At 72.7% G+C, this 54,485-nt stretch carries 56 protein-coding genes and 1 pseudogene (1 of these 57 running past the window's edge); 24 read left to right on the forward strand and 33 right to left on the reverse strand.

Going from position 1 to position 54,485, the window contains the following annotated elements:
* Positions 1–27: 27 nt before the first annotated feature.
* Both argH and ACFYYR_RS08295 read right to left on the reverse strand, forming a co-directional pair.
* Positions 28–1,485 (reverse strand): argininosuccinate lyase, encoded by a 1,458-nt coding sequence (gene argH / locus ACFYYR_RS08290; RefSeq protein WP_388848421.1) that lies wholly within the window; start codon positions 1,483–1,485, stop codon positions 28–30.
* A 100-nt stretch (positions 1,486–1,585) separates the two neighbouring features.
* Complete coding sequence (locus ACFYYR_RS08295; RefSeq protein ID WP_351509338.1) at positions 1,586–2,779, reverse strand: argininosuccinate synthase; 1,194 nt, start codon at positions 2,777–2,779, stop codon at positions 1,586–1,588.
* A 270-nt stretch (positions 2,780–3,049) separates the two neighbouring features.
* Between ACFYYR_RS08295 and ACFYYR_RS08300 the strand changes: the two genes are divergently transcribed.
* The 3 genes from ACFYYR_RS08300 to ACFYYR_RS08310 are packed head-to-tail and all read left to right on the forward strand — an operon-like array spanning position 3,050 to position 5,692.
* Positions 3,050–4,432 (forward strand): ferric reductase-like transmembrane domain-containing protein, encoded by a 1,383-nt coding sequence (locus ACFYYR_RS08300; RefSeq protein ID WP_388848424.1) that lies wholly within the window; start codon positions 3,050–3,052, stop codon positions 4,430–4,432.
* 4 nt (positions 4,433–4,436) lie between these two features.
* Positions 4,437–4,922 carry an FMN-binding protein gene (locus ACFYYR_RS08305; protein WP_388848427.1) on the forward strand — a complete coding sequence of 162 codons (486 nt, stop codon included), beginning with the start codon at positions 4,437–4,439 and terminating at the stop codon, positions 4,920–4,922.
* Complete coding sequence (locus tag ACFYYR_RS08310; protein WP_388848430.1) at positions 4,919–5,692, forward strand: FAD:protein FMN transferase; 774 nt, start codon at positions 4,919–4,921, stop codon at positions 5,690–5,692. The genes ACFYYR_RS08305 and ACFYYR_RS08310 overlap by 4 nt, the downstream gene beginning before the upstream one ends.
* Before the next feature lie 105 nt (positions 5,693–5,797).
* Here ACFYYR_RS08310 and ACFYYR_RS08315 read toward each other — a convergent pair whose 3' ends face one another.
* The 5 genes from ACFYYR_RS08315 to argC are packed head-to-tail and all read right to left on the reverse strand — an operon-like array spanning position 5,798 to position 10,671.
* Positions 5,798–6,361, reverse strand: a complete 564-nt coding sequence (locus ACFYYR_RS08315) for an arginine repressor (RefSeq protein ID WP_388849252.1) — start codon at positions 6,359–6,361, stop codon at positions 5,798–5,800.
* A gap of 5 nt (positions 6,362–6,366) precedes the next feature.
* Complete coding sequence (locus ACFYYR_RS08320) at positions 6,367–7,560, reverse strand: acetylornithine transaminase (protein ID WP_388848433.1); 1,194 nt, start codon at positions 7,558–7,560, stop codon at positions 6,367–6,369.
* A complete protein-coding gene (gene argB / locus ACFYYR_RS08325; RefSeq protein ID WP_388848436.1) occupies positions 7,557–8,477 on the reverse strand; it encodes an acetylglutamate kinase in 921 nt (306 codons plus the stop codon). Before argB ends, ACFYYR_RS08320 begins: the two co-directional genes overlap by 4 nt.
* Entirely contained in the window at positions 8,474–9,646 is a 1,173-nt protein-coding gene (gene argJ / locus ACFYYR_RS08330) for a bifunctional glutamate N-acetyltransferase/amino-acid acetyltransferase ArgJ (protein ID WP_388848439.1), read from the reverse strand. The genes argB and argJ overlap by 4 nt, the downstream gene beginning before the upstream one ends.
* Entirely contained in the window at positions 9,643–10,671 is a 1,029-nt protein-coding gene (gene argC, locus ACFYYR_RS08335; protein WP_388848442.1) for an N-acetyl-gamma-glutamyl-phosphate reductase, read from the reverse strand. The genes argJ and argC overlap by 4 nt, the downstream gene beginning before the upstream one ends.
* Before the next feature lie 323 nt (positions 10,672–10,994).
* Here argC and ACFYYR_RS08340 point away from each other — a divergent pair, with 323 nt between their 5' ends.
* Complete coding sequence (locus ACFYYR_RS08340; RefSeq protein WP_388848445.1) at positions 10,995–11,900, forward strand: GNAT family N-acetyltransferase; 906 nt, start codon at positions 10,995–10,997, stop codon at positions 11,898–11,900.
* Between the two features lie 9 nt (positions 11,901–11,909).
* Here ACFYYR_RS08340 and ACFYYR_RS08345 read toward each other — a convergent pair whose 3' ends face one another.
* Positions 11,910–13,010 (reverse strand): hypothetical protein, encoded by a 1,101-nt coding sequence (locus ACFYYR_RS08345; protein WP_388848448.1) that lies wholly within the window; start codon positions 13,008–13,010, stop codon positions 11,910–11,912.
* Positions 13,011–13,331: 321 nt separating this feature from the next.
* Between ACFYYR_RS08345 and ACFYYR_RS08350 the strand changes: the two genes are divergently transcribed.
* The 5 genes from ACFYYR_RS08350 to ACFYYR_RS08370 all read left to right on the forward strand — a co-directional run bounded on the left by ACFYYR_RS08350 (position 13,332) and on the right by ACFYYR_RS08370 (position 18,559).
* Positions 13,332–14,075, forward strand: a complete 744-nt coding sequence (locus ACFYYR_RS08350; RefSeq protein WP_388848451.1) for a VOC family protein — start codon at positions 13,332–13,334, stop codon at positions 14,073–14,075.
* A 298-nt stretch (positions 14,076–14,373) separates the two neighbouring features.
* Complete coding sequence (locus tag ACFYYR_RS08355) at positions 14,374–15,120, forward strand: DUF6193 family natural product biosynthesis protein (RefSeq protein WP_388848454.1); 747 nt, start codon at positions 14,374–14,376, stop codon at positions 15,118–15,120.
* Positions 15,121–15,548: 428 nt separating this feature from the next.
* Positions 15,549–16,994 (forward strand): glyceraldehyde-3-phosphate dehydrogenase, encoded by a 1,446-nt coding sequence (locus ACFYYR_RS08360; protein WP_388848457.1) that lies wholly within the window; start codon positions 15,549–15,551, stop codon positions 16,992–16,994.
* Between the two features lie 341 nt (positions 16,995–17,335).
* Positions 17,336–17,944, forward strand: coding sequence for a GPP34 family phosphoprotein (locus tag ACFYYR_RS08365; RefSeq protein WP_388848460.1), 609 nt, complete (start codon positions 17,336–17,338; stop codon positions 17,942–17,944).
* Between the two features lie 333 nt (positions 17,945–18,277).
* Entirely contained in the window at positions 18,278–18,559 is a 282-nt protein-coding gene (locus ACFYYR_RS08370; RefSeq protein ID WP_388848463.1) for a hypothetical protein, read from the forward strand.
* Positions 18,560–18,676: 117 nt separating this feature from the next.
* Here the strand turns inward: ACFYYR_RS08370 and ACFYYR_RS08375 are convergent, their stop codons facing one another.
* Together ACFYYR_RS08375 and ACFYYR_RS08380 are read right to left on the reverse strand one after the other, a co-directional pair.
* Positions 18,677–18,985, reverse strand: a complete 309-nt coding sequence (locus ACFYYR_RS08375; protein ID WP_388848466.1) for an AzlD domain-containing protein — start codon at positions 18,983–18,985, stop codon at positions 18,677–18,679.
* A complete protein-coding gene (locus ACFYYR_RS08380) occupies positions 18,982–19,755 on the reverse strand; it encodes an AzlC family ABC transporter permease (protein ID WP_388848469.1) in 774 nt (257 codons plus the stop codon). The genes ACFYYR_RS08375 and ACFYYR_RS08380 overlap by 4 nt, the downstream gene beginning before the upstream one ends.
* Positions 19,756–19,822: 67 nt before the next feature.
* On the opposite strand from ACFYYR_RS08380, the gene ACFYYR_RS08385 reads away from it, so the two are divergent.
* A complete protein-coding gene (locus ACFYYR_RS08385) occupies positions 19,823–20,386 on the forward strand; it encodes a helix-turn-helix domain-containing protein (RefSeq protein ID WP_388849255.1) in 564 nt (187 codons plus the stop codon).
* Between the two features lie 201 nt (positions 20,387–20,587).
* Here ACFYYR_RS08385 and ACFYYR_RS08390 read toward each other — a convergent pair whose 3' ends face one another.
* Complete coding sequence (locus ACFYYR_RS08390; RefSeq protein ID WP_388848472.1) at positions 20,588–20,896, reverse strand: DUF4326 domain-containing protein; 309 nt, start codon at positions 20,894–20,896, stop codon at positions 20,588–20,590.
* Positions 20,897–21,087: 191 nt separating this feature from the next.
* Here ACFYYR_RS08390 and ACFYYR_RS08395 point away from each other — a divergent pair, with 191 nt between their 5' ends.
* Positions 21,088–21,471 carry an ArsR/SmtB family transcription factor gene (locus tag ACFYYR_RS08395; protein WP_388848475.1) on the forward strand — a complete coding sequence of 128 codons (384 nt, stop codon included), beginning with the start codon at positions 21,088–21,090 and terminating at the stop codon, positions 21,469–21,471.
* Entirely contained in the window at positions 21,468–22,367 is a 900-nt protein-coding gene (locus ACFYYR_RS08400; protein ID WP_388848478.1) for an SRPBCC family protein, read from the forward strand. The genes ACFYYR_RS08395 and ACFYYR_RS08400 overlap by 4 nt, the downstream gene beginning before the upstream one ends.
* A gap of 305 nt (positions 22,368–22,672) precedes the next feature.
* On the opposite strand, the gene ACFYYR_RS08405 is transcribed toward ACFYYR_RS08400, so the two are convergent.
* Positions 22,673–24,127, reverse strand: coding sequence for a PLP-dependent aminotransferase family protein (locus ACFYYR_RS08405; RefSeq protein WP_388848481.1), 1,455 nt, complete (start codon positions 24,125–24,127; stop codon positions 22,673–22,675).
* Here ACFYYR_RS08405 and ACFYYR_RS08410 point away from each other — a divergent pair.
* Together ACFYYR_RS08410 and ACFYYR_RS08415 are read left to right on the forward strand one after the other, a co-directional pair.
* On the forward strand, positions 24,126–25,022 hold the full coding sequence (locus tag ACFYYR_RS08410; protein WP_388848484.1) for a DMT family transporter: 897 nt from the start codon (positions 24,126–24,128) through the stop codon (positions 25,020–25,022). The genes ACFYYR_RS08405 and ACFYYR_RS08410 overlap by 2 nt on opposite strands.
* Positions 25,023–25,198: 176 nt before the next feature.
* Complete coding sequence (locus tag ACFYYR_RS08415) at positions 25,199–25,405, forward strand: DUF1918 domain-containing protein (protein ID WP_388848487.1); 207 nt, start codon at positions 25,199–25,201, stop codon at positions 25,403–25,405.
* A 21-nt stretch (positions 25,406–25,426) separates the two neighbouring features.
* Here ACFYYR_RS08415 and ACFYYR_RS08420 read toward each other — a convergent pair whose 3' ends face one another.
* Positions 25,427–26,695 (reverse strand): glycoside hydrolase family 10 protein, encoded by a 1,269-nt coding sequence (locus ACFYYR_RS08420; RefSeq protein ID WP_388848490.1) that lies wholly within the window; start codon positions 26,693–26,695, stop codon positions 25,427–25,429.
* A 179-nt stretch (positions 26,696–26,874) separates the two neighbouring features.
* On the opposite strand from ACFYYR_RS08420, the gene ACFYYR_RS08425 reads away from it, so the two are divergent.
* On the forward strand, positions 26,875–27,735 hold the full coding sequence (locus tag ACFYYR_RS08425) for a 3-hydroxybutyryl-CoA dehydrogenase (protein WP_388848493.1): 861 nt from the start codon (positions 26,875–26,877) through the stop codon (positions 27,733–27,735).
* 209 nt (positions 27,736–27,944) lie between these two features.
* Here ACFYYR_RS08425 and ACFYYR_RS08430 read toward each other — a convergent pair whose 3' ends face one another.
* Genes ACFYYR_RS08430 through ACFYYR_RS08440 form a run of 3 tightly spaced genes read right to left on the reverse strand, consistent with a single transcriptional unit; the run spans position 27,945 to position 29,635 of the window.
* Entirely contained in the window at positions 27,945–28,478 is a 534-nt protein-coding gene (locus tag ACFYYR_RS08430) for a zinc-binding dehydrogenase (protein ID WP_388849258.1), read from the reverse strand.
* Positions 28,384–28,908, reverse strand: a complete 525-nt coding sequence (locus tag ACFYYR_RS08435; protein WP_388849261.1) for a zinc-binding alcohol dehydrogenase family protein — start codon at positions 28,906–28,908, stop codon at positions 28,384–28,386. The genes ACFYYR_RS08430 and ACFYYR_RS08435 overlap by 95 nt, the downstream gene beginning before the upstream one ends.
* A 10-nt stretch (positions 28,909–28,918) precedes the next feature.
* Positions 28,919–29,635 carry a hypothetical protein gene (locus ACFYYR_RS08440; protein ID WP_388849263.1) on the reverse strand — a complete coding sequence of 239 codons (717 nt, stop codon included), beginning with the start codon at positions 29,633–29,635 and terminating at the stop codon, positions 28,919–28,921.
* Between the two features lie 96 nt (positions 29,636–29,731).
* Between ACFYYR_RS08440 and ACFYYR_RS08445 the strand changes: the two genes are divergently transcribed.
* The 6 genes and pseudogenes from ACFYYR_RS08445 (at position 29,732) to ACFYYR_RS08470 (ending at position 35,085) form a co-directional block, all read left to right on the forward strand.
* Positions 29,732–31,003, forward strand: coding sequence for an erythromycin esterase family protein (locus ACFYYR_RS08445; RefSeq protein WP_388848496.1), 1,272 nt, complete (start codon positions 29,732–29,734; stop codon positions 31,001–31,003).
* Between the two features lie 379 nt (positions 31,004–31,382).
* Positions 31,383–31,856, forward strand: a complete 474-nt coding sequence (locus ACFYYR_RS08450) for a DUF1772 domain-containing protein (RefSeq protein WP_388848499.1) — start codon at positions 31,383–31,385, stop codon at positions 31,854–31,856.
* A gap of 251 nt (positions 31,857–32,107) precedes the next feature.
* On the forward strand, positions 32,108–32,683 hold the full coding sequence (locus ACFYYR_RS08455) for a DUF1772 domain-containing protein (RefSeq protein ID WP_388848502.1): 576 nt from the start codon (positions 32,108–32,110) through the stop codon (positions 32,681–32,683).
* A gap of 31 nt (positions 32,684–32,714) precedes the next feature.
* A pseudogene (locus tag ACFYYR_RS08460) lies at positions 32,715–32,819 on the forward strand (3-hydroxyacyl-CoA dehydrogenase family protein); the annotation flags it as partial.
* 266 nt (positions 32,820–33,085) lie between these two features.
* The gene (locus ACFYYR_RS08465; protein ID WP_388848505.1) at positions 33,086–33,661 is read left to right on the forward strand and encodes a TetR/AcrR family transcriptional regulator; all 576 of its coding nucleotides are present in this window, start codon (positions 33,086–33,088) and stop codon (positions 33,659–33,661) included.
* Positions 33,658–35,085, forward strand: a complete 1,428-nt coding sequence (locus tag ACFYYR_RS08470) for an FAD-dependent monooxygenase (RefSeq protein WP_388848508.1) — start codon at positions 33,658–33,660, stop codon at positions 35,083–35,085. The genes ACFYYR_RS08465 and ACFYYR_RS08470 overlap by 4 nt, the downstream gene beginning before the upstream one ends.
* Positions 35,086–35,193: 108 nt before the next feature.
* On the opposite strand, the gene ACFYYR_RS08475 is transcribed toward ACFYYR_RS08470, so the two are convergent.
* Together ACFYYR_RS08475 and ACFYYR_RS08480 are read right to left on the reverse strand one after the other, a co-directional pair.
* Positions 35,194–36,147, reverse strand: coding sequence for an SDR family NAD(P)-dependent oxidoreductase (locus ACFYYR_RS08475; RefSeq protein WP_388848511.1), 954 nt, complete (start codon positions 36,145–36,147; stop codon positions 35,194–35,196).
* A gap of 293 nt (positions 36,148–36,440) precedes the next feature.
* Positions 36,441–37,106, reverse strand: coding sequence for an NADPH-dependent F420 reductase (locus ACFYYR_RS08480; protein ID WP_388848514.1), 666 nt, complete (start codon positions 37,104–37,106; stop codon positions 36,441–36,443).
* A 98-nt stretch (positions 37,107–37,204) separates the two neighbouring features.
* On the opposite strand from ACFYYR_RS08480, the gene ACFYYR_RS08485 reads away from it, so the two are divergent.
* The gene (locus tag ACFYYR_RS08485; RefSeq protein WP_388848517.1) at positions 37,205–37,579 is read left to right on the forward strand and encodes a winged helix-turn-helix transcriptional regulator; all 375 of its coding nucleotides are present in this window, start codon (positions 37,205–37,207) and stop codon (positions 37,577–37,579) included.
* Between the two features lie 415 nt (positions 37,580–37,994).
* Complete coding sequence (locus ACFYYR_RS08490; protein ID WP_388848520.1) at positions 37,995–38,252, forward strand: hypothetical protein; 258 nt, start codon at positions 37,995–37,997, stop codon at positions 38,250–38,252.
* Positions 38,253–38,310: 58 nt separating this feature from the next.
* On the opposite strand, the gene ACFYYR_RS08495 is transcribed toward ACFYYR_RS08490, so the two are convergent.
* The 11 genes from ACFYYR_RS08495 to infC all read right to left on the reverse strand — a co-directional run bounded on the left by ACFYYR_RS08495 (position 38,311) and on the right by infC (position 50,382).
* Positions 38,311–38,841 (reverse strand): NUDIX domain-containing protein, encoded by a 531-nt coding sequence (locus ACFYYR_RS08495; RefSeq protein ID WP_388848523.1) that lies wholly within the window; start codon positions 38,839–38,841, stop codon positions 38,311–38,313.
* Between the two features lie 64 nt (positions 38,842–38,905).
* The gene (locus tag ACFYYR_RS08500; protein ID WP_388848526.1) at positions 38,906–40,243 is read right to left on the reverse strand and encodes a transcriptional regulator; all 1,338 of its coding nucleotides are present in this window, start codon (positions 40,241–40,243) and stop codon (positions 38,906–38,908) included.
* 112 nt (positions 40,244–40,355) lie between these two features.
* The gene (locus ACFYYR_RS08505) at positions 40,356–40,988 is read right to left on the reverse strand and encodes a hypothetical protein (protein WP_388848529.1); all 633 of its coding nucleotides are present in this window, start codon (positions 40,986–40,988) and stop codon (positions 40,356–40,358) included.
* A gap of 253 nt (positions 40,989–41,241) precedes the next feature.
* Positions 41,242–42,600 (reverse strand): PP2C family protein-serine/threonine phosphatase, encoded by a 1,359-nt coding sequence (locus ACFYYR_RS08510; protein WP_388848532.1) that lies wholly within the window; start codon positions 42,598–42,600, stop codon positions 41,242–41,244.
* A gap of 355 nt (positions 42,601–42,955) precedes the next feature.
* Entirely contained in the window at positions 42,956–45,481 is a 2,526-nt protein-coding gene (gene pheT, locus ACFYYR_RS08515) for a phenylalanine--tRNA ligase subunit beta (RefSeq protein WP_388848535.1), read from the reverse strand.
* Complete coding sequence (gene pheS, locus ACFYYR_RS08520) at positions 45,481–46,614, reverse strand: phenylalanine--tRNA ligase subunit alpha (protein WP_388848538.1); 1,134 nt, start codon at positions 46,612–46,614, stop codon at positions 45,481–45,483. The genes pheT and pheS overlap by 1 nt, the downstream gene beginning before the upstream one ends.
* 150 nt (positions 46,615–46,764) lie before the next feature.
* Positions 46,765–47,904 carry an ATP-binding protein gene (locus tag ACFYYR_RS08525; protein WP_388848541.1) on the reverse strand — a complete coding sequence of 380 codons (1,140 nt, stop codon included), beginning with the start codon at positions 47,902–47,904 and terminating at the stop codon, positions 46,765–46,767.
* Positions 47,905–47,941: 37 nt separating this feature from the next.
* Positions 47,942–48,796 (reverse strand): TrmH family RNA methyltransferase, encoded by an 855-nt coding sequence (locus tag ACFYYR_RS08530; RefSeq protein WP_388848544.1) that lies wholly within the window; start codon positions 48,794–48,796, stop codon positions 47,942–47,944.
* 118 nt (positions 48,797–48,914) lie between these two features.
* A complete protein-coding gene (gene rplT / locus ACFYYR_RS08535; protein WP_351514516.1) occupies positions 48,915–49,298 on the reverse strand; it encodes a 50S ribosomal protein L20 in 384 nt (127 codons plus the stop codon).
* A gap of 116 nt (positions 49,299–49,414) precedes the next feature.
* A complete protein-coding gene (rpmI, locus tag ACFYYR_RS08540) occupies positions 49,415–49,609 on the reverse strand; it encodes a 50S ribosomal protein L35 (RefSeq protein WP_014175142.1) in 195 nt (64 codons plus the stop codon).
* Positions 49,610–49,734: 125 nt separating this feature from the next.
* On the reverse strand, positions 49,735–50,382 hold the full coding sequence (gene infC, locus ACFYYR_RS08545) for a translation initiation factor IF-3 (RefSeq protein ID WP_388849266.1): 648 nt from the start codon (positions 50,380–50,382) through the stop codon (positions 49,735–49,737).
* 354 nt (positions 50,383–50,736) lie between these two features.
* Here infC and ACFYYR_RS08550 point away from each other — a divergent pair, with 354 nt between their 5' ends.
* Complete coding sequence (locus ACFYYR_RS08550) at positions 50,737–51,123, forward strand: DUF1844 domain-containing protein (protein ID WP_351514520.1); 387 nt, start codon at positions 50,737–50,739, stop codon at positions 51,121–51,123.
* 176 nt (positions 51,124–51,299) lie between these two features.
* On the opposite strand, the gene ACFYYR_RS08555 is transcribed toward ACFYYR_RS08550, so the two are convergent.
* The 4 genes from ACFYYR_RS08555 to ACFYYR_RS08570 all read right to left on the reverse strand — a co-directional run.
* Positions 51,300–52,058, reverse strand: coding sequence for an MIP family channel protein (locus ACFYYR_RS08555; protein WP_388848549.1), 759 nt, complete (start codon positions 52,056–52,058; stop codon positions 51,300–51,302).
* A gap of 57 nt (positions 52,059–52,115) precedes the next feature.
* On the reverse strand, positions 52,116–52,856 hold the full coding sequence (locus ACFYYR_RS08560; RefSeq protein ID WP_388848552.1) for an SseB family protein: 741 nt from the start codon (positions 52,854–52,856) through the stop codon (positions 52,116–52,118).
* 22 nt (positions 52,857–52,878) lie between these two features.
* Positions 52,879–54,156: a type VII secretion-associated serine protease mycosin gene (gene mycP / locus ACFYYR_RS08565; protein WP_388848555.1), complete on the reverse strand. Its 1,278-nt coding sequence runs from the start codon at positions 54,154–54,156 to the stop codon at positions 52,879–52,881.
* An 89-nt stretch (positions 54,157–54,245) separates the two neighbouring features.
* Positions 54,246–54,485: the final stretch of a hypothetical protein gene (locus ACFYYR_RS08570; protein WP_388849269.1), read on the reverse strand. It continues 501 nt past the right edge of the window; the window shows 240 of its 741 coding nt (coding positions 502–741); the start codon falls outside the window, past its right edge — the gene reads right to left on this strand; its stop codon occupies positions 54,246–54,248.

Here is a 54,485-nt window from a genome sequence, read left to right on the forward strand (position 1 = left end):
CCGTCGCCGGCCGCGTGGCGCGGCCGGTCAGCCCTTGGCCGCGGCCCACTCCTGCTGCCGGGTCAGATCGGCCTTGACCTCGGCGAGTTGTGCGGCCACCGCCGACGGCGCCGTGCCGCCGCGGCCGCTGCGCGCGGCGAGCGCGCCCGGCACATTGAGCACCGTGCGGACCTCGGGCGTCAGGTGCGGGGAGATCCCGGCGAACTGCTCGTCCGTCAGCTGGTCGAGCTCGATGCCGTGCGCCTCGCACTCCTTGACGCACTCCCCCGCGACCTCGTGCGCCACCCGGAACGGAACGCCCTGCCGGACCAGCCACTCGGCGATGTCCGTGGCGAGGGAGAAGCCCGCGGGCGCCAGCTCCTCCATGCGCTCGCGGTTGACGGTGAGCGTCGCCATCATGCCGGTGAACGCGGGGAGCAGCACCTCGAGGGTGTCGCAGGAGTCGAAGACCGGCTCCTTGTCCTCCTGGAGGTCGCGGTTGTACGCGAGCGGCAGCGCCTTGAGGGTGGCCAGCAGACCGGTGAGGTTGCCGATCAGGCGGCCGGACTTGCCGCGCGCCAGCTCCGCGATGTCCGGGTTCTTCTTCTGCGGCATGATCGACGACCCGGTGGAGAAGGCGTCGTGGAGGGTGACGAAGGAGAACTCCTTCGTGTTCCAGATGATGATCTCCTCGGCGATCTTCGAGAGATCGATGCCGATCATGGCGGTGATGAAGGCGAACTCGGCGACGAAGTCCCGGGACGCGGTGCCGTCGATGGAGTTGCCGGCGGAGCCGCGCTCGAAGCCCAGGTCGGCGGCGACGGCCTCCGGGTCGAGACCGAGCGAGGACCCCGCGAGCGCACCCGAACCGTAGGGCGACACGGCCGTGCGCTCGTCCCACTGCCGCAGCCGTTCGGCGTCCCGGCCCAGCGCCTGGACGTGCGCGAGGACGTGGTGGGCGAAGAGCACCGGCTGGGCGTGCTGGAGGTGCGTGCGGCCGGGCATGGCGACGTCCGGGTGGGCCTCGGCCAGGCCGATCAGCGCCCCCTGGAGATCGGCGATCAGGCCGCCGATGATCCGGGCGTGGTCGCGGAGGTACATCCGGAAGAGGGTCGCGACCTGGTCGTTGCGGGAGCGGCCGGCGCGGAGCTTGCCGCCGAGGTCGGGGCCGAGCCGCTCCAGCAGGCCGCGCTCCAGGGCGGTGTGCACGTCCTCGTCGGCGATGGTGCCGGTGAACGAGCCGTCGGCGACATCGGCTTCGAGCCGGTCGAGACCGGCGAGCATGCGCTCCAGCTCGTCGGCGGTCAGCAGCCCGGCCTGGTGCAGCACCCGGGCGTGCGCCCGCGACCCGGCGATGTCGTACGGGGCGAGCCGCCAGTCGAAGTGGACGGACGCCGACAGCTTGGCCAGGGCCTCGGCGGGTCCGTCGGCGAACCGGCCGCCCCAGAGCCGGACGTCACCGGACGCCTTCTCCTGCGACTCCTGCGACTGCGCGCCGTTGCTCAACTCTCTGCTCCTCGTGGCTGGGATAGACGCCCGCCTCCCCACCGGGGGCGGGGAGGCGGGCGGTGGTACGGACGTTACCGCGGGGCGGCGTGGATCCCCGTCAGGCCAGGTCGCGCTTGGCGGCGATCTTCGAGGAGAGGCCGAAGATGTCGATGAAGCCCTGCGCCTTGGACTGGTCGAAGGTGTCGCCCGAGTCGTAGGTGGCCAGGTTGAAGTCGTACAGCGACTCCTCGGAGCGCCGGCCGGTGACGACGGCCCGGCCGCCGTGCAGGGTCATCCGGATCTCGCCCGACACATGGGCGTTGGCCTCGGCGATGAACCCGTCCAGCGCGCGCTTCAGCGGCGAGAACCACAGGCCGTCGTAGACGAGCTCGCTCCACCGCTGCTCGACCTGCCGCTTGTAACGGGCCAGCTCGCGCTCGACGGTGACGTTCTCCAGCTCCTGGTGGGCGGTGATCAGCGCGATCGCGCCCGGGGCCTCGTAGATCTCCCGGGACTTGATGCCCACGAGCCGGTCCTCGACCATGTCGATCCGGCCGATGCCCTGGGCGCCCGCCCGCTCGTTGAGCTGCTGGATCGCCTGGAGGACGGTGACCGGCTTGCCGTCGATGGCGACCGGGACACCCGCCTGGAAGGTGATGATCACCTCGTCGGCCTCGCGGGGCGTGGCCGGGTTCTGGGTGTACTCGTAGACGTCCTCGATCGGCGCGTTCCAGATGTCCTCCAGGAAGCCCGTCTCGACGGCGCGCCCGAAGACGTTCTGGTCGATGGAGTACGGGGACTTCTTGGTGGTGGCGATCGGAAGGTTCTTCTGCTCGCAGAAGGCGATGGCCTTGTCCCGGGTCATCGCGTAGTCCCGGACCGGGGCGATGCACTTCAGGTCGGGCGCGAGGGAGGAGATGCCGGCCTCGAACCGCACCTGGTCGTTGCCCTTGCCGGTGCAGCCGTGCGCCACGATCGAGGCGTTGTGCTTGTGCGCGGCGGCGACGAGGTGCTTGACGATGGTCGGCCGGGAGAGGGCCGAGACCAGCGGGTAGCGGTCCATGTACAGGGCGTTGGCCTTGATCGCCGGGAGGCAGTACTCGTCGGCGAACTCGTCCTTGGCGTCGGCGACCTCGGCCTCCACGGCACCGCAGGCGAGCGCGCGCTTGCGGATGACGTCCAGGTCCTCGCCGCCCTGGCCGACGTCCACGGCAACGGCGATGACCTCGGCGCCCGTCTCCTCGGCGATCCAGCCGATGGCGACGGAGGTGTCCAGGCCGCCCGAGTAGGCGAGTACGACGCGCTCGGTCACGGGTTTCTCCTTACGGTGCAAACGCTGATGGGTATAAGTATGCAGCCCTCTGCATGATTCGTCAATGTCGGCCCGCGCGGAGTCGTACCGTCCGGTCGGCCCGCCCCGCGGACGCCCCGCCGGACCCGTTCCCGGCCCGCCGTCGGGCCCGCCGGCCACCCGTAACCGGAACCGAATGAGCAACCCGGCCCGGAGTTGCGTACCAGTGGGCGAGCCCCGGCGCCTCGTAACCGTCCCGGGGCGATCCGGGAGGGCGGCACCGTGGCAACGATGCAGATGATTCAGGAGGGCGGCAGGGCCGCCAGACGACGGGCGGAAGCGCGGATGCGGCCACGCCGCTCCCCCGCCACACCCCTATTGGTCGTGCTGTGGGCCGGGGTGGCGGGCGTGGTGGCGCTCTGGTGGCAGGGCACCACCGCCGTGACGGCCACCGCCGACTGGCTCACCGGGGCGGGGCGGATCACCGGGCTGCTGGCGGGCTACTCCACCGCCGTGGTGATCGCCCTGATGGCCCGGGTGCCGGCGCTGGAGCGACGTGTCGGCTCCGACCGGGTGGCCCGCTGGCACGCGATGGCGGGCCGCTACACGGTGTTCCTGGTCCTCGCCCACTTCCTGCTGATCCTGGGCGGCTACGCCGTCGAGGCGGGCACCGGCCTGGTGGAACAGACCGTCACCGTGGTCCTGGAGTACCCCGACATGATCGAGGCCACGATCGGGACGGTCCTGCTGCTGGTCATCGGCGGTGTCTCGGCCGCCGCCGTCCGCCGGCGGCTGCGCTACGAGACCTGGTACTACCTGCACCTGCTGACCTACGCCGCGGTCTACCTGGCCTTCTGGCACCAGCTGTCCACCGGCTCCGAGTTCGCCGCCGTCCCCGCCGCGCAGACCGCCTGGTACGCGCTGTACGGCACGGTCACCGCGCTGGTGCTGTGGTATCGGGTCCTCGCCCCCGTCCGGCTCAACCTCCGGCACCGGCTGCGGGTGGAGTCCACCGTCCAGGAGGCGCCGGGGGTCACCTCGGTCATCATCCGCGGCGAACGGCTGGACAGACTCGACGCGCAGGCCGGGCAGTTCTTCCGCTGGCGCTTCCTCGCCCGCGAGCTGCGCTGGACCTCCAACCCGTACTCGCTGTCCGCACCGCCCGCCTCCGGCCTGCTGCGGATCACCGTCAAGGAGGCCGGGGACCACAGCGCGGCCCTGGCCGGCCTGAGCCCGGGCACCCGGGTGTGGGCGGAGGGCCCGTACGGAGCGCTCACGGCGGCCCGCCGGCAGCGCGGCCGGGGCACCAAGGTCCTGCTGATCGCCGGCGGCGCCGGGATCACCCCGCTGCGGGCGCTCTTCGAGACGATCCCCGCGGGCCCCGGCGACCTGACCCTGCTCTACCGGGCGCGCAGCCAGGAGGACCTGGCGCTGTGGGGCGAGCTCCAGGCCATCGCCCGGACGCGCAAGGCGCGGCTGCTGTACGCCGTCAACGGCCCGGACGGCGAACGGCCGGAGATCAGCGCCGAGTCCCTGAGCCGCGTGCTGCCCGACATCGAACGGCACGACGTCTACCTGTGCGGACCTCCCGGCCTGGCCGAGGAGTCCTATGCGGCACTGCGCGAGGCCGGAGTCCCGGCCCGGCGAATCCACCACGAGTCCTTCGAATTGTGAGCCCATGAGAACGCACCCGATCCGCCGCATTCTGCTGACCAGTGCGGCCACCGTGTCCGGCGTCGTCCTGCTGCTGGCCCTCAAGGCCCCCGGCCTGCCGGGGGCCTCCGCGGAGGCGGGAGCTCCCGCCGCGCAGGCGAGCGCCCCGGCGCAGCCCGGGAACGCCGGGGGCCAGGAAGCCGGGCAGGCCCCGCCGTCGTCCGGAGGGGAGAGCGGCGCCCGGACGGTCACCGGGAAGGCCGTGCGCACCGACTACGGGCCGGTCCAGGTCCGGATCTCCCTCTCGGGCGGCCGGATCACCGCGGCGACCGCCGCGCAGGCCCCGTCGTCCAGCCCGAAGTCGAAACAGATCACCGCCAAGGCGGTGCCCCGGCTCGGTGAGGAGGCCGTGGCGGCGCAGAGCGCGGAGATCGACGCCGTCTCCGGCGCCACGTACACCAGCCAGGGCTACCGGGAATCCCTGCAGAGTGCCCTGGACGAGGCCCGATGACCGACCTCCGGCGCGTGCGCCGGGTCGAACACGCCATGGGGACGGTCTTCTCCTTCGACATCCGCGGGGAGGGCGCGGCCCAGGCCGAGGCGGCGGTGGAGGCGGCGGCTCGCTGGCTGCACCGGGTGGACGAGCTCTTCTCCACCTACCGGCCGGAGAGCGAGCTGAGCCGGCTGTCCCGGGGCGAGCTGACCCAGGCCGAGTGCGATCCGCTGATCGCGGAGGTGCTGTCGCTCTGCGAGTCCGCGGAGGCGCGCAGCCACGGCTGGTTCAACGCCCGCTACGGGGGCCGCCTGGATCCGACGGGCCTGGTCAAGGGGTGGGCGGTGGAGCGCGCCTCGCTGCTGCTGACCGCGGCCGGGGTCACCGACACCTGCATCAACGGCGGCGGGGACATCCAGTTGAGCGGCCGGCGCGAACCGGGCGGCCCCTGGCGGGTGGGGATCAGCGATCCGCTCCATCCGGGCCGGTTCGTGACCGTGGTGGAGGGCGAGGGCGAGCTCGCGGTGGCCACGTCCGGCACGGCGGAGCGCGGCTGTCACATCCTGGACCCGTACACCGGCTCCCCGCCCCGGCACGGGCTCGTCTCGGTCACGGTGCTCGCCCGCGGACTGACCGCAGCGGACGCCTGGGCGACGGCGGCGTTCGCCTGGGGACCGGGGTCCCGCGAGTGGCTGGAGGAACTGCCGGACGTGGAGGCCTTCGCCGTCACCGCGGACGGCAGCACCTGGTGCACCGCGGGGTTCGGGCAGTTCGCGCCCGTCGCCTGAGGGCCCTGGTCCGGCGGGGCGGCGCGGGGCACGGGGCCGCCGGTCCCACGGTGCGGGCGGGCCGGGCCCCGGGTCCCGTACCCGGAGCCCGTCGGCGGCCGGCGCTCAGCGGGCCTTCTGGGCCAGGCTCAGCAGGTGGTCGGCGAGCGCCTGCCCGCCGTCCGGGTCCCGGCTGATGAGGAGCAGCGTGTCGTCCCCGGCGATGGTGCCGAGGATGACGTGCAGCTCCGCCTGGTCGATCGCCGAGGCGAGGAACTGGGCGGCCCCGGGCGGGGTGCGCAGCACGACGAGGTTGGCGGACGCCTCGGCGGAGATCAGGAGTTCACCGGCGAGCCGGCGCATCCGCTCCTCCTTGGCCGACTCGCCGAGCGGCGCCTGCGGGGTGCGGAAGCCGCCCTCGCTCGGCACGGCGTAGATCAGCTCGCCGCCGGTGTTGCGGATCTTCACGGCGCCGAGCTCGTCCAGGTCGCGGGAGAGCGTCGCCTGCGTGACGGAGAGACCGTCGTCGGAGAGGAGCTTCGCGAGCTGGCTCTGCGAGCGCACCGGCTGCCGGTTGAGGATGTCGACAATCCGCCGGTGGCGGGCGGTGCGGGTCTGGGGAACGGCCGGTCCTCCCCCGGGCTCCGTCTGGGGGGACGCCCAGTTCTCGGTGTCCTGCGCCTCGGTCATCGTCGTCATTCTCCGGATCGTCGGTCCCCGTGTGCGGCGTCGAGGACGGCCGGGAGGGCCCGGAGGAACGCGTCCGCCTCGTCGTCGCCGAGGATGAGCGGCGGTGCCAGCCGCACCACGTCGGGTGCGATCGCGTTCACCAGGAGGCCGGCGTCCTGTGCCGCCCGCTGCACCTGCGGTGCAGCGGACTCGGTGAGCACGATACCCAGCAACAGGCCCGCACCGCGGACATGACCGACGAGCGGGTGGCCGAGCGCCTCGATGCCGGAGCGCAGCCGCTCGCCCGTCCGCTTCACCCGGTCGAGGATGCCCTCGTCCCGGATGGTGTCGAGGACGGCGAGCGCGGCGGCGCAGGCGACCGGGTTCCCGCCGAAGGTGGAGCCGTGCTGACCTGGTGTCAGCAGCTCCGCGGCCGGCCCGAACGCGACGGTCGCGCCGATCGGCAGGCCGCCGCCGAGGCCCTTGGCGAGGGTCACGATGTCGGGCTCGACGCCCTGGGCCTGGTGCTCGAACCAGTGGCCGGTGCGGCCGATGCCGGTCTGGATCTCGTCGATCACCAGGAGCGTGCCGGTGGCCCGGGTGATCTCCCGTGCCGCGGCCAGATAGCCGCGCGGCGGCACGATCACGCCGTTCTCGCCCTGGACGGGCTCGATGATCAGCAGCGCGGTGTCGGTGGTGACGGCGTCCCGCAGCGCGTCGGCGTCCCCGTACGGCACATGGGTGACGTCGCCCGGCAGCGGCCGGAAGGGGTCCTGCTTGGCGGGCTGGCCGGTGAGGGCGAGGGCGCCCATGGTGCGGCCGTGGAAGCCTCCGGTGGTGGCGACCATTCCGGTCCGGCCGGTCCGGCGGCCGATCTTGATCGCGGCCTCGACCGCCTCGGCACCGGAGTTGGAGAAGTAGACCCGTCCGGGGCGGCCGAAGAGCTGGATCAGCCGCTCCGCCAGGTCGACCACCGGTTCGGCGACGAAGAGGTTGGAGACATGGCCCAGGGTGGCGATCTGGTCGGAGACGGCCCGGACGACCGCGGGGTGGGCGTGTCCGAGGGCGTTGACGGCGATGCCGCCGACGAAGTCGGTGTAGGCCGTGCCGTCGGCGTCCCAGACGGTGGCCCCCTCGCCGCGGACCAGCGGCACGCGCGGGGTGCCGTAGTTGTCCATCAGGGCGCCCTGCCAGCGCTGTGTGAGCTCCTGGTTGGTCATGACTCCCCCTCGGCCTCGGTGTCGTCGGTGGTGCCGTCCGGCACGACCATGGTGCCGATGCCCTCGTCGGTGAAGATCTCCAGCAGGATCGAGTGCGGCACCCGGCCGTCGATCACCCGGGCGGTGTTGACGCCGTTGCGCACGGCGTGCAGGCAGCCCTCCATCTTCGGGACCATGCCGCTCGCCAGCTCGGGCAGCAGCTTCTCCAGCTCGGCGGCGCTGATCCGGCTGATGACGTCGTCGCTGTTCGGCCAGTCCTCGTACAGGCCCTCGACATCGGTGAGGACCATCAGGGTCTCGGCGTTCAGCGCGGCGGCCAGCGCCGCGGCGGCGGTGTCGGCGTTGACGTTGTAGACGTGCCCGTCGTCGGCGCTGCGGGCGACGGACGAGATGACGGGGATGCGGCCGTCCTCCAGGAGCGCCCGGATGGCTCCGGTGTCGGTCTCGGCGATCTCTCCGACGCGGCCGATGTCCACCTGCTCGCCGTCGATGTCGGCGTACCGCTTGGTGGCGGTCATGGTGTGGGCGTCCTCGCCGGTGATGCCGACGGCGAGCGGGCCGTGCTGGTTGAGCAGGCCCACCAGCTCCCGCTGCACCTGGCCGGCGAGGACCATCCGGACGACGTCCATCGCCTCGGGCGTGGTGACCCGCAGCCCGGCCTTGAACTCGGAGACCAGGCCCAGCCGGTCGAGGTGGGCGCTGATCTGCGGTCCGCCGCCGTGGACGACGACCGGCTTGAGCCCGGCGTGCCGCAGGAAGACGACGTCCTGCGCGAAGGCGGCCTTCAGCTCCTCGTTGACCATGGCATTGCCGCCGAACTTGATGACGACGGTCTTGCCGTGGTGCCGGGTGAGCCAGGGCAGCGCCTCGATGAGGATCTGTGCCTTGGGCAGTGCGGTGTGCTTGCGTGCGGTCATGAGGAGTACGCGCTGTTCTCGTGGACGTAGTCGGCGGTCAGGTCGTTGGCCCAGATGACCGCGGACGCGGTGCCCTCGGCCAGGTCGGCGGTGATGCGCACCTCGCGGTAGCGCATGTCGACCAGGTCGCGGTCCTCGCCGACCGAGCCGTTGCGGCAGACCCAGACGTCGTTGATGGCGACGTTGAGCCGGTCCGGGTCGAAGGCCGCGGAGGTGGTGCCGATCGCGGACAGCACCCGGCCCCAGTTGGGGTCCTCGCCGTGGATGGCGCACTTGAGGAGGTTGTTGCGGGCGATGGACCGCCCGACCTCGACGGCGTCGTCCTCGGTGGCGGCGCCCACCACCTCGATGCGGATGTCCTTGGAGGCGCCCTCGGCGTCGCCGATGAGCTGGCGGGCGAGATCGTCGCAGACCGCGCGCACCGCTTCGGCGAACGCGTCCTGCCCCGGGGCGACCCCGGAGGCTCCGGAGGCGAGCAGCAGCACGGTGTCGTTGGTGGACATGCAGCCGTCGGAGTCGATCCGGTCGAAGGTCGTCCGGGTCGCGTCGCGCAGCGCCCCGTCGAGGCCGGGGGTGTCGACGTCGGCGTCCGTGGTGAGCACGACGAGCATGGTGGCCAGGCCGGGCGCGAGCATGCCGGCGCCCTTGGCCATGCCGCCGACGGTCCAGCCGTCCGCGGACTCGACGACGGCCGTCTTGTGCACGGAGTCGGTGGTCTTGATGGCGATGGCGGCCTTCTCGCCGCCGTGTGCGGAGAGCTCCGCCGCGGCCTTCTCGACGCCCGGCAGCAGCTTGTCCATCGGGAGCCGGATACCGATCAGGCCGGTGGAGGCGACGGCGATCTCGCCCGCGCTGTGCCCGTCCGGATCGCTCCCGCTCAGGACGTCGGCCACCTTCTCGGCGGTGGCGTGGGTGTCCTGGAAGCCGACCGGGCCGGTGCAGGCGTTGGCACCACCGGAGTTGAGGACCACCGCCGAGACCCGGCCCCCCTTGAGGACCTGCTCGGACCAGAGGACCGGGGCGGCCTTGACGCGGTTGGAGGTGAAGACGCCCGCGGCGGCCCGTCGCGGCCCGGTGTTGACGACGAGCGCCAGGTCCGCACCACCGTTCTCCTTGATTCCGGCAGCGATGCCCGCCGCCGTGAACCCCTGTGCTGCCGTGACGCTCACGGTGCGACTCCGATCATGGAAAGTCCCAGGTCCTCGGGGAGTCCGAGGGCGATGTTCATGCTCTGCACCGCGCCGCCCGCGGTGCCCTTCGTCAGGTTGTCGATGGCCCCGATGACGACCACGCGGCCCGCCGCGGCGTCCAGGGCGACCTGGAGCTGCGCGGCGTTGGAGCCGTACACGGCGGCGGTCGACGGCCACTGGCCCTCCGGCAGCAGGTGCACAAACGGTTCGTCGGCGAGCGCCTTCGCATACGCCTCGCGCAGCCGCTCCTCGGTCGTGCCGGGCTTCGCCTTCGCCGTGCAGGTGGCGAGGATGCCGCGGGGCATCGGCGCGAGGGTCGGGGTGAAGGACACCGAGACCGGCTCACCGGCCGCCGCGGAGAGGTTCTGGATCATCTCGGGGGTGTGCCGGTGGACGCCACCGACCCCGTACGGGCTCATGGAGCCCATGACCTCGCTGCCCAGCAGATGCGGCTTGGGCGCCTTGCCCGCGCCGGAGGTGCCGGACGCGGCGACGATCACGGCCTCCGGCTCGACGAGCCCGGCCGCGTACGCCGGGAAGAGCGCGAGGGAGACGGCGGTCGGGTAGCAGCCGGGGACGGCGATGCGGCGGGTGCCGCGCAGCGCCGCGCGGGCGCCGGGGAGCTCGGGAAGGCCGTAGGGCCAGGTGCCCGCGTGCGGGGAGCCGTAGAACTTCTCCCAGTCCTCCGCGTCCGCAAGCCGGAAGTCCGCGCCCACGTCGATGATCAGCACCGCGTCGCCGAGCTGCTCGGCGACGGCGGCGGACTGCCCGTGCGGCAGCGCCAGGAAGACCACGTCATGGCCGGCGAGGGTGTCCCCGGTGGTCGGCTCCAGCACCCGGTCGGCGAGCGGCAGCAGGTGCGGCTGGACGGCGCCGAGCCGCTGACCTGCGTTGGAGTTCGCCGTCAGGGCGCCGATCTCGATCTGCGGATGCCCGAGAAGAAGCCGCAGGAGTTCCCCTCCCGCGTATCCGCTCGCTCCGGCCACCGCTGCCCGCACTGCCATCGAAACCTCCTCATCGATGGCATGACTATACGGAATGCAGCAGCTTTATGCAATGAATATGCGGTGGCCCCTCGGGGGTGGGGCCGCCACCGAGCAACGCCCGCCAGGAGTTTTCGTCAAAGTGTCAGGGCCCACATCAGGAGCGATGCGAGGGTGACCGCCGGTCGGCCCGTTCGGGGAGGCGGACCGCTCCGGGAGGGAATGGGGCCACGCGGCCACAACTGCACCTGAGCGAGACCCCGTTACTCAATCCCGGTGACCCGTGAGTGAGGATGGGCGGCAGCACAGATCGGCCATCGCCCTTCACCAGGAGTCTCCGAGCCATGCCGTTACTCACGGAGGTTGCCCTACGGCCCTACGGTCCCGCGGATGAGTCCGCGGCTCTGGATTTGATCAACGCTGACCGGCTGCCGGGGCAGCCACGGGCGACGGCCGCCATGCTGGCCGAGGCTCTCGTCGGCCGCTCCCGGGCCGACATCGACTGGTGGGCCGAGCTCGACGCACCGAGGACGGACGTGGCCACGGGCCCCGGGGGAGAGGTGCTCGGCATCGTCTCCTACGCCTTGCGGCGCCAGGACGATACCGGGCTGATCCTGTGGGCACACTGCCACGAGAACCCGCTGGTCGCCCGCGCGTTGATCGACCATGCCACGAGCGCCTTCACCCCCCGCGCCGTGGACGCCTTCCACCTCACCTCGGCACTGACGCTCGGCCTCGAGGCACTACCGGTGGGGCACCGTCCGGCCACCCGCACGGCGCTGGAGCGGTCCGGGTTCGTGGGCGAGCGGCGATGGCGCTACCTGCGCCGGGGACTACCGGCCCCGGAGCTGCCGCGCGCCGACGGCGTGACCGTCGGGCCGGGAACGGACGATGACCCGTTCTCCCGCTATCTGATCGCGCGGGAGGCGGGGGCGGTCACGGCGGAGGCGCTGATCGGCACCTGGGACGGTTGCGGTGCCCTGTGGTGGATCGGTGTGGAGGAGTATGCGCGCGCTCGCGGGCTCGGCCGCCGGCTCCTGGGCAGCGCCCTGGAAACGCTCGGGGATCTGGGCGCGACGCAAGTGATCCTGCTTCTCGACGACGCCGACGAGGCCACCGCCCAGGAGGTGCAGGACCGTACCGCCGCCGGCGCACTCTACGACCGGGCAGGGTTCGCTGAGATCGACCTGCTCCACGCCTACACTCGCCCGGCCACCAGGACACCCGCGGGCCTGGCACCGACTTCATGACACAGCGCCCTAGGACCGCGTCGCCCTCCCGCACTCCTCCCCCGAGGGCTCGCCCCGCCCGACCGGCGCGCTGCGGTCGTACGGGTCGACCTCCGCGCCGGCTCCGTCCGCCCGGCGGTCCGCGCCGAAGGGCGGGGTGAAGTAGCCCGTGGGGGCGCCGCAGCCGCCGTTGGTCATGTCGTATGTGTACGAGACGATCGAGAACGTGCCCGGCTCGGTGATCACCTCGTCAGGGTCGTCCCAGCTCAGGACCAGCTCGCGCCGGACGATCGTGCGCACGATCTCGTCGTCGCCGCCGGCGTCCGCGCGGGTGACCGGGTAGACGAAAGTGATGTCGGCGGTCACCTGGAGCGCGCCGCGCTCGCCCTCCCGGTAGGTGAGCAGGCCCCGGGTCTTCACGACGTCGCCGACCAGGTGGGTGCGGGAGGGCTGGAAGCGGCTGAAGAGGAGCAGGGGGTCGTTCTTCTCGCTCGGGGTTCGGAAAGCGGTTTTCAGAAGGTCTTGGACGTCCTTCTGGTGCGGGTTGATCAGTGCAATCGCCTTCTCGGGGCGCTCACCCCGCAGCACTCCGCGGTCCAGGCCGGACGCGACGAGGAAGTCCCGGCTGCGGGCGAGGGCCCGCTCGACCTCGGCTGCGCTCATCCAGCCGACCGCCCCGGCCTTCGGCACGGTGATCCCCGCCGCTCCGCTCGCCCAGCCCGCCGCCGGCGAACCGCGGAACGGCTCGTCCATGGTGGGGCGTTGGGCCGCCTCCGGCGGGGGTGCCTGGGTCGGGCGGGCGGTCTCCGCCGCCAGCGGTGGGGAGTCAGGGGCGTCACCGGCGAACAGGTCCACGATCCATCCCGGCGCGAGCGCCACCACCAGCAGCACCAGCGAGGCCAGCAGTCCGACCACGTACCAGCCCGCGCGCCGCTCGGGCCGCGCGGGCGGGTAGCTGCGCCAGCCCTCCGCGCCGCGGCCGGGCTCCGCGCGCAGCCGCTTCGCCACCTCGCGGGCCCGCGCCGACGGCTCCTTGGGCGCGTCGGCGGCGCCCGCCACCGACTCGCGCAGAAACCGCTCCCACTCCTCGTCGGACCTGGACGAACCGTCCGGCTCGGTACCCGCACCCATCCCCGAAACCCCCTGGCAGCCAGTAGACCGCGGCCCCTCCCCCTGGGACGCGTCCGCATAATGACACAGGGCGCTGACAGCGAGGCCGGCCGGACGGTGTGGCCACGCCTCCCTTTCTCAACTGGTTATCAACTGGCCGACCGGAGCGCTCAGTCACACCGGACCGTTGTGACCCAGCGCTTCACCGGGCGAGCGAACAGGTGACCCGACAGGGCCGAGCGCTCCGGTCGGCGAGCCGGACCCTGCGGCCGGCGAGCGAGTCGATCTCAGTTCGGCGATCGTGCCCGCGCCGCCGCAGAGCGGCTGCATAAGATCACCGGCATGGCTCTGCGACCTGTTCAGGTGAACATAAAGGCTCTTGACGACTCGGCGGTCGGCCGGTTCTGGGCGGAGGCGCTCGGCTGGGGTGTTTCCAGCGAAGCACCCGGCGTGACCAATGTGGAACCCGGCGGCGGCTTCGTCTGGCCGGACCCGGCCGCCGTCTGCATCGACGTCGTCACCGTCCCGGAGCCCAAGACGCCGACGAAGAACCGTGTGCACCTCGATCTCGCCACCACCTCCGCGGCCCATCAGGCGGAGTGGGTCGCGCGCCTGAAGGCTCTCGGTGCGACGCCCGCCGACGTGGGCCAGGGCGACGTGCCGTGGACGGTCCTCGCCGACCCGGAGGGCAACGAGTTCTGCGTCCTTGAGCCTCGGGAGATCTACCGGGACACCGGGCCGATCGCCCGGGTCATGGTCGACTGCGTGGATCCGCGGGCCATGGCCCGGTTCTGGGGCGAGGCGACGGACTGGAGCCTGCACGAGGTGACCGACGACCATGCGGTGCTGCGCTCCGCCAAGGGGGTCGGCCCGTATCTCGAGTTCCTCCGTGTGCCCGGCGTGAAGACCGTGCCGGACCGTACCCACCTCGACCTGCTGCCGTACGCCGGTGACGACCAGGAGGCGGAGGTGACCCGGCTGCGGGCCCTCGGCGCCACCGACCTCGACCTCGGCCAGGGCGACGTCTCGTGGAGGTGTCTGGCCGACCCGGAGGGCCACGAGTTCTGCGTGCTCGGCAGGTCCTGACGCGGGGCCTTGACGACACCCCGGCACGTGGGCCTTGTGTGCTCATGTGCCATGTCCCCGAGTGGGTGGAGTTGCGGCGTCTCGGTCGATGCGGGCGACGGGAGCTTGCGTGTCGGGGGCGAGGCGAGAGCGTGCGTGCCGGGGGCAGGATGAGCCCGCTCGCCGGCCGCGGCGCTCAACTCGCCGACCGAAGCGCCGAGTCACCGTTCGTGTGGCTCAGCGGATGCAGTGTCAGTCAGGTGGCAGGTCGAGGGGTTGCTCGGGCCAGGAATGAGCGGTTCGGGCACAATCACCAACCGTGTCCACCCTCCCTGATCCCGCAGCCCTGTACCCCGACGTCGCGGCTCACGACACCCTCGCCACAGCACTCCGGGCCGAGGTCCGAGGCCGCCTCGGCGCCGCATCCGTCACATCCTCGGACTCCGCTCCACTGCTCCACGCGACCGTCGTCAGCACCCTGCCGCATCGCGCACCGCTGCGGATCAGCGCATGGCCGCACGAACGGCGGTGGTCGATCCGCGGCACGGAACCGTTCCAGAGCGTGTCCCTCATCGACGGCGAGACGGATGACCTGGCGGAGGTCGCCAGGGCTGCCCGGGCGTGGCACGACGGAGCGGCCCTGGACGACATGCGCCGGACGGCACCCTTCGTGCATCTGACCGGCCGGTTCGAGGTCTCCGACCACGATCCCGCGCGCATGGCGGAATCCGAGTGGCAGAGCTTGCGCCGGGCGGCGGGCGAAATGGAGCAGCCGGGGCACTGGCGGCAGGCGTACCGAGCCCTGATCGAGGCGGCACACGCCGAGCCGGCGCTGCGCGCCCTCTACCCGTTCACCAGCCACTGGGCGCTGCGCTTCTCGACCACTACCCGCCCCGGCCTCACCGACGTCGGACCGTGCCTGACCGCGGGGGGCGACGGCACGTACGGGGTGGGCAAGGGCTTCATCGCTCCGGACCTCGGCCGGTTCGCCACAGCGCAGGAGGCCGTGGCCCTGGCCGTGCGCCGGTTGCCGACCGGTCTCGGCCCGATCGCGCTCGGCGGATGAATACGCCCGGCACCGGAGGCGTGTCGCCGTGACGCGAGCAGCGGACCCGCGGTCATGCGGTGACGCAACGTGACGCCGAGGAGATGGGTGATGCCCGTCGTGGTCATGCCGAGAAGCCATCCGGCGCCGGCCACCCGGAGCCACGGCCCGTCGCCGACGAGCGCGACGGCGAGTGATCGTCGCGGAAGCCGCCGGGGCGGGGTCTCGCCGCCGGCCGCCACCCCCGTGTGAAACCGGCGCTCACCTGTGCCATCAGGCCCCGCGGGCCCACCACGACGCCCGACCGCGCCGCACCCGGGCCGATCACGGCATCCGACCCGCCCCCACCTGCACCCCGTCCCCACGGCACCCGCCCCGCGGCACCGCGTGAAGGCCCCGGATGGCGGGGCGCTAGCATATGAGCACCGCCTAGCTCGAAAGATACGCCTGTGACTGTCAACGAGGACTCGTTCACCAACTGGAAAAACCGCGAGGAGATCGCGGAGTCGATGATCCCGATCATCGGGAAGCTGCACCGGGAACGGGACATCACGGTCCTGCTCCACAGCCGCTCCTTGGTGAACAAGTCGGTGGTCAGCATCCTCAAGACCCACCGTTTCGCCCGTCAGATAGCCGGCGTGGAACTCTCGGTCACCGACACCCTGCCGTTCCTCCAGGCCCTGACCACGCTCGATCTCGGCCCGTCCCAGATCGACCTCGGCCTGCTCGCCGAGACCTACCGGGCCGACGACCGCGGTCTGTCGGTGGAGGAGTTCACCGCCGAGGCCGTCGCCGGCGCCACGGGCGCCAACAAGATCGAGCGCCGCGAGCCGCGCGATGTCGTCCTCTACGGCTTCGGCCGCATCGGCCGCCTCGTCGCCCGCCTCCTCATCGAGAAGGCCGGCTCCGGCAACGGCCTGCGGCTGCGCGCCATCGTCGTCCGCGGGGGCGGCGAGCAGGACATCGTCAAGCGCGCCTCGCTGCTGCGCCGCGACTCCATCCACGGCCAGTTCCAGGGCACGATCACCGTTGACGAGGCGAACAGCACGATCGTCGCCAACGGCAACGAGATCAAGGTGATCTACGCCAACGACCCCTCCGAGGTCGACTACACGGCGTACGGCATCAACAACGCCATCCTCATCGACAACACGGGCAAGTGGCGCGACCGCGCCGGCCTGTCGACGCACCTGCGCCCCGGCATCGACAAGGTCGTCCTGACCGCCCCGGGCAAGGGCGACGTCCCGAACATCGTGCACGGCGTCAACCACGACACGATCAAGCCGGACGAGCAGATCCTGTCCTGCGCCTCCTGCACCACCAACGCGATCGTCCCGCCGCTGAAGGCGATGGCAGACGAGTACGGCGTGCTGCGCGGCCACGTGGAGACCGTCCACTCGTTCACCAACGACCAGAACCTGCTGGACAATTACCACAAGGCCGACCGCCGCGGCCGCTCCGCGCCGCTCAACATGGTCATCACCGAGACCGGCGCCGCCTCCGCCGTCGCCAAGGCGCTGCCCGACCTCGACGCGCCGATCACCGGCAGCTCGATCCGCGTCCCGGTGCCGGACGTCTCGATCGCGATCCTCAGCCTGCGGCTCGGGCGCGAGACCACCCGCCAGGAGGTCCTCGACCACCTGCGCGACGTCTCGCTGACCTCGCCGCTGAAGCGCCAGATCGACTTCACCACGGCCCCCGACGCGGTCTCCAGCGACTTCATCGGCTCGCGCCACGCCTCGATCGTCGACGCCGGCGCCACCAAGGTCGACGGCGACAACGCGATCCTCTACCTCTGGTACGACAACGAGTTCGGCTACTCCTGCCAGGTCATCCGCGTGGTGCAGCACGTGTCCGGTGTGGAGTACCCGACCTTCCCCGTCCCGGAGGTCTGATCCGGCACCCGCTCGCCACCGCCGCGGACGAAGCGGCGGACGAGCAGCCAACTGCTGTACCTGCCAGGGCCGCAGCCGGGATGTTCCGGCTGCGGCCCCGGCCGTTCCACGGGTGCCGACGGCTGCCCGACCGCTCCCCCGGCCGACCGCAATGGATGGGCCATCCGCACGGGTCAGAGCAGCCTTGAGATGCATTCATCCCCGGCGTGAACGCCGGGGCTTTCTGCAAGAGCCCCGGTAAGCTCGTAGAAGCAGCATGGGGGGCTCGGTGTCGGGCGCCCCGGGTGCCGGACCGTGGGCGGCGACGCGCCGCCACCGCCGCCTCCGACGGGGAGTCTTCGATGACCACACCGCGCGACCTCTCGATCGCCGCCATGGACGAGGCGCCCCGCCGCCCCGTGGAACAGGGCGACCTGTCGCTGGCGCTCGCGGGAGCCGAGGTGATCGACCTGCTCGGAGCGGGGGCCGTCACCCTGGACGACGACCGCATCGTGCCGGGCGGCCACCGGCCGGCCCTGGCCGACCGTCTGCTGGACGAGGCGGCGGAGTCGCTCGTCCGGGAGGCGCCGTACGAGTCGGTCGACGACTGGCTGTGGCGCCGGGGGCGCGGTCTGCACGCCGCCTATGTGGCCGCCCTGGAGGCGGACGGGCAGCTCACCCGGGAGCCCCGCCGCGGGCTGTCGTTCCGGACCGGCCGGACGCTGCCCGCCGACACCCCCGAGCACCGGCAGGCGACAGAGCGCTGGGCCTCCGACGAACCCGTCCTCGCCGCCCTCGGGGCAGCGGTCGGGATCCGCGACGAGCCGGCCGAGGACTCCCTGAGCGCGGCCGACGAGGCGGTGGTGACGGTACTGGCCTCCGTCCACGACGCGCTGCGGGAGCTGGAGGCGGTAAGGCAGCGGCGGGCCATCGAGGACGCGGCGTTCGACAACATCTGGCGCGGCCCGTGACCCGGCAGCCCGTCGCGGCCCACTGTGGCGTCCCGTCCGGCGCGGTGGTCCGTCGGCGCGGCGTCCCGTCGGGCGGGTTCCCGGAGTGAGCCGGGACGCCCCGGAATCCCCCTGACGTTCCGCCACCGTCCTGCCATGATGGGCCGATGCAGCAGACCCGAAAGGCCCATGCCGCGTAAGCCACCCGGCGCCGTGCGCGCCCAGCAGCGGCCGACGTGCCGTTACGCTCGCGCCTTTTCTTCCACCCGTGCCGCCCGGCGCGTTCCCGGTGTATCCGGGGGCGCCCTGGCCGCCATCCGCAGATGCGAAGCCCGGCACTACGGGCCCGGCAGTGTGGCCGAGGCCTTGGAGTTCTACGGGCAGTTCCTCCGCCGGCCCGGCCGGTACCTGTACGTGGGCCTGGGGGATTGCCCGTGCTGCGACCCGGTCGGCGCTCGGGACGTCCTCGCAGATGCCCTCAACCGGCTGCCTCCGTCGGCCCGGAGGGAGCTCCGCCGGGTCGTCGCCCGGCTGGACGAGGAGTTCCTCCGCCGGACCCTGCCCGATCCGAGGGCCGCGGCGCGCAGTGCCTGGCACGCGAAGGCGTGGTGGCGGCAACGGCTCGCCGGGAGTTGACCCCGGGGCACGGCGGTGTCCACGGGGAAGGGCGGGCCTACCGGTATCGGGCCGCGGGGCCCGACTCCCCCGCGGTACGACCGGTGCACACCGGCCGGCCGCGCCGCGAGCCCCCTCTCAGGACACGCCGAACCAGCGGAGCACCGCGGTGGTCGCCGCCGCCGCGACCACGGCGACCAGGAAGGGTGCCCGTCGCAGCGCGAGCGCCCCGCCCACCAGGACTCCGGCCGGCCTGGCCCACCCGGCGAGGCTCTGTCCGTCGGCGACGGCCGAGGTCACGACGAGGGCGAAGAGCAGTACGGTGGCGGACACCGTCAGCATCCGCCGGGCCCGTTCGGACGGTTCGAACCGTCCGTGCGACAGCGGTCCGGCCATGCGGAGCGCGTACGTTCCGACGGCCAGCACCAGGACGGCCCATGGCGTCATGCCCGGCTCACCTCCTTCGGCCCGTCTCCGGTGCCGGACCCGTCTCCGGTGCCGGACTCGTCCCCCGTACCGGACTCGTCCCCCGCACCGGACTCGTTCCCCGTACCGGAACGGACGAGCACCACCAGGCCCGTGAGGGCCAGCAGCACCGGCACCCCCGGTGGCAGAAAGGGTGTACCGGCCAGGGCCACCACCGCACCGAACAGCGCCGCGCCACGGGCCACCGGATCGCGCAGCGCCGGGAGCACCAGCGCCAGCAGGACCACGGGGGAGGCGGCGTCCAGACCGAGGGCGGCCGGGTCGCCGACCACCCCGCCGGCCAGCACACCCAGCACCGTGCCGAGGTTCCAGACCAGGAACATCAGGATTCCGCAGGTGAGATACACGGCCCTGCGGCGTGCCGGATCGCGCTCCGCCATGACGAAGGCCACGGACTCGTCGATCAGCAGGTGGGAGGCGGACCACCGCCCGAGCCGGCGCATGTCCAGCACATCGGCGACCGCAAATCCGTACGGCAGGAGCCGGGCGTTGAGCACCAGCCCCATGGCCACGGCGGCCACCGCTCCCCCGCCGCCCAGCACCACACCGAGCGCCGCGAACTGGGCACCACCGGCGAACACCGCCAGGGACATGACCACCGGGACCCAGGGCGGCTCGCCGCCGGAGACGGCCAGCGCACCGAAGGACACCCCGACCACCCCGTCGGCCAGGCACACCAGCCCGATGTCACGGAGGAGCGGGGGGTCGAGTATTCGCCAGAACGAACGCATGGCCGATATGATGAACACCCGGCAGACCGTTCGTCAAGCCGAACACAACGACCGATGGAGCGAACAGATGGTGGAGCAGGCCCCCCGCCCCCCGCTGGACAGGATCGCGGCGGCGATCCGCCGGGAGCGCGGGCGCACCGGACTGTCCCTGTCCGAGCTGGCCAAACGGGCCGGCATCGCCAAGTCCACGCTCTCCCACCTGGAGTCCGGCACGGGCAATCCCAGCGTGGAGACGCTGTGGGCGCTGAGCGTCACCCTGGACGTGCCGTTCAGCCGGCTCGTCGATCCGCCGCGCCCGCGGGTGACGGTGCTGCGCCGCGGCGAGGGCGTCGCCGTACCGTCCGAGCAGTCCGACTACGTGGCCACGCTGCTGTCGTCCTGCCCGCCGAACGCGCGCCGCGATCTGTACCTGGTGCACGTGGAGCCGGGCGTTCCGCGCAGCTCGGACCCGCACATGCCGGGCACGATGGAGCACGCGGTCGTCTGCTCCGGGCGGGCGCTCATCGGCCCCGACGACGATCCCGTCGAGCTGGGGCCGGGCGACTACATGGCCTACCCCGGCGATGTGCCGCACCTCTGCCGGGCCCTCGAACCCGGCACCTCCCTGCTGCTCGCGATGGAGCACAGCTGACCACGGTCCGCACGGCAGCGAGAGCCACTCCGGGCGCCCCGTGGAGCCCGGAGCGGACCCGGCCGGAGCGCCCGGGCGACGATCACCGGCCGCCGCCCCGAACGACCGTCATTCCGGCCGGCCGTCACTCCGCCCCCTGCCTGCGTGCCGCACCGCCGCCGCCCCAGGCGACAGCCGCCCCGCGCCCGTCTGTCATTCGCGTCACTCCGCGTCGGCGAGTTCCGCGATGACCTGGGCGTGGCAGGGCAGCGGGACGCACCAGCACCCCAGCCTGCGACCCCGGAGTTCCGGGAGCAGAGCGAGGAGGTCGGGGCGTTCCAGGAGGTAGGCCCGGTACTGCTCGAGGACCTCCTCCCGGGTGCCGTCCCGCCCCGGACGGAAGGGGCTCGCCAGCGGCGACCCCTTCAGATCCCAGCCGCCGCGGTGCATCGCGCGGCCGACGTACACCACGTCCGCGTAGTCGGGGTCGTCCCGGTGGCCCTTGAGATTGACGACGGTGGTCCTGCGCATACCTCCATCCTCCGGCCTCCGCCCGCGCGGAGCAGCGCAACGCGGACGCAGCGGGGGCGCGGAACGGCACCGGCCGCTGTCTCCGCCCCGCCGCGCACGGCCGACCGGACGACCGGCCTTCCTGGAGGCGGCGCGGCGCCTCGACCATGCATTCCCTTGCGGCTATATAACCAGGGAAGTATGTTCGAGAGGTGTCCCCGCCCTTCGATGTCCTCGCCGAACCGGCCCGCCGGCGGATCCTCGATCTGCTCCTGGACCGTCCCCGCCTCGTCGGGGAACTGACCGAACACCTGGGGCTGAGTCAGCCCGGCACCTCGAAGCATCTGCGGGTGCTGCGCGAGGCCGGGCTGGTACGGGTCCGTGCCGAGGCGCAGCGCCGCTGGTACGAGCTGTGCCCGGAGCCGCTGGCGGAGCTGGACGCCTGGCTCGCTCCGTACCGGCGCCTGTGGGCGGAGCGGCTCGACGCCCTGGAGCGGCATCTCGACACCATGCCGGACGAGCCGGGGGACGCCCCGCCCGGCGCCGGCCCGCCCGGCGGTCACCGGCCGGGCCACGACCGGAAGGAGCAGTCATGAACGAGACCCTCAGCACGGCGGACGGCCGTCCGGCGCTGCGTATCGAGCGGCGGCTCGCCCACCCGCCCGGGAAGGTGTGGCGCGCCCTCACCGAACCGGAACACCTCAGCCGGTGGTACCCGTTCACCGCCACCGAACTCGATCTGCGTCTCGGAGGCCTGATCAGATTCGACGACGGCCGGGGCACCGTCATGGACGCGGTGATCACCGAACTGGACCCGCCGCGGCGCTTCGCCTTCAGCCAGCACGCGCCCGAGGGGATGACCCGGGAGAGCGACGACCTGGTGCGCTTCGAGCTGAGCCCGGACGGAGCGGGCTGTGTCCTGGTCTTCACCCATGTCTTCGACGACCGCTTCGCGGCGGCGAGCTACGCCAGCGGCTGGCAGGTCTGTCTCGACGCCCTGAGCGCGGAGCTGGACGGCGTCCTTCCGGAACCGCGCCGCCCCAGCGCCGAGTCGCACGACGCGTACATCGAGCGCTTCGGCCTGGACGCGGGCTCCGCCGAGGAGACCGCCGACGGCTGGCAGGTCCGTTTCGAACGCCAGCTGACCAGGCCCGCGGAGACGGTGTGGGCGCTGCTGACCGGCGGGACCGGAACGGACGCCCCGGAGCCGGCCGTCGGCGGCCCGGTGCCGCGGGGGTTCACCGCCGAGGGCATCCCGCCGGGCGAGGTCACCGCGGCCGAGCGGCAGGCCGTCCTCGTGTACACCTGGCAGTCGGCGGGCCGCACGGCCGGGCGGGTCCGCTGGGACCTCTCGCCCGGCACCGGTCACGGTGCCCGGCTGGTGCTGACCCAGACCGGGCCGGCGGAGGCGGACACCGAGCGCGGTACCGCCCTGGCGGCCTGGCGCCGCCGCATCGCCGAACTGGCGGCGCAGTTGCGCGAACTGCCCTGACCACGACGGACTCGCCCCCGACGGAACCGACCGGGACCCGACCGGGCCGACCGGACCGACCGGACCGACCGGACCGACCGGACCGACCGGACCGACCGGGCCGACCGGGCCGACCGGACCGGCGTCGCGCGGTCGACCGCCGGGCCGGGGCCCCCGGGTGCGGCCGGCCGCACCGGCGGGGGCGCGCCGTGCACGGCGCCGGCGTCCGCCCCCGGCGCCGGACCCACGGCACGCGCCGCCACCGGATCCGTACCGCCGGTTCCCTCCCGCCGGCTCCGTACCGCCGGTTCGCCGGGCGCCCGGTGTCAGACCGCCGCCTCCGCACACGCCGTACGGAGCCGGGTCACCCCCTCGGCGATCTCCGCCGGGCCGGCCACCCCGGCGAAGCTCAGCCGCAGCCGGGGTGCCGGCGGCTCCGCGGCGTAGTACGGCCTGCCCGGCGCCACCGCGACCCCGGCGCGCAGCGCGGCGGTGGTGACCGCGGCCTCCTCCGTGCCGTCGGGCAGCCGCAGCCAGAAGTGGTAGCCGCCGGAGGGGATGTGGTCCACGGTGAGGCCCGGCAGTTCGCGGCGGAGTTCGGCGGCCATCACGTCCCGCCGGGAGCGGAGCTCGGCGGCGACGGTCCGCAGATGACGGCTCCAGGACGGGGCTCCGACGAGCTCCAGGGCCGCCTCCTGGAGCGGCCGGGGGACGAAGAAGCTGTCGACGACCTGGATCGCCCGCAACCGGGACTGCACGGGCCCCCGCGCGGCGAGCGCACCGACGCGCAGGCTGGGCGAGGCCACCTTGGTCAGCGACCGGAGGTGGACCACGACGCCGTCCGGGTCCTCCGCGGCGAGTGGGGGCGGCAGCGGTCCGGCGTCCTCATGGCCCAGCCGGCGCGCGAAGTCGTCCTCCACCACGAAGGCGCCCGCTTCGCGCGCCACCCGCAGCACCTCGGCCCGGCGCGGCGGGGACAGCACGGCGCCGGTGGGGTTCTGGAAGAGCGGCTGGCAGACGAACGCCCGGGCGCCGGTGGCCCGGAAGGCCTCCGCGAGCAGGTCGGTCCGCACCCCCTCGGTGTCCACCGGCACCGGCACCGGGCGCAGCCCCGAGGCCAGCGCCACGGCGAGCATCCCGGGGTAGGTGGGCGACTCGACGAGCACGGGGGCACCGGGCGGGGCCAGCGCGCGCAGCGCCGTGGTGAGGGCGCTCTGGCCGCCGGCCGTGACCAGGACGTCCGAGGCACCGAGGGGACCGCCGGGGCCGCCGATCTCGCGGGCGAACCACTCCCGCAGGTCGGCCAGCCCCTCCACCGGCGGGCGGCCCCACGCCCCGGGGCGGCGGCCGGCGCGGGCCAGGGCGGCGGCCAGCGCGCGCTCCGGCTGCAGGGCGGGGTGCAGATAGCCGCTGTTGAACTCGATGGCGCCGGCCGGGGGCGTCGCGAGGGTGGCGAGCACGCCCGAGGCGTCCACGGCACGGGGCACGGGTTCGCCGGAGGCCGCCGCGGATTCGGCGCTCAGCGAGAGCTCCTGCCAGGAGGTGTCCCCCGGCTGCGGGGGCCGGCCGGGCGTCCGGGCGCGGAAGGCCCCGGCACCCGGACGGGTGACGACGAGCCCCTCGGAGGCCAGGACCGCCAGGGCCCGGGCCACCGTCACCGGGCTCACCCGGAACCGGTCCACCAGGGCACGACTGGACGGCAGCTTCTCACCCGGCGAGTAGCGGTTGACCTCTTCCCGCAAGTTTTTGGCCAGATCGGCCACACTGCTACGCTCTTGCATGACAGCACAGGATAGCGCTACTGCCCCATTGACGATAGCGGCCGGGAGCGGAACCGCCCTCGCGGCCCTCGGCGTGGGCGCCTTCTCCCTCACCTTCCCGGCGACCGCCTGGGCCCTGGAGGGCCTCGGCCCGTGGACCGTGACGACGCTCCGCATCACGCTCGCCGCCCTCATCGCGGGCGGCAGCCTCCTCGCGCTGCGCGTACCGTTCCCCGAGCGCCGCCACCTGGCCGGGCTGCTCGTCGTGGCGGCGGGCGTCGTCATCGGCTTTCCGCTGCTGACCACGCTCGCCCTGCAGACCTCGTCGACCTCGCACTCCGCCGTCGTCGTGGGGCTGCTCCCGCTCACCACGGCCGCCTGCTCGGCCGTGCGCACCGGCGCGCGGCCCTCCCGCACCTTCTGGGTGGCCGCCCTCGCCGGAGCGGCCGCCGTGATCGGGTACGCGCTGCTGCAGAGCGGCGGCACCCCGACCAGCGGCGACCTCTACCTCTTCGCGGCGCTCCTGGTGTGCGCGGCGGGCTACGCCGAGGGCGGCCGGCTGGCCCGGCACCTCCCCGGGTGGCAGGTCATCGGCTGGGCCCTCGTCCTGTGCCTGCCGCTCGCCGCGCCGGTCGCGGCGGTGGCCGTCTCCGTGGAGCCGGTCCGGCTCACCGCGCACGCCGTCACCGGGGTGCTCTGGCTCGCCGTGGGCTCCCAGTTCCTCGGTCTGGTGGTCTGGTACCGCGGCATGGCCGAGATCGGGGTGGCCCGGGCCAGTCAGCTGCAGCTGGCCCAGCCCCTGCTCACCCTGGTCTGGGCCGTGCTGCTGCTGGGCGAACACCTCACCTCCGCCGCCCTGCTCACCGCACTCGCCGTGCTGGTGTGCATCGCGGTCACCCAGCGCGCGAGGAGCTGAGCCCCGGCCCGCACAGGGATGCGCGGGGACGCTCCGCCCGCACGGGGATGCATGGGGACGCGCCCCGCACAGGGATGCAGGGCGCGCTCCCGCCCGTAGACTTGACGGCACGAAGCGCCGCATTCCGAGCATTCCGCCCCGCAGGCGCGCCCCTCCCCGCACTGGAGGTCCCGCAGATGGAAGCCAAGAAAGGCGACATGCTGGTCGTGCACGGCCGGACCGTCGGGCATCACGACCGGGAAGCGAAGATCGTCGAAGTCCTGGGCGACCACGGCGAGCCGCCGTACCGCGTGCGCTTCGAGGACGACGGCAAGGAGTGCCTGGTCTCCCCCGGCCCCGACTCGGTCGTACGGCACAAGGGCGCGGCCCACCCGGGCCGCTGAGCCGCCCGCGCGCCCGCCGGCTCAGCCCGGCGGGCGCACCGGTGCGGGATAGTGGTCGGCGACCACCCGGGCCATCGCCCCGATCCGGTCGACGGCCACTTCCTTGCCGGAGAAGAACACATGGCCGCGCACCTGCGGCCAGTCCCGGTCGAAGGTGAGGTGCCGGGACAGTTCGGCCGGGTCCTGCCAGGGGGCGGGCTGCGCCGGGTCGCCCGCCTTGTAGAGGGCCTCGCCGATGTAGAGGTCCACTCCGGTGCCGTCGACGGTCGCCGACCACCAGGGCACGAGCTTCGCGTAGTCGGCCGCGGCGAAGCCGATGTTCCAGTAGACCTGCGGCACCACGTAGTCGATCCAGCCCGCGCGGACCCACCGGCGGGTGTCGGCGTACAGATCGTCGTAGGTCTGCACCCCGGCCCGGGTGTCGGACCCGGCCGGATCGGTGGCGCGGTTGCGCCAGACGGCGAACGGGCTGATGCCGAACCGGGTGCGGGGCCTGATCCGTTTGATCCGTAAGGCGGTCTCCAGGACCAGGCGGTCGATGTTGTGGCGGCGCCAGGCGGCCCGGTCGGGGAAGCCGGCGCCGTACCGTTCCCAGGCCGCGTCGTCGTCGAAGACCTGGCCCGCGACGGGGTACGGGTAGAAGTAGTCGTCCCAGTGCACGGCGTCGACGGCGCAGTGCCGTACCGCGTGCAGCATCGCGTCCTGCACGAAGCGCCGGACCGGGGGCAGCCCCGGGTTGTAGTACAGCTTGCCGCCGTAGGGCACGACCCACTCCGGGTGGACCCGCGCGGGGTGGGTGGGGACGAGCCGTGTCGGGTCGGTGTGGTTGGCGATCCGGTAGGGGTTGAACCAGGCGTGCAGCTCCAGGCCGCGCCGGTGGGCCTCGTACACCGCGAAACGGAGCGGGTCCCAGCCGGGGTCCCGGCCCTGCTGTCCGGTGAGGTACTGGGACCAGGGCTCGTAGGGGGACGGCCAGAGGGCGTCCGCGGTGGGCCGGACCTGGAGGACCACGGCGTTCAGCCGCCGCTGGACGGCGACGTCCAGGTAGCCGGTCAGTTCGGCCTGCTGCTGGGCGGCGGTCAGGCCCGGCCGGGAGGGCCAGTCCCGGTTGGCGACGGTTGCCAGCCACATGCCGCGGAACTGGCGGCCCGGGCGGCCCGCCGCCCCGGTGCGGCGCTGCGGACGGTGACCGGGGCCGATGGCGTACGCGGTGGAGGTGCCCGCGGTGAGCAGCGCGGACAACGATCCGGCGGAGACTGCGGTGAACCCTCTTCGGGTGATACGCGGCATTTGTCGCCCCCTGTTGGATGGGTACGTCCCGTCGTACGAGCTCAGCATGCCCGCCCCGGCCCTCTCGGCACAGGAGGGCGCGGAGTAACGTCTGAGGCCGAGGCGGGCGCCCGGACCTGTGACGAGGGCCGGGAGCAGGGGACGCCGGCCGGCCGAAGAAGAACAGCGAAAGGCACGATGTGACCGACATCGAACGCGTCGGAGTGGTGGGCTGCGGCCAGATGGGCGCAGGCATCGCGGAGGTGTGCGCCCGCTCGGGGCTGGAGGTCGTGGTCGCCGAGACCACGGGCGAGGCCCTGGAGATAGGCCGCACCCGCTTGACCAACTCCTTGGGCAAGGCCGCCGAGCGCGGCAAGATGACCGAGGAGGAGCGCGACGCGGCGCTGGACCGGCTGAGCTTCACCACCGACCTGGGGGAGTTCGCCGACCGGGACCTGGTCATCGAGGCCGTCGTCGAGAACGAGCAGGTCAAGACCGAGATCTTCCAGGTTCTCGACCAGGTGGTGACCCGCCCGGACGCGATCCTCGCCTCCAACACCTCCTCGATCCCGCTGGTGAAACTGGCCGTCGCCACCTCGCGGCCGGACCATGTGATCGGGATTCACTTCTTCAACCCGGCGCCGGTGCAGAAGCTCGTCGAGCTGATCCCGGCGCTGACCACCAGCGACGAGACCATCAAGCGGGCCGAGGAGCTCGTCACGGGCGGGCTGGGCAAGCACGCGATCCGCGCCCAGGACCGGTCGGGCTTCGTGGTCAACGCCCTGCTCATCCCGTACCTGCTCTCCGCGATCCGGATGTTCGAGTCGGGCATCGCCAGCCGCGAGGACATCGACAACGGCATGGAGATGGGCTGCGCCCACCCGATGGGCCCACTGAAGCTCTCCGACCTGATCGGCCTGGACACCGTGGCCTCCGTCGCGGACTCCATGTACGAGGAGTACAAGGAGCACCTGTACGCCGCTCCCCCGCTGCTCCAGCGGATGGTGGACGCGGGCCGGCTGGGCCGGAAGTCCGGCTCGGGCTTCTACCCCTACGGGTAGTCCGGCGACGCCGCCAACTGGCGCTGTTCACGGGCGACTTCACCCGGAACAGCGCCTACGGCGGCGCCATGCGCCCGCTGACGAACCCACTCGGCGGCGAGGCGGGCGGTGCCGACGCGGCGCGGAGTCGCACCCGCGCGGTCCAGGCTCCGCCCGGGTGAGAGCTGCCCCCATCGGCCGTCGACGAGACCGCGCTCGCCCGGTCCTGCTCAGCGCGACCAGCCAGCCGGACGTTGCGCTCGTGGGGTGGCGGGTGCGGAGGCGGTGAGGAGGACGATCTTCCCGCGCCCGTGCCCGGTTTCGATGCTGCGGTGTGCCGCGGCGGCCTCTGCCAGGGGAAAAGCCCGCCGGATGTGCAGCTTGATCCTGCCTTGTGCGGCGAGTGCCACGGTCTCTTCCAGCTGCTCGGACGTCCGCTTGGGGGCCAGAGTCGGGATACCGAGCTCGGCCGCGGTCTCATCGTCGACCATGGTCCGGATGCGGTTCCTGTCCTTGGCCAGTTCAGCTGAGGCGCGCAGGGCGTCACCGCCGGCGTTGTCCATGACGGCGTCCACCCCGCCGGGCGCGACGGCACGGACCCGGTCCCGCAGACCTGGGCCGTAGGTGACCGGGATCGCGCCCATGGAGCGCAGGTAGGCGTGATTGGCCTCACTGGCTGTGCCGATGACAGTGGCGGCTCCCCACGCCAGGGCCAGTTGAACCGCGAAGGTACCCAGGGCTCCGGCGGCCGCATGGATCAGCACAGTGTCCCCGCGGGCCACTCCGACCTCGCTCAGACACAGGTGTGCGCCGATGCCGTTGGCGGCGAATCCGCCGGCGATGTCCCAGGGGGAGGTTCTCCGGCTTGCGCACCAACTGCTCCGGTGAGGCCAGCACGAATTCCGCGTAGCCGCCCAAGGTGCAGAATCCGAGGACCTCGTCACCCATGACGTTGCCGGTGACCCCTTCGCCTACCTGGTCGACGACTCCCGCGAACTCGTTGCCCGGGATCACAGGGAAGGAATTGTCGACCGAAGGCGGCGCCCAGCCCTGCCTGATCGCCGTGTCGAAGTGGTTGACCCCGGCCGACCGCACCCGTATCCGTACCTGTCCGGGGCTGGCTTGAGGGACCGGTAGATCCATGAAGGTCAGCACTTCCGGCCCCCCGAACGATGACAGGGCTGCGGCTTTCATCAAGATCACTTCATTCTCCCTTTCCGGGATACGGCATTCCGGGATCGGAATTCGCCTTGGGTGCGGATTTGCGGGGCATGGCGCTCCGGGGCATGGCGTTCTGCGACATGGGCTCGGATCCGAGGACGCGCGGGGGTTCCGGGACCCGGGCGGCAGCGACGGTGGCGCGGCCGGCCGGCAGGCGGATCGCGACCGCCATCACGGCGATGGTCGTCAGACCGGCGATGATCAGCAGAACCTGTACGCCGACCAGATCGGCCAGCGGGCCGAACACGACGATGCTGACCGGTGTGGCCAGCGCCGAGACGATGCTGACGTAACTGAACACGCGGCCGTGCACGCCGGGTTCGACACGCTCTTGGATCAGTGTCGTGAACGGGGTGGACAACAACGGTGCCAGCAAGCCGAAGGCGAACATGAAGCCGTAGAGCACCCACAGATTCGTGCTCAGACCCATCGCCACGGTGACGACCCCGAAGCCGTTGGCAGCGACCATGATCAGCCACATCCGGCCGTACCTGACCAGTACGGTGGACATGAGACCGCCGCCGAGCAGCAAGCCGCCGCTGAAGGCCAACTCCAGCATCGTCAGCAGCCACTTCTCGGTGCCGAACTCGCGCGTCACCATCAGGGGAGTGATGTACGAGGGCGCGACGCCGAGCAGGAAGGTGATCGCGTACACGCTGAGCAGCCAGCCCACGATCGGGTGGGTGCGCAGATACCGAATCCCCCGTCATGCCGCTCGCCCGTCTCTTGCGGACGAGCTGAACCTCCAGCCGAGAATTGAGCTCCAGCTGTGCCTGTCCAGCCTGCTTCCCGTACCGTGCTTGCCGATTGGTTCCGCGAGCACTCCACCACCCTGACCACCCTGGATCCGCACCAGCCCCTCGACGACCTCGAAGTGTTGCGGGAGGTCGTCGGCGATGCCCGGGTTGTCGCGATCGGTGAGGGCGCCCACTTCGTCGAAGAGTTCTCACTTGCACGCCGGCGGGTGCTGCGCTTCCTCGCCGAGCGCTGCGGATTCACCGTCTTCGCAATGGAGTTCGACTTCAGCGAAGCCTTCCCGCTCGACCGGTGGCTGCAGGGCGAGGGGGCCGACGGCGATCTGGCGAAGGTGAGCCGGGCCGCCACCGAGTGGGGTGCCGCAGACCTCATGCGCTGGCTGCGCCACCACAACCGCACCGGCGCCCATCCCTTGCGCTTCGCCGGCATCGATGTCCCCGAAGCCGGCGGGGCGCTACGGCCCGCGCTTGAGCCGGTGGCCGAATACCTGCGTGAAGTCGACCCCGACGCACTCCGCCTCGTCGATACGGTCCTGGAGATCAGCGATCGGTTCCTCAAGGACTGCGGATCCGGCGCCGCGGCCGGGCCCGCTTGGTCCGGCCTTCAGCCCGCCGAGCAGAACGAACTGACCGCGACACTGGCACGGCTGCTGCTACGGCTGCGCGCCGTCGAGCCGCTCTACGTCTCCCGCAGCAGCCAGAGCCGTTTCGACATCGCCCGGCGCCGGGTGGAAGCGGCCTGCCACACCGACTACATGTTCCAGGCGATGAATGCCCTGATGTCCGGTCGGGGCTTGGCCGCGGACCTGGCGGTGCGTGAGATCTACATGGCCGAATCGGTGCGCTGGCACCTGGAACGGGCCGCACCAGGAACCCGGATCGTCCTCGCCGCCCACAACAGCCATATCCACAAGACGGAGCTGGAGCTCGGAGGCGGCCTCACCGCGCTGCCCATGGGCCAGCACCTGCAGCGGATGCTCGGCCAGGACTACCGCGCGGTGGCCTTCCTCCACACATCTGATCATGTCCCGGAGATGTACCCGGACCAGAGCGCTGCCGTCGGTTTCACCCTCGCCGAAGCCCGCCTTCAACCCGCCGAGCCCGGCAGCGTCGAAGCCGCCCTCACCGACGCCGGCCTCGCCGACCGGATCACCCTGACCGACCTGCGTCACGCACCACGCGATGCCCAGGGAGCACCGCTGCTCAACACCATCCGGTCCCAGAGCTCCGTGCTGAACACCCTCGTCCCCGAGGCGTTCGATGCCGTGCTCTCCGTCCCCACGGTCACCCGGGACCACACCGTGCACTTCTGACCATCCCGATGCCAGGCAAGAGGGATCTTCGTCCGGGAGGTCCCTCTTGCCTGCGGCTCAGGGCGGCGGGCAGGCCCGACGATCGTAGGCATCGGCCGAGGCAGGATGTCCGCATGGGAGAACTGGACGACGTCCTCTCGGCCCAGGACCGCTTCGGCCGGTCCTGGTACTCCCCATGCAGTTCGTTGTTTCTGCATTTCTGCTGTTCAGGAGCCTGTTGCTGAGTGTAGAGAACTTACGGGGCGTCATGTTGCGGGACACCGGTCGAGGACGTCGACCACGTCCTGGCCCACACCCTCGAACGAGATGATTCGTGGTTTCCAGCGGGCCGAGGCCGGAAAGCCCGGAAAGCGGCCTCCGCAGGAGCGGATGCCCCGACATGATGATCGCCATGTCCGATGTTCTCGTCGTGTGCGCTCTCGCCTGTACCGGGCTCTACGCCGGCTACATGCTCGCTTTTCGCTCAGGTGTCATGCCGGCCTTTCGTGAGCTGCCGGACGATCGTTTCACCGAGGCCATGTCCGTGATCAACCGCAAGGTGCCGGGACCGCTGTTCCTGCTGCTCTTCCTCGGGTCGGTTGCCCTTCCCGCGGCCTCATGGTTGACCGCACCGGACAGCCAGGGCGGTCAGGGGCAGTTGCTCCGTCTGGCTGCCACAGGCTGCGCGCTGGTCGGGCACCTGACCACCGCCGTCGGCAACGTCCCGCTGAACAACGCGTTGGAGGCGTCTCTCGGTCGAGGCGACCAACATGCCGCCCGGGAAGCCTTCGAGTCGCGGTGGAATACCTTCCATACATGGCGGACCGCATGCGCCGTCGCCGCCTTTCTCCTCATGGCGGCCTCCGTGCTCTGAACCCGCCGGACACGTCCCCCGACCGGCTGCCGGATCCCGCCTACGCTCTGCCACCGGCTCGCCCCGGACTTCCTGGAGGAGTGTCTGCCGGCTCCGGCGGGCCACTCGGCAGCGCGACGCTCGCGTATCCCCCTGAGCGTGCGTGACATGGACACCAGGAAGCGCCACCTGCTGCGATGGGCTCCACGGCTCCCCGAGCGGCCCGGCCCCTCACTCGCAGCGGGAGGCACCTTTCTACCGAGGACGGCATCGTGGGTTCTCTCCCCTCCACCGGATACTCCCTGCACGCCGGCCCGGCCGGTCGGCCCGCACGGCTGAGCAACCGCCCCTCCGGGCTGTTGCTGCGTGCCTCAGCCCTGTTCACCGGCCTGATGGCCGGCCTCTTCTTCGCCTTCGACATCTCGGTCATGCCCGGGCTCGCCCGGCTGGACGACGTTGCCTATGCCGAGGCCATGCAGCACTTCAACGCCGTGATCGACGGCAGCCCGCTGTTCAGGTCGGCGTTTCTCGCGGCGCCGGCCTGCACGCTCGCGGCGGCCGTACGCGCGCACCGAGGAGGGTGCCGCCCCCTGGTGCTGCCGCTGGTGCTGGCCGGGCTGTGCTACCTGGCGATGGTGGTGCTCACCGTCACCGTCAACCTCCCCCTCAACGACGAACTGGCCGCGCTCGGCGACCCTGCCGCAGCCTCCGACCTGTCGGTAGTGGAGCGGTTCAGGACCGTCTGGGGCCCGGTGAACGTCGCCCGGACCGTGCTGTGCGTCATCAGCCTCGGGACTCTCTGCTCGGTGCTGATTCGACATGGTCGCCTTTCAGTTCCCGGGCAGTGACCGCTTGGAAGCAGCCGAATGTCCCTGAGAGGAGTACAAGGAGCACCTGTACGCCGCTCCCCCGCTGCTCCAGCGGATGGTGGACGCGGGCCGGCTGGGCCGGAAGTCCGGCTCGGGCTTCTACCCCTACGGGTAGTCCGGCGACGCCGCCAACTGGCGCTGTTCACGGGCGACTTCACCCGGAACAGCGCCTACGGCGGCGGCGTCTGCGGGTGGTCGCGCGGTGCCTGGCAAGCCCCGTCCGCACATCCTCGCCCGGTCGGCATGCTCGGCGCGGGACAGGTCTCGGCGAGGTCGCCCACTGGCAAAAATCGGCCCTGACCTGGGACATCAGCTCCCCCCTGGATCGGATTGACCTCCTTCATGTGTACGATACGCGTATCGTACACATGGGGAGGTCGCATGGTTCGGGGCAAGCCGCGAGAGGACGCGATCTTGGCCGCCGCCATGGCGGTGCTCACTGACGTCGGTTACCAGGCGCTGACGATGGACGCGGTGGCGGCACGGGCGCACGCCAGCAAGACCACTATCTATCGACGTTGGCGGAGTAAGGCCGCGCTGGTCAAAGCGGCATTGGACGCCTACGACAGCAACTTCAACGACAGCGTCCCGGACACCGGGTCGTTGCGCGGCGACCTGTTCGCGGTGATGGAGATGCTGCGGCGCAAGGCCGAGGCGTTTCCGCTGGCGATGATCCACGGGCTGATCACGGCCATGCGCGACGACGAAGAATTGGCCGCAGCGCTACAGGCTCATCTCGATGACGACGAACTGTCACCGTTCACCGAACCGCTGCACCGTGCCGCAGGGCGCGGTGACGTACACGCCGACGTCGACACCGAACTCGTGCACGACATCGCCGAGGCGATGATCCTGCGCCAGCTCCATGTCGACGCCCCATTCGACGACGCCTTCATCACTCGCGTCGTGGATGACGTGCTGCTGGCGCTGCTCACCCAGGGGGAAAGCCCATCATGACCGTGCTCATCGCCGGCGCAGGGCCGACCGGGCTGACGCTGGCCATCGACCTGGCCCGGCGGGGCGTGCCTTGTCGGGTCGTCGACAAGGCGCCTGGCCTGTTCCCCGGGTCCCGGGGCAAGGGACTGTCCCAACGCACCCAGGAGGTCTTCGACGACCTCGGCGTGATCAACGCGGTGCTCACCGATGGCATGCCCTTCCCAAAGTTCCGCCGCTACTCGGGCCACGAGGTGGTGTTCGAACGTCACGTGAACGAGTTACTGGGAGCCGAACCGCTGCGCCGCGGCGCCGGTGTTCCCTATCCGGACCTGTGGCTGCTCCCGCAGTGGCGTACCGACGAGATCCTGTACGAGCGGTTCGTCCAGCTCGGCGGCCGGGTCGAGTTCGGCACCGAGGTACTCGGATTCGACCAGGACGCCGACGGGGTCACCGTGCAGACCACCGCCGGCCAGGTCCGCGCCACCTACCTGGTCGGCTGCGACGGCGGACGCAGCACCGTGCGCAAGGCGCTAGGTGTCGGTTTCGTCGGCGAGACCTTCGAATCCGAACGGACTTTGATCGGCGACGTTCAAGCCGAGGGCCTTGACGGCGTGTTCTGCCACATGTTCAGCACCGGGACCGGCCGGTTCTCGCTGTGGAACATGCCCGGCGGGCAGTACTACCAATTCGTTGCCGGCGTTGCGGCGGAGAACGTGCCGGAGTTGACGCTGGACTCGGTGCGCCACCTACTGCACGAGCGTTCCGGCCGCACCGATATCCGGCTGCACGACCTGAAATGGATATCGCTGTACCGGGTCAACGCGCGCATGGCGGACCGCTACCGAGCCGGACGCGTCCTGCTGGCAGGAGACGCCGCACACGTGCACTCCTCGGCGGGCGGCCAGGGCCTGAACACCAGCATCCAGGACAGCTACAACCTCGGCTGGAAGCTGGCCGCCGTGCTCGGCGGCGCGCCGAAGGCACTGCTGGACAGCTACGAGACCGAGCGGATGCCGGTGGCAGCCCATGTCCTGGGCATGAGCAGCACACTGCACCGGCTGGACTTCCGGCCGCAGGAGGGATGGACACCGGCGATCCACCAGCTCGACGTCAGCTACCGCCACGGGCCGCTGGCAGTGGACGACCGCCCGGCACTGGGACAGCTCCGCGCCGGAGACCGCGCACCCGACGGCACCCTCGACGATGGCACCCGCCTGTTCGATGTCTTCCGTGGTCCGCACTTCACCCTGCTGGCGTTCGGCGACCTGCCGAATCGGCGATGCGGCGACGGCGTGCGGGTAAGGCAGGGCACCCCCTCGGACGCCTACGACGTGGAGGACGGCACCCTGATCCTGGTCCGGCCAGACGGGTATATCGGCGTGATGAGCCAACGCATCGACACCGTGCTCACCTACCTCGAACAGTTGACGTGCTCCCTGGCCTGAAGTCCAGGGATTCCGGCCTGGGCTGTCCGACCCTTCCGGGGGCTTCCTGCTTCACCGGAAGCGTTGTGCCGTACCCGTCAGGCTCGTTGCCGGCCCCGGCACGCCAAGTCACCTACCGGGGACAGCACCGGGGTCGACGCCGGTCAGGTCACAGCTCGTGTCCCACAACCGCGCCGCGACGGAGGCGTCGGCAAGGTGGTTCCACACCCGTTCACGTCGGGGCTCGCCCCGCAGGCCGAAGACGCGCGGTCCCCACAACTGGCCGCCACGCACCGCCGGGTCGAGCACCGCTCGGACCACGGGCCACGCCCCGGCATGCTTGCCCTGGACGAGGAGGGCCGCAGGTGCCGCGCTCAGCCGCGCCCCGGCAGTCCGCACATGGATCGGCGGCCGTGACGGGGTGAGGGAGTCCAGCGCGCCGCCGGGATGGACCACCACACTCGCCACCGTGCCGCCGACAGCGCGCAGACGACGGTCGAGTTCGACACCGAAGTACATCTGCGCCAACTTGGAACGTCCGTAGGAGCGCTTGGGCCGGTAGTCCTTCCGGGACTGCAGGTCGTCCAGGTCGAGCCGCTCCGACTTCGCCGCGAAGCTGCCCACGGTCACGACGCGGGCGGCCGGCGCGGCCGACAGCAGCGGCATCAGCCACCGGGTCAACGCGAAGTGCCCGAGGTGGTTCGTGCCGAACATGAGCTCGTGACCGTCCCCCGTCTCCCTGCGCGGCGGATCGTCAAGCGCAACGCCGGCGTTGTGGACCACCGCATCAAGGCATTCCACCCCCAGTGACTCCACCACTGACGGCAGCGACGAGAGGTCGGCGAGGTCCAGCCGAACGGCCCGCACCCGCGCACCGGCAACACGCGCACGTATCGAAGCCATGGCGACCTCGGCCTTCGCAGGGCTCCGGCTGCCGAGCACGACGGTCGCTCCGGTTGCCGACAACTGCTCCGCGACGAAGTACCCGATGCCGGCGTTGCCGCCGGTGACCAGGAAGACGCTGCCATCGGCACGCGGCAGCCGTTGGACATTCCAGGGCGGGGTGGAGGATGCGGACGACACGGCGACGGGAACTCCCTTGCTGGAACACGGCTGCCGCTGCATGCGGGCAACTCGACACCCACCGTTCCAGCGGCCACCGACACATCGCCGATCGATCACCGACACTCCCGCCGGACGGCCGACATCCCACCGACACGGCGCCGCCCGTCCCCGCACCGTGCCGGTGAACGTCCCGTCGGCCAATCGGAGTTGGACGACGTACCGCCTCGCGATCAAGCGCCCGTGCGGGTCGGACGCGGACCGTCCCGCGCCCCACGACCACGGTCCGCACCCAAGCGAAACGCTGCTTGAGGCTAGGGTTCGTCGTCGACGGCTCCGGGGGCCAGAGCGGGGGCGGGGAAGGCATGCCGGGCCTCGCCTCCGGACCACCACACGCCGACCGCGAACACCGCGGTCCCCTCCAGCAACGCCGCGCGGTCCAGGCCGCCGCACGGCAGCGGGGTGCAGCCCATCGATGTGATCAACTCCGCCACCACGGCGGCGGCAGCCGGTGTGTCCGTGCAGAAGGGTACGGCCAGCCGCGCGCCTTCGAAGACCGGTCGTCGCAGGGTCCAGATGCTCTCGTGGCAGATGCCGAACACCTTGGCGACGCGGGCGTCCGGTGCCGCCTCGGCCAGGCGCGCGGCGACCGAGTCCGTGCCGCCGGCCGTGGTGATGGCGGGGCCGTCGGCGGCGGGGACCATCGGCACCGTGCAGTCGAGCACGGTCCGCCCGGCGAGCGCCGGGGCGAGTTCCCCGGTCAGCCGCGGTGCGGCATCGGCGGGCACGGCGACCAGCACGGCTTCGCCGTAGCCCGCCGCCTCGGCCAGGCTGCCGTGTCCGGCGGCCCCGATTCCGGCCGCTGTCCCGGCGGCGGCCGCGGCGTCCCGGCCGCCCACCATGACCTCGTGCCCGGCCCGCACCCACGCTCCGCCCAGCGCCGCCGCCATTTGGCCGGTGCCGAGAATGCCGATGCGCATCGTCCTGCTCCTGTTCCCCTCGTGAAATGTCATGCCCCGGACGCTAGGCGGGTCGATGCACACCACGTGGTAGGCATCGGCCGAGGCAGGATGTCCCCATGGGAGAAGTGGACGACATGGGCGGAGATCCGTTCGCCGCGGACTGCCGGGCCCGCATCGCCTTCGAGGTGCTGGCCAACCGCTGGGACAGCGTGGTGGTCTTCGTCCTCGGCGAGAGCGGCCCCAAGCGGCCTCGTGAGCTGCTGGCCCGGATCGGCGGGATCAGCCCCAAGGTTCTCAACGAGGCGCTGCGGCGCCTGGAGTACAACGGCCTGGTGGAGCGCCGCCGTTACGCCGAAGCTCCACCCCGCGTCGATTACACCCTCACCGAGGCCGGTACCGCTTTGATCGTCCCGATCCGCGCGCTGGGCGCCTGGGCCGCGGTCCACGCGGACGACGTCCTCTCGGCCCAGGACCGCTTCGGCCGCTCCTAGCGCTCCCCTTGCAGTGCACCATTTCCGCTGTTCAGTAGCCTGTTTCCGAGTGTGGGGAGCTGTCGGGGCGCCATGGTGCGGTGACACCGGTCGAGGACGTCGGCCACGTCAGCGGCAGCACCAGGGGGCGGCACCCCCGGGGCGGTGGGCTACGGGCTCGGGGGCCGCGGCCCGGTCCCGGAGTGGCTCCCGGGCTCGTTGAAAGAGCCAACCTCTTCGTGGAGCGGCCCGGCAGGGTGTGCGCGCCGGTACCACGGGTGCGCGGTTCACACGGGGTGCGCGGCCGGTGCCCGCATACGTCCCCCGCACACGCTCCCGCCGCGCGGGGCAGGGCTGTTGACTCGCACCGTACGGCTGTCAGGCGGGCCGCGCCCTTCGTGCGGCCGCGTGGAGACGACTCCTGCCGAGGAGCGGAATGACCACCGAACCGGAGCAAGCCGTGGTGGCGGCGGAGTTCGCCGAACTCCGCCGCGTCCTCGATGTGGGCCTCGCCCGTATCGACGGCCAACTCGCCCTGCTCGCCCAGCGCAGCGATCAGACCGATCGCGATCTGGCCGAACTGAGCGTTCGCGTGGCCGCATTGGAGCACAGCCGCTGGCCGCTTCCGTCCGTCGCCGCGCTCACCGGTCTGTGCGCGCTGGCGGTCTCGGCCTGGCAGGCCACCGGCCACTGACGGGACACCGGGGCGGTGCGGGGGACGCCGCCCCGGCCCCGGCGGCCCCGAAGTCCGGTCAGCCGAGCCGGATGTGGTGCAGGAGCAGCAGTGCGGCGGCCATGTTCGCCGCCGGCACCTCGCCCCGCGCCACCATGTCGGGCACCTGCTTCAGCGGGACCCAGGCCCGCTTGTCCGACTCGAAGGCGTCCTCCGGCTGCCCGATGTACGCGGCCTCGTCGGACCAGTAGATGTGGTGCCGGGCGTCCGTGAGCCCGTTGGACGGCTCGACGGACAGCAGGTGCCGCAGTCTGCCGGGCCGCCAGCCGGTCTCCTCCTCCATCTCCCGGGCCGCCGCGGCCGCGACGTCCTCGCCGTCCTCCACGACCCCGGCGGCCAGTTCCCAGCCCCAGGTGCCGGTGATGAAGCGGTGCCGCCACAGCAGCAGCACCTCGTTGGCGTCATTGACCGCGGTGGCCGCGGCCACCGGCCGCAGCCGGATCACGAAGTGGTCGAGGTGCCTGCCGTCGGGGAGTTCGACATCGGCGAGATTGACCCGGAACCAGCGGTTCTCGTACACGGTCTGCTCCCTGAGATTCTTCCATCGCACGCGACTGCCACCTTCCGCCGGGTAGAGGGCAACAGTCGCAACATCTCAGCGGCAGAGCGAGCGCTCACAGGGGCACGCGCAGCGCACCGTCGATCAGTTCGGCGGCCCCGGCGGTGGCCGCGCACTTGCTGGCGACGAGGTGGGTGCGCACCGCCCGGAGCCGGTCCCGCAGTCGGCGGGACTCCATCCCCCGGGCCTGTTCGGTCATTTCCACCGCGGTGGCCACCGCGCGGTCGGCATCGCCCTGGCGCAGCGCGATGTGGGTGAGCATGGCCAGCCGGTGGACCCGCCCCCGGTCGTGGGCGGGGGTACCGACCGCGGCGGTCGCGTGCTCCCGGGCCGCTCCCAGATCGCCCAGGCTCAGCAGCGCCTCCGCCACCTGGACGTTGACCAGGCCCGGCTGCACATACCCGGTCTCGGCGGGCTCCTGGCCCCGGCGGATCCGGTCGGCGGCCGACTCCGCGCTGCGGATGCAGGACAGCGCCCCGGCGCCGTCGCCGAGGCGGGCGTACGCCTTGGCCTGCATCGCGTACAGGTCGGCGGTCAGCGCCGGGGTGATGTGGCCGCCCGCGGCGCGCAGCGCGGACTCCGCGAACGCGACGGCCTGCCGGTGCTCCCCCAGGAACAGCGACTGGTTGACGATCAGCGCGATCACATAGGCGCCGAGCCCGCGGTCCCCGCTGGCCTTGGCGAGCCGCAGCGCCTGGTGGAAGTAGCGCTGCGCCAGGCCGTGCGCGTCCGAGTCGTAGGCACAGATGCCGGCGATGGCGACCAGACCGCCGGCGGCCCGGTGCAGCTGCCGCCCGGTGGCGTCGGGGTAACTGCCGCGCAGCAGCGGCGCCGTCTCGGAGGTGAGGAAGCCGACGATGCGGGCCCGGGTCGCCACCCCGCCCGCCTTGCGGTAGAGCAGCTCGTAGTGGGCGCGGGCGGCCCGCAGCATGTCGATGTCGGCCAGGCCCACGCTGGTGTGGCCGCGCCGGGAGACATCGGCGTCCTCGGGCGGGTTCTCCCACTCCCACACCGGGATCACGGCGGGGGTGCCGGTGACCGCGGGAGCCCCGACGACGTCCGGGCGCCGCTGTTCGTCGGAGCGCCAGAGCGCGGTGGCCCGGTCGACGAAGCCGGACAGCGGGGTGCCGGGGCCGTGACCGCTGCCGGACGTGCCGAGGCCGATGTCGTCGAGGGTCACCGCGCGCTGCAGCCGTTCGCCGAGGACCTCGCAGATCAGGTCGGGCACCCGGCCGCGCGGCCGCTGGCCCTTCAGCCAGCGGGCGACGGCCGTGTGCTCGTAACGCAGCGTCATGCCCCGGGCCCGGCCCGCCTCGTTGACATGGGCGGCCAGCCCGGCGTGGGAGATGCCTGCTTCGTCGAGAACGGCGTCGAGCAGGGTGTTGGGCTCCATCGTGCCCTCCCGATGTGCTCAATGAGTCCACAGCGTAGTGGAACCGGGCACACACGGGGTGTGAACGCCCGCCCTCCGGCGGCGGGTTCTGACGGGCCGGGGCGGGGCCGCCTCAGCCGAGTCCGGTCCGGTGCGGCAGCAGCACGGTGCGGTGGGCATAGCGCCCCGCGGTGCCGACCGTACGGCAGCCGGCGAGGACGGAGACACCGGAGTCGGCGACCCGGCGCAGTCCGGCCCACACCCGGCGCCGGCCCACGAGGTCCGGTCCCGGGTCGGCGGACTCGACGAGGACGGCCGCGGGCCGTTCGGCCAGTGCCACCGTCAGGGCGAGCAGCAACCGGTCGGCGGGCGGCAGCTCCGCGTAGCGGGTGTCCGGGTGCGGCCCGCGGCCCGCCGGTCCGCCGTACGTCTCCCCCGGCACCGCCCCGGCGAACACCCGGCTCGCCGGCCCCGCGGTGCGGAGGTCCGCGAGCAGCTCACCGATCCGGCGGCCCGGGTCCGGAGCCCCGTCCCCCCGGGTGCGCACAGGGGCGACGGGGCGGCCGACGGCCGGGAGGGCGCCCAGGGCGTGGAGCAGCGCGGCGCGGCGGGACCCGTCCGGACCGATCACCGCGACGAGTTCGCTCCCGGGCGCCCGCAGTACCGTCACGCGCCCCGGGTCGCCACCGACGGGGTGGTGCGCGGTACTCGGGTGCGTGCGGTGGGTGGTGAGAGCGGCTCCCTGCCCGGTCGTCGGTGCGGCCATGTCTGCCCTCTTCTCGGACCTGAGCTGTTCGGGCCCTACATCTACCAACGGCGGAGGGAAACGGCGGCGCGGCGCTCCGGGGTCCGTCCGGGACGCGCCCGGTCGGCGGCGGACGGCGTGCCGGGCAGGCCCTGGGGAGAGGCAAGGGACGGTCCGGGCCGGGGCGCCGGCCGGACGCGCCCGGGCAGGCGCGGGTGTACACGGGCCCGGGGCACGTGCGGCCCGGGGCACATGCCCCGGGAAACGGCGATGCTCAGGGGGCCGGCTCGGCGCCCGCCGTGCGCCCCGCGCCGGCGGGTGCGGGAATCCGCTGCCGGTCGAAGCGCAGCACCAGCAGTGCGGCATCGTCCCGGAGCCTGCCGCGGGCGTGCCGCAGCAGCGCGGAGCACACGTACTCGACGATGGCCTGCGGGCCGGCCACGGCAACGGCACCCGCCCCGGCCCCGGCCCCGGCCCCGGCCCCGGCCGGAGGGTCGCAGTCGGCCGCGGATGCGCCGCCGGCCGCGGCCAGCAGCGCGCTGTCCAGGGGAAAGAAGGCCCCTGACGCATCCCGCGCGTCCTCCGCGCCGTCGGTGTGCAGGACCAGGGTGTCCCCGCCCCGCAGGCTCCGGCAGGACACCACCGGCAGCTCGGCGGGGAGCGGGAACGCGCCCAGCGGCGGCAGCGGGTCGGCGTCCGCCAGCCGTACGGCGCGCGTCGCGCACGGCCCGTGCCCGTCCCGGCTCCCCGTGCCCTCCGGGTGACCGGCACCGTCCACGGCGGCGGTGAGCAGATACGGCCAGGGGTGACCGCAGTTGAGTGCGGTCGGCCGGCTGCCGGCCCGCAGCTCCAGCAGGAGCACGGTGACGAACTCCTCGGCGAGCGGACCGTCCGGCTCCGCTCCGTCCGGGGTCCGGCCCCGGCCGCCCGTGCCGGGCTCGCGGTCCGCTCGCTCCCGCAGGTGCCGCTGCATCGCGCGGTCCAACCGCCGCAGCACGCCGGAGAGTTCCGGCTCGTCGTGGGCCGCTTCCCGGAAGCTGCCGAGCAGCGCCGCGACGGCGCCGATGGCCGGGAGGCCGTGGCCGCGCACGTCGCCGATGACGACGCGGACGCCGTGCCGGGTGTCCAGCGCCTCGTAGAGGTCACCGCCCATGAGGGCGCCGCGGGTGGCGGAGAGGTGGCCGGCCGCCGCCGTCAGCCCGCCGAGGCGCGGAGGCGGCGGGCGGAGCAGGACCTGTTGCGCGGCGGTGGCCGCTTCACGGGTGCGCTCCAGCTCGCGCATCAGCCGGAGGCGGCGGCCGGTCGTCAGATAGCCGGCCACGACCACCGCGAAGATCGCGCCGCAGGTCCCGGCGCGGATCCCCATGCCGTGCTCCTCCTCGACGGAGCCCAGCGGGACGAGGGCGAACGCCGCGCAGACCCCGCCGAGCACCACACAGGGACGGCGGCCGCTGCCGGCGCAGGCTATCGCGGGCGCGGCGGCGAGGAGTTGGACGGCCGGGATGCCGGTCGGATGGGTCAGCTGCCAGGAGACGACACCCAGGATCCACAGGCCCGGAAGCGCGAAGACCAGCACGCGCCAGACCTTCGGTACGCCTCGGGGCGCACCTCGCCACCCCCTGGAACGGATCATGCCCACGCCTCCCCTGGCAGGTCCGGAGGCGGGCGACAGGCCCCACGGCCCGCGACCGACCTCCGTACGGTGGTCAGAACTGCCGTGACGACCGCGCCGATTGTGGCAACCATGAGCAATCGAGTAGCCGCCATCCGTCGATATGCCACCCGATGGAGTGACCCACCTCTGGCACAGTGACGCCCTTCGGCCGGTGCCCGCCCGTCGGTCCGCCGACCACCGGCACCGCGGCCTGCACCTCACGCAATGGGCCCGGTGCCGGCTCCGTACCGGCCGTGAAGCGGGCGGGCGGAGACCACGAAGGGGTGCGCCCGGAGATCCGGGCGCACCCCTTCGGCGGTTGGGCGGCGGGCGGTTACGCGCCGCGCAGCATGGCGCCCGTCCGCTCGGCGGCGGCCGCGACGGCGGCGTCCCGGGCGGCGGAGGCCTCCTCCACCGTCAGCGTCCGGTCGGAGGCGCGGAACCGCAGCGCGTACGCCAGCGACTTCTTGCCCTCGCCGATCTGCTCGCCCGTGAACACGTCGAACAGCCGCAGCGATTCGAGGAGTTCACCGGCACCGGCCCGCAGCGCGGACTCGACGTCGGCGGCCGGGACCGAGGTGTCGACGATCAGCGCGACGTCCTGGGTGGCCACCGGGAACGTCGAGACGTGCGGGGCCTCGACGAGGCCGGACCCGGCCCGCTCCAGCCGGTCCAGCTCGATCTCCATCGCGCAGGTGCGCTCCGGCAGGCCGAGGGCCTTGATGACCCGCGGGTGGAGCTCCCCGGCGTTGCCGACGAGCACCTCCTCGCCGTCGACCTCGGCCAGCAGCGCGGCGCAGCGGCCGGGGTGCCAGGGGGCGTGCTGGTCCTGACGGACGATCAGCTCGACCCCGGCCTCACGGGCCACCGTGCGGCCCGCCTCGACGGCGTCCGCCCAGGTCGCCGGGCGTCCCTTGCCCCAGCGGCCGGCCTGCTCGCGCGCCCCGGCGAGGACCACTGCGACCCGCCTCGGCTGCGCGGGCAGCGCGGCGTTCAGCCGGGCGATCTCCTCGTCGGTCGGCCGTCCGTCGACGTCCGGCCGGCCGGGCTCCTGCTCGGAGCCGGTGGGCCGGAACACCAGACCCGTTTCGAAGAGCGCCAGGTCGTGCTCGCCACGGCCGTGGTTGCGGTGCAGCGCGCCCAGCAGACCCGGCAGCAGCGTGGTGCGCAGGGCCGGCTCCGTGTGCGAGAGCGGGTTGACCAGGCGCACCACCGAGCGGCGCGGGTCGTCGCTCTCCAGGCCGAAGTCGTCGAAGACCTGCTCGCCCAGGAACGGGTAGTTCGGCGCCTCGACGTAGCCGGCCCCGGCGAGGGCCCGGCCCACCCGGCGGTGCAGCCGCTGGCGCTCGGTCAGCCCGCGGCCGGCGGGCGGCCGCGGCAGGGTCGACGGCAGGTTCTCGTAGCCCTCGAGCCGGATGACCTCTTCGGCGAGGTCGTTCGGGTCGGTGAGGTCGGGCCGCCAGCTGGGCACGGTGACGGTCAGCCGGTCCTGGCCGTGGACGTCGCAGCCGACCTCCTGGAGGCGGCGGACGACGGTCTCCCGGCCGTAGGCGACGCCCGCGACGCGGTCCGGGTGGTCCGCGGGGATCGTGACGGTGCGGGGTCCGCCGGGGGTGACGACCTCGGTGACGCCGGCCTCGGCGCTGCCGCCCGCGAGCAGCACGAGCAGGTCGACCGTCCGCTGGGCCGCCGCGGAGGCGGCCTGCGGGTCGACGCCCCGCTCGAAGCGCTTGGACGCCTCGGAGGACAGCTTGTGGCGGCGGGAGGTGCGGGCGATCGCGATCGGGTCGAAGTGCGCGGCCTCGACGACGATCTCGGTGGTGCCCGTGACCGCGCCGGTCTCCGGGTCGGTGACCGGGTCGGCGATCTCGGTGTGCGCACCGCCCATGACGCCCGCGAGCCCGATGGGCCCGGAGCCGTCGGTGATCACCAGGTCCTCGGGGTCGAGGACGCGCTTGGTGCCGTCGAGGGTGGTGAACTTCTCCCCCGCTGTGGCACGGCGCACCCCGATCGGCCCGTCGACACGGGACCGGTCGTAGGCGTGCAGCGGCTGCCCGAGTTCGAGCATCACGTAGTTGGTGACGTCGACGGGGAGGGAGACCGGGCGCATCCCGGCCTTCTCCAGCCGGCGCGTCAGCCAGATCGGGGAGCGCGCCTGAGGGTCGAGGCCGGTGACGGTGCGCGCGGTGAAGCGGTCGCAGCCGGCCGGGTCCTCGACGACGACCCGGTAGCCGTACTCGTTGGCCGACGGCACGTCGAGCAGGGCCGGGTCCCGCAGCGGCAGCCCGTAGGCGGTGGCCGCCTCGCGGGCGACGCCGCGCATCGACAGGCAGTAGCCGCGGTCGGGGGTGACGGCGATGTCGAGGACCTCGTCGTCGAGCCCGAGCAGCTCGATGGCGTCGGTGCCGGCCTCGTGCTCCGGGGGGAGCACGATGATGCCGTCGTGCTCGTCGGACATGCCGAGCTCGCTCGCGGAGCAGATCATGCCCTCGGAGGTCTTGCCGTAGGTCTTGCGCGCGGAGATCCGGAAGTCACCGGGCAGCACGGCGCCCGGCAGCACCACGACGACCTTGTCGCCCACGCTGAAGTTCCGGGCACCGCAGACGATGTTCTGCTGCTCGCCGGTCCCGTTGGCATCGCCGACGTCCACCTGGCAGTACCGGATGGGCTTCTTGAACTCCGTCAGCTCCTCGATGGCCAGCACCTTGCCGACCACCAGGGGGCCGCTGAGGCCGGCGCCGAGCTGCTCGACGCGCTCGACCTCCAGCCCCGCGGCAATGAGCTTGGCCTGTACGTCACGGCCGGTCTCACCGGCCGGCAGGTCGACGTACTCCCGCAGCCAGGAAAGCGGGACCCGCATCAGATCTCCATCCCGAAAGGCCGGGTGAAGCGCACGTCACCCTCGACCATGTCTCGCATGTCCTCGACGTTGTGGCGGAACATCAGCATCCGCTCGATGCCGAACCCGAAGGCGAATCCGCTGTACTTCTCCGGGTCGATGCCCGCGGCGGCGAGCACCCGCGGGTTGACCATGCCGCAGCCGCCCAGCTCGATCCAGCCCTCGCTGCTGCACGTGCGGCACGGCCGCTCCGGGTCGCCGACCGACGCGCCCCGGCACACGTAGCACGCCATGTCCATCTCGGCGGACGGCTCGGTGAAGGGGAAGAAGTTCGGCCGCAGCCGGGTGCTCATGCCCTCGCCGAACAGCGCCTGCACCATGTGGTCCAGGGTGCCCTTGAGGTCCGCCATGGTCAGGCCCTCGTCGACGGCGAGCAGCTCCACCTGGTGGAAGACCGGGGTGTGGGTGGCGTCCAGCTCGTCGGTGCGGAACACCCGGCCGGGGCAGATCACATAGAGCGGCAGCTCGCGGTCGAGCATGGCACGCACCTGCACCGGCGAGGTGTGGGTGCGCAGCACGACCCCGGACTCCTCCTTGCCGTCCCGGGAGCCCTCGGGCCCCTGGACGAAGAAGGTGTCCTGCATGGCGCGGGCCGGGTGGTCGGGCGGGAAGTTCAGCGCGTCGAAGTTGAACCACTCGGCCTCGACCTCGGGGCCCTCGGCGACCTCGTAGCCCATGGCCACGAAGACGTCCTCGATGCGCTCGGAGAGCGTGGTCAGCGGGTGCCGGGCGCCGGCGGGCACGCGGTCGTACGGCAGCGTGACGTCCACCGCCTCCTCGACCAGCACCCGGGCGTCGCGCTCCGCCTCCAGCTCCTCCTGGCGTGCCTTGAGTGCCCGGTTGACCTCGCCGCGGGCGCCGCCGACGCGCTTGCCCGCGTCGGCCTTGGCGTGCGGCGGGAGGGCGCCGATCTCGCGGTTGGCCAGGGCCAGCGGCGAGCGGTCGCCGGTGTGGGCGACCTTCGCGTCGTGCAGGGCCTCGAGGTCGCCGGCCGCGGAGAACGCGGCGAGCGCCTCGTCCCGCATCCGGGCGATCTCTTCCGGTTTCAGTGCCTCGACCTCAACAGGGTCGTACGACTTATTGGGTGCCGACATCTCTTCCCGTGTTTCCGAATTGGCTGGATGGCGCTGCCCACGCTCGGTGGCAGGGCGGCCGAGGCTGCCCGGGGTGCCAAAAGCCGAGTCTACGGGGCGCGCCGTGGGGGTGCCCCCACCGGAGGCAGGGGGGAGGAAGCCCGTGGTGCCTCAGGCCATGAAGGCCGGGGCCGCCACGGGCAGGGTAAATCGGAACTGGGCACCGCCGCCGGGGGCGCGGCCGACCTCGATCGCCCCGCCGTGCGCCTCCACGATGCCCTTGACGATGTAGAGGCCCAGCCCGGTGCCGCCGCGCTTGCTGCCCCGCCAGAAGCGGGTGAACACGCGGCTCATCGATTCCTCCGGGATGCCGGAGCCCTCGTCGCTCACGGTGACGGCCGTTCCTTCTTCCAGGCTGCGGGTGGGGGCGGGTGCCACCTCGATGGTGACGGTTCCCTCGCCGTGCCGCACCGCATTTTCCAGCAGGTTGCCCAGCACCTGGTCGACCTTGTCGGGGTCGGCCCACAGCGCGGGCAGTGGATGCACGGTGCGGACGTCGAAGCGGTCGCCGGGCTGTCCGGTGCCGGTGAGCGAGGCCACGTGCCGCTGCACGGCGGCGACCATGTCGACCGGCTGGCGGCGGACCTCCAGCCGGCCCGAGTCGATCCGCGAGATGTCGAGAAGCTCGGCGATGAGCCGGGTCACCCGGTTGGCGTCCGCGTCGACCGTCTCCAGCATCAGCCGCTTCTGGTCGTCGGTGAACCGCTCCCACTTGGCGAGCAGCGTCGCGGTGAAGCCCTTGACGGAGGTCAGCGGCGAGCGCAGCTCATGGGCGACGGTGGCGATCAGCTCGGCGTGGCTGCGCTCGGTGCGGCGGCGGGCCTCGGTGCCGCGGAGGGTGACGACCAGCCGGTGGAGGGGCCCGGTGGGGCGGCGGCGCACGTAGCGCGCGGAGACCAGGACCTCGCGCCCGCCGGGGAGCAGCAGATTCCGCTCCGGCTGCCCGATGCGGATCGCGAGGCCGCCGTACGGGTCGGTGACGGTCCACCACCGGCGGCCCTCGAGGTCCTCCAGCGGCAGCGCGCGCTCCAGCGGCCGGCCGATGGCCTCGGACGGGTGCAGCGCGGTGATCCGGGCGGCCGCGGCGTTGAAGCAGAGGATCCGGCCGGTCTCATCGGCGACGACGAGACCGTCGGGCAGGTCGTCGGGGTCCAGGCCGAGTCCGGCGAGTGAGGAGCCGTGGCCGGGGAGGGCACCGGTCGCGGGCGCAGCCGCGCTCCGTGCGCACTCGGCCGCAGTCCTGGCGTCCATCCCCACACCCCCTGGTCGCACCCCCGCGGCAACCTTACTAGCTCGGAGTCACGGAGCGGCACCCTCCGGATGCGCGCTGCGCACGGGCCGATGCATAGAGGCACACGGCGGCGGCCGTTGCGAGATTGAGGCTCTCGGCCTGTCCGTGAATGGGGACGCGCACCACCTCGTCCGCCAGTGCGCGGGTCTCCTCCGGGAGGCCCCAGGCCTCGTTGCCGAAGATCCAGGCGGTGGGGCCGCCCAGGACGCCCTCGTCGAGCTCGGTGTCCAGGTCGCGCTCGCCCGCGCCGTCCGCGGCGACGATCCGCACACCGGTGCCCCGCAGGCCGTCCACCACCCGGTCGACGGGGACGCCGACGGCCACGGGGAGGTGGAAGAGGCTGCCGACCGAGGCCCGGACGGACTTGGGGTTGTAGAGGTCGACGGAGGCATCGGTGAGGACGACGGCGTCGGCTCCGGCGGCGTCGGCGCAGCGCAGCACGGTCCCGGCGTTGCCGGGGTCGCGGACGTTGGCGAGGACGGCGACCAGCCGCGGCCGGGCGCGGAGGATCTCGTCGAAGGGCCGGTCGAGGAACCGGCAGACGCCGACCAGGCCCTGCGGGGTGACGGTCTGCGAGAGCTCTGCGACGACGTCCTCCGGGGCGGTGTGGATCCGCGCTCCGGCGGCCCGGGCGGCCTCGACGATGCCGGCGTGCCGCTCGGCGGCCTCGGCGGTGGCGAAGAGCTCGGTCAGGGTCGGCTCGCCGTCGCCGCGGTGCAGGGCCGCCTCCCGGACCGCCTGCGGCCCCTCGGCGAGGAACCGGCGCTCCTTGACCCGGAAGTTGCGCCGGGAGAGCCGGCGGGCGGCGGCGACGCGGGGGGAACGCGGGGAGATCGGCTCGGCAGGGCCCATGGACGGCGGCTCACTTCTCTGGGGCTCGGGCGACGGGGTGTACGGGAGCGGGGGCAGACAGCGACGGACCCGCAGGCCGGGGGCCTGCGGGTCCGTCTGACGCTGTCAGGCTGCCGGGTCAGGCGGCCTTCGGGGCGTTGACGTCGCTCGGCAGCGCCTTCTGGGCCACCTCGACGAGCGCGGCGAAGGCGTTGGCGTCGTTCACCGCGAGCTCGGCCAGCATCTTGCGGTCCACCTCGATGTTGGCGGCCTTCAGACCCTGGATGAAGCGGTTGTAGGTGATGCCGTTGGCGCGGGCAGCGGCGTTGATCCGCTGGATCCACAGCTGACGGAAGTCGCCCTTGCGCTTCTTGCGGTCGTTGTAGTTGTAGACCAGGGAGTGGGTGACCTGCTCCTTGGCCTTGCGGTACAGGCGCGAACGCTGACCGCGGTAGCCGCTGGCCTGCTCGAGGATCGCCCGGCGCTTCTTGTGAGCGTTGACTGCCCGCTTGACGCGTGCCACTTGTTAACTCCTAGTACGGGGCCGCGGGTGACTCACACGGCCCGGAATCGATGAGGTCCCGGTGGGTGACGTACGCCCCGGCCTGCAGCGTCGGTCCGACGCCCGGGGCGGCTGGGTCACTTGCCGAGAAGCTTCTTGATCTTCTTGGCGTCGGCCGGGGCCATCTCGGTCTTGCCGGCAAGGCGGCGCGTCAGCGTGGACGGCTTGTGCTCGAGAAGGTGGCGGCGACCGGCGCGCTGGCGCATCACCTTGCCGGAGCCGGTGAGCTTGAAGCGCTTGCTGGCACCACTGTGCGTCTTGTTCTTCGGCATGTCGCCGTTCTCTCCTCGTCGGTGGCGCTTCCGTCGGCGAGCCGGTGAAACCGGCACACGGAAGCGTCAGCTGGTTCGGTTGGTGTCCGGGGCCTGGACCCCGGGATTCCCGGAGCGATCCGGGATCACGCCTCGACGTGCTCCTCGGCAGCCTCGGCAGCCTCAGCGGGGACGCCGGTGCGCTCCGCCTTGCGGGCGGCCTGCGCCTCGCGGGCTTCGGCCATCGCCTCGGTCTTCTTCTTGTGCGGACCGAGAACCATGATCATGTTTCGGCCGTCCTGCTTCGGGTTCGACTCGACGAAACCGAGGTCCTGGACGTCCTCCGCGAGACGCTGCAGCAGTCGGTAGCCCAGCTCGGGGCGGGACTGCTCACGGCCACGGAACATGATCGTGATCTTGACCTTGTCGCCCTGCTTGAGGAACCGGACGACGTGACCCTTCTTGGTGTCGTAGTCGTGCGGGTCGATCTTCGGCCGGAGCTTCATCTCCTTGATGACCGTGTGCGCCTGGTTCTTGCGCGCCTCACGGGCCTTCATGGCCGACTCGTACTTGAACTTCCCGTAGTCCATGAGCTTGCACACGGGCGGGCGGGCGTTCGCCGCGACCTCGACGAGGTCGAGGTCGTACTCCTGCGCAAGCTCCAGTGCCTTGGCAAGCGGCACGATGCCGACCTGCTCGCCACTGGGACCGACAAGTCGCACCTCGGGGACTCGGATCCGGTCGTTGATGCGGGGCTCGGCGCTGATGGGGCCTCCTCGGTTGCACCACGCGATTGCCTGGCGGACAGCCGCGTAACGTCTGGTTCTGTCGACCCCTGCCCCGGACGTGAAAAACGCCCCGAACGGGACACAGGCGGGGCTCCTCGCATACCGGAGCACCGCCGCGGTGACCGCGGGGCGCATCGGACAGGTCCGTCGTCCGTACGGAACGACGGGCTCTGTCTGACCGGTGACCCGCCGATCCGGGAGATCGGTCAGGTGGGAGTTCGGAGCCTCCACTTGTGGGCCGGGCACAGGAATGTCCGGCCGGTCGTCAGTAAGCATACCAGCGTTCGGCCCGGTCACCCACCGCGCGGGCAGTGGCCATAGGCTGATGTCAACTGTCCAGCCGAAAGTGAAGTCCTGAGTATGAGCGACGCCACCCCGCAGCAGCCGACGCCCGAGCCCACGGGGCAGTCTCCCGACTTCGACACGATGACCCGCGACATCGCGGACGTCCCCGCGGTCGAGGTGATCACCACGGTCGCCGTGCACCTGATGAGTGCGGCCGCGGTCAATCTGGGCCTCGCCGAGGACGGCTCCGACCACAAGGACCTGGACGAGGCGCGGAAGCTGATCACCGCGCTGGCCGGCCTGGTCACCGCGAGCGCGACCGAGGTCGGGTCGTACCACGCCTCCCCGCTGCGCGACGGCCTGAAGTCGCTCCAGCTGGCCTTCCGGGAGGCCTCCGTGGTGCCGGACGAGCCGGGCCAGGGGCCGGGCGAGAAGTTCACCGGTCCCGTCTACGGGAGCTGACGGGCTCGGGGTCCCGTCGTCGATTCCGGGGCCCGGCCGATTCCGCGGCCCGGTCGGGTCCGGGGCTCAGCGGCCGGTCCCGACGCCGGCGGCCGGGCTCGCGGGGCCCGGCACCCCGCCCCGTTCCGGATCCCGCCCCGTCCGGTCCGGGCGACGGCAGGCCCCGGGCCGAGCGGTCACTCGGCGGTCTCGGTGGCCGTCCGGGCGACGCCGACCGGTTCGGCGGGATGCGTCACACCGTGCACCAGCGCGGCGAGCACCCCGCCCACCAGGGGCGCGATCAGGAACAGCCAGACCTGGGTCATCGCCTCCGCGCCCGCGAAGAGCGCCGGGCCGAAGCTGCGCGCCGGGTTGACCGAGGCGCCCGTCAGCGGGATGCCGACCAGGCTGACCACGGCCAGGCACAGACCCACCGGGAGACCGGCGAGGCCGATCAGCACCAGGTTCCGGGTGACCGCGAGATAGACGTAGACCAGCAGGAAGGTCAGCACGATCTCGGCGACGAACGCGCCGAAGATGTTGATCCCCACGGCCGAGCGGTATCCGTAACCATTGCTGCCGAAGCCGCCGGAGGTCTCGAGCCCGGGCACCTGCTTCGCCACGAGGAAGAGCAGGGCCGCGCCGACGATCCCGCCCAGCAGCTGCGCCACCACGTACTCCAGGGCGGTGCGCGGCGTGATGCGCCTGGCCATCAGCATGCCGAGGGTGACCGCCGGGTTGAGGTGGCAGCCCGAGATCTGGCCGAAGGTGTAGGCGAGGGCCAGCAGCACGAAGCCGAAGGACAGGGCGATACCGACGGTGCCCACGTACTCGGCGCCGAGCACCGCCGAACCGACGGCGAAGAACACGAACAGCAGGGTGCCGAGGAACTCCGCCACGACCGTGCGCACGTCGATCGACTCGAGGCCGGCCCTGCGTGCCGCCGTCTCCGCCATCTCGCCCTCCAAGCAAAGATCACAAAGCCTCTCTGCATTGTGGGACGGATCAGGACATCACGCCTGCCGGGCGAAGAGCGGCTCCCCCGGGACCGTGGCGGCGGCCGGCAGCAGGGCCAGGTCCAGTCCGCGGACCAGCCGGGCCCGCAGGGTCTCGTCCCCGGCCAGCGCGGTCGCCACCCGCTGCGCCACGTCGCGGGCCGGCGCCTCGGGCGCGAGGCACAGCGCGAGGGTGCCGTCGGCGCTGCCGCCGGGCGCCAGGTGGGCCCGCAGCACCGCGGGCTCGTCCGCCAGGACCGTCCGCACGGCGTCCGCCACGGCGGGGTCGGCGAGCGGGTCGGTGCTCTCCCGGCCCTCGGCGAGGGCGAGCAGCGCGGGCCCGGTCAGCTGGTAGGGCACCGGGCCGGCGAGGTCGAGGACCACGGTGTCGGCCTGCTCGTGCGCGGCAGCCTGGAGCGCCTGGTGCAGTGGGACCGCCACGGGGCGGGCCTGCGGGTCCCAGCGGGCCAGGGACTCGGTGGAGGTGAACGCGGGCAGGGCACGGCGGCCGCCCGGGCCCGTCAGCGTGGGCACGGCCATGTCGCTGGACTTCTCGCGGCGCAGCCCGTCCGGGCCGGTCTCCGCCTCACCGAGGACCGCGACCACGGGCACCAGGAGCCGGGCGCCGGGGAGCGCGGCGAGCACACCGGGCTCCGCGGCGGGGTCGTCGGCGTAGGCGGCCAGAGCCGCTGTCAGCCGGGGGTCGGCGGAGCCGTCGTCATCGGAGAACCCGGAGTCCGGGATGTTCTTGAGGGCCACGCCCCGAGGGTATCGGCCCGGCTCAGCGGGGCTGCGCGGGCGTCCGGCCGCGGCGCCAGAGCACGACGGCGGCGCCGAGGAGGAGCGCGCCGACGGCACCCGCGGCGGCGGCCGGCATCCCCGTCACCGGGTCCTCGCCGGCGTCCCCGTCGGGGCCCGCGCCGAAGTACTGCCGGCCGAACGCGGCCGCGTCGGGGCGCTGCGGCCGGGGCCGGAGCTTCTCCCCCGCGTCGATCGCCGCCGGGACGTCGACCAGACCGGCGCCGCGGTCGTCGCTGTGCCCGCCCTCCGGCCGGTCCCGCGCGGTGTCGGCGAGCAGCTTCTTGATCTGGACCGGGGTCAGCTCGGGGTGCGCGGAGCGCACCAGGGCGACGGCGCCCGAGACGAAGGCGGCGGCGGCGCTGGTGCCCCAGCCCTTGTAGTAGTGCCGGTCGGGGTCGGCGATGACCACGTCCACGCCGGGCGCGGCGACCGTGGCGTACCAGCGGCGGGTGGAGAAGGCCGCCCTGTTGCCGTAGCGGTCCACCGCGGTCACGGCGATCACTCCGGGATAGGCGGCCGGATAGGAGGCCCGTTCGCCCTTCTTGCCGCCGTTGCCCGCCGAGGCGACCACCACCGCGCCCCGGCTCAGGGCGTACTGCACCGCGGCGTCCTCCTGCGGTTCGGGGTGGGCCGACTTGCTGTCGTCGCCGAGCGACAGGTTGATCACGTCGGCGCCGTGGTCGGCGGCCCAGCGGATGCCGTCGGCCAGGGCGTTGCCGCGGGCTCCGCGGGCCCGGGTGCGGGCCGGGTCGGAGTCCTCGAGGATCACCCGGACCGGAAGGATCTTGACGCGTGGGGCGACGCCGACGACGCCGTCCTCGCGGCCGGGACCGTGGCCGTGCCCGGCGATGATCCCGGCCATGGCGGTGCCGTGGCGCGCCCAGGCGCGGTCGCCGCGTCCCGCGCCGAAGCCGATCAGGTCCTTGCCGGTGAGGACCTGGCCCGCGAGGTCCGGGTGCTGGTCGTCCACCCCGGTGTCGAGGACGGCGACGGTGACGTCCTCACCCTTGGTCGTCCGCCAGGCCTTCTCGACCCCGAGGGAGTCGAGGGCCCACTCCTGGGACCGTATGCCGTCCGCCTGCGCGGGGACGGCGGGGAGGACGGCGAGGGCGGCCGAGGCGGTGGCGAGCGCGAGCGTCCGCAGGGCACGGCGCGGGCGGCGGGCCTTCCGCCGCCGGCGGGGCCCCGGGGGTTCGGCCGTTTCCCCCGTTCCGTCCGGGCCCGACGGTGGGCGGCCCTGCGGCCCAGGAACGGTCATGAGGGGGCCGCCGGAAGCGCGGTGGCGGCGGCGAGCAGGCTCCGTTCCGTCCGGGCCCGCCGCCGTGGAGCGCGGCGGCCCGGAAGCGGTCATGAGGCGTCCTCCGGGGGCGCGGTGGCGGCGCTGAGCAGGCCGCGTTCGATGCGGTCGGCCACCCCGCGGGCGTCGTGGCCGAGGCCGGACTGGGCGGGTGCCGTGGTCGCGCCGGTGGCGGTCGCCTCGTCCGCGGGTTCCGGGGCCTCGACGGCGCGGCCGTCGGTGAAGCCGGAGACGGCGTACACCACGACCGGCGCGTCGGTCAGCACCCGGACCACCCAACTGCCGCGCTG

It is taken from the genome of Streptomyces sp. NPDC001922 (assembly GCF_042891165.1).
Lineage (GTDB): Bacteria > Actinomycetota > Actinomycetes > Streptomycetales > Streptomycetaceae > Streptomyces.

What these genes read in the sequence shown, in the direction of transcription:
- ACFYYR_RS08300 (WP_388848424.1), top strand. Translation starts at nt 3,050, where the DNA reads ATGCAGATGATTCAGGAGGGCGGCAGGGCCGCCAGACGACGGGCGGAA.
- ACFYYR_RS08510 (WP_388848532.1), bottom strand. Translation starts at nt 42,600, where the DNA reads ATGATCCGTTCCAGGGGGTGGCGAGGTGCGCCCCGAGGCGTACCGAAG.
- pheT (WP_388848535.1), bottom strand. Translation starts at nt 45,481, where the DNA reads ATGCGGGTCCCGCTTTCCTGGCTGCGGGAGTACGTCGACCTGCCGGCC.
- ACFYYR_RS08420 (WP_388848490.1), bottom strand. Translation starts at nt 26,695, where the DNA reads ATGCCGCGTATCACCCGAAGAGGGTTCACCGCAGTCTCCGCCGGATCG.
- ACFYYR_RS08310 (WP_388848430.1), top strand. Translation starts at nt 4,919, where the DNA reads ATGACCGACCTCCGGCGCGTGCGCCGGGTCGAACACGCCATGGGGACG.
- ACFYYR_RS08305 (WP_388848427.1), top strand. Translation starts at nt 4,437, where the DNA reads ATGAGAACGCACCCGATCCGCCGCATTCTGCTGACCAGTGCGGCCACC.
- ACFYYR_RS08550 (WP_351514520.1), top strand. Translation starts at nt 50,737, where the DNA reads ATGAGCGACGCCACCCCGCAGCAGCCGACGCCCGAGCCCACGGGGCAG.
- argB (WP_388848436.1), bottom strand. Translation starts at nt 8,477, where the DNA reads ATGACCGCACGCAAGCACACCGCACTGCCCAAGGCACAGATCCTCATC.
- ACFYYR_RS08405 (WP_388848481.1), bottom strand. Translation starts at nt 24,127, where the DNA reads ATGCAAGAGCGTAGCAGTGTGGCCGATCTGGCCAAAAACTTGCGGGAA.
- ACFYYR_RS08315 (WP_388849252.1), bottom strand. Translation starts at nt 6,361, where the DNA reads ATGACCGAGGCGCAGGACACCGAGAACTGGGCGTCCCCCCAGACGGAG.
- ACFYYR_RS08465 (WP_388848505.1), top strand. Translation starts at nt 33,086, where the DNA reads ATGGTTCGGGGCAAGCCGCGAGAGGACGCGATCTTGGCCGCCGCCATG.
- ACFYYR_RS08380 (WP_388848469.1), bottom strand. Translation starts at nt 19,755, where the DNA reads ATGCGTTCGTTCTGGCGAATACTCGACCCCCCGCTCCTCCGTGACATC.
- ACFYYR_RS08365 (WP_388848460.1), top strand. Translation starts at nt 17,336, where the DNA reads ATGACCACACCGCGCGACCTCTCGATCGCCGCCATGGACGAGGCGCCC.
- mycP (WP_388848555.1), bottom strand. Translation starts at nt 54,156, where the DNA reads ATGACCGTTCCTGGGCCGCAGGGCCGCCCACCGTCGGGCCCGGACGGA.
- ACFYYR_RS08530 (WP_388848544.1), bottom strand. Translation starts at nt 48,796, where the DNA reads ATGGGCCCTGCCGAGCCGATCTCCCCGCGTTCCCCCCGCGTCGCCGCC.
- ACFYYR_RS08390 (WP_388848472.1), bottom strand. Translation starts at nt 20,896, where the DNA reads ATGCGCAGGACCACCGTCGTCAATCTCAAGGGCCACCGGGACGACCCC.
- ACFYYR_RS08385 (WP_388849255.1), top strand. Translation starts at nt 19,823, where the DNA reads ATGGTGGAGCAGGCCCCCCGCCCCCCGCTGGACAGGATCGCGGCGGCG.
- ACFYYR_RS08340 (WP_388848445.1), top strand. Translation starts at nt 10,995, where the DNA reads ATGCCGTTACTCACGGAGGTTGCCCTACGGCCCTACGGTCCCGCGGAT.
- ACFYYR_RS08555 (WP_388848549.1), bottom strand. Translation starts at nt 52,058, where the DNA reads ATGGCGGAGACGGCGGCACGCAGGGCCGGCCTCGAGTCGATCGACGTG.
- argC (WP_388848442.1), bottom strand. Translation starts at nt 10,671, where the DNA reads ATGGCAGTGCGGGCAGCGGTGGCCGGAGCGAGCGGATACGCGGGAGGG.
- ACFYYR_RS08410 (WP_388848484.1), top strand. Translation starts at nt 24,126, where the DNA reads ATGACAGCACAGGATAGCGCTACTGCCCCATTGACGATAGCGGCCGGG.
- ACFYYR_RS08345 (WP_388848448.1), bottom strand. Translation starts at nt 13,010, where the DNA reads ATGGGTGCGGGTACCGAGCCGGACGGTTCGTCCAGGTCCGACGAGGAG.
- ACFYYR_RS08525 (WP_388848541.1), bottom strand. Translation starts at nt 47,904, where the DNA reads ATGGACGCCAGGACTGCGGCCGAGTGCGCACGGAGCGCGGCTGCGCCC.
- ACFYYR_RS08505 (WP_388848529.1), bottom strand. Translation starts at nt 40,988, where the DNA reads ATGGCCGCACCGACGACCGGGCAGGGAGCCGCTCTCACCACCCACCGC.
- ACFYYR_RS08470 (WP_388848508.1), top strand. Translation starts at nt 33,658, where the DNA reads ATGACCGTGCTCATCGCCGGCGCAGGGCCGACCGGGCTGACGCTGGCC.
- ACFYYR_RS08320 (WP_388848433.1), bottom strand. Translation starts at nt 7,560, where the DNA reads ATGACCAACCAGGAGCTCACACAGCGCTGGCAGGGCGCCCTGATGGAC.
- ACFYYR_RS08415 (WP_388848487.1), top strand. Translation starts at nt 25,199, where the DNA reads ATGGAAGCCAAGAAAGGCGACATGCTGGTCGTGCACGGCCGGACCGTC.
- ACFYYR_RS08480 (WP_388848514.1), bottom strand. Translation starts at nt 37,106, where the DNA reads ATGCGCATCGGCATTCTCGGCACCGGCCAAATGGCGGCGGCGCTGGGC.
- rpmI (WP_014175142.1), bottom strand. Translation starts at nt 49,609, where the DNA reads ATGCCGAAGAACAAGACGCACAGTGGTGCCAGCAAGCGCTTCAAGCTC.
- ACFYYR_RS08450 (WP_388848499.1), top strand. Translation starts at nt 31,383, where the DNA reads ATGATGATCGCCATGTCCGATGTTCTCGTCGTGTGCGCTCTCGCCTGT.
- ACFYYR_RS08490 (WP_388848520.1), top strand. Translation starts at nt 37,995, where the DNA reads ATGACCACCGAACCGGAGCAAGCCGTGGTGGCGGCGGAGTTCGCCGAA.
- ACFYYR_RS08435 (WP_388849261.1), bottom strand. Translation starts at nt 28,908, where the DNA reads ATGAAAGCCGCAGCCCTGTCATCGTTCGGGGGGCCGGAAGTGCTGACC.
- ACFYYR_RS08500 (WP_388848526.1), bottom strand. Translation starts at nt 40,243, where the DNA reads ATGGAGCCCAACACCCTGCTCGACGCCGTTCTCGACGAAGCAGGCATC.
- pheS (WP_388848538.1), bottom strand. Translation starts at nt 46,614, where the DNA reads ATGTCGGCACCCAATAAGTCGTACGACCCTGTTGAGGTCGAGGCACTG.
- ACFYYR_RS08400 (WP_388848478.1), top strand. Translation starts at nt 21,468, where the DNA reads ATGAACGAGACCCTCAGCACGGCGGACGGCCGTCCGGCGCTGCGTATC.
- ACFYYR_RS08375 (WP_388848466.1), bottom strand. Translation starts at nt 18,985, where the DNA reads ATGACGCCATGGGCCGTCCTGGTGCTGGCCGTCGGAACGTACGCGCTC.
- ACFYYR_RS08350 (WP_388848451.1), top strand. Translation starts at nt 13,332, where the DNA reads ATGGCTCTGCGACCTGTTCAGGTGAACATAAAGGCTCTTGACGACTCG.
- ACFYYR_RS08485 (WP_388848517.1), top strand. Translation starts at nt 37,205, where the DNA reads ATGGGAGAAGTGGACGACATGGGCGGAGATCCGTTCGCCGCGGACTGC.